The organism is Streptomyces sp. NPDC093801 (genome assembly GCF_040701585.1).
GTDB lineage: Bacteria > Actinomycetota > Actinomycetes > Streptomycetales > Streptomycetaceae > Streptomyces.
Window position 1 is genome coordinate 56,473 of sequence record NZ_JBFBDP010000003.1, and the last position, 55,986, is coordinate 112,458.

The 55,986-nt window shown below is 72.6% G+C and carries 55 protein-coding genes and 1 pseudogene (2 of these 56 cut by a window edge); 17 read left to right on the forward strand and 39 right to left on the reverse strand.

The window, feature by feature from the left end; all coding sequences use genetic code 11:
* Positions 1-477 carry the 3' portion of a response regulator transcription factor gene (locus tag AB0469_RS03730; RefSeq protein WP_042813661.1) on the forward strand. It extends 201 nt beyond the left edge of the window, so 477 of the gene's 678 nt are visible here — the last part of the coding sequence; its start codon lies beyond the left edge, outside the window; it ends in the stop codon at positions 475-477.
* Positions 478-495: 18 nt separating this feature from the next.
* On the opposite strand, the gene AB0469_RS03735 is transcribed toward AB0469_RS03730, so the two are convergent.
* The 4 genes from AB0469_RS03735 to AB0469_RS03750 form a co-directional block, all read right to left on the reverse strand.
* The gene (locus AB0469_RS03735; RefSeq protein ID WP_366449684.1) at positions 496-1,110 is read right to left on the reverse strand and encodes a hypothetical protein; all 615 of its coding nucleotides are present in this window, start codon (positions 1,108-1,110) and stop codon (positions 496-498) included.
* 113 nt (positions 1,111-1,223) lie between these two features.
* Positions 1,224-1,682, reverse strand: coding sequence for a DUF6177 family protein (locus AB0469_RS03740; protein ID WP_366449685.1), 459 nt, complete (start codon positions 1,680-1,682; stop codon positions 1,224-1,226).
* 51 nt (positions 1,683-1,733) lie between these two features.
* Positions 1,734-3,062 carry a PH domain-containing protein gene (locus tag AB0469_RS03745; protein WP_366449686.1) on the reverse strand — a complete coding sequence of 443 codons (1,329 nt, stop codon included), beginning with the start codon at positions 3,060-3,062 and terminating at the stop codon, positions 1,734-1,736.
* Positions 3,059-3,550 (reverse strand): PH domain-containing protein, encoded by a 492-nt coding sequence (locus AB0469_RS03750; protein WP_366449687.1) that lies wholly within the window; start codon positions 3,548-3,550, stop codon positions 3,059-3,061. The genes AB0469_RS03745 and AB0469_RS03750 overlap by 4 nt, the downstream gene beginning before the upstream one ends.
* Positions 3,551-3,581: 31 nt before the next feature.
* On the opposite strand from AB0469_RS03750, the gene AB0469_RS03755 reads away from it, so the two are divergent.
* The 3 genes from AB0469_RS03755 to AB0469_RS03765 all read left to right on the forward strand — a co-directional run bounded on the left by AB0469_RS03755 (position 3,582) and on the right by AB0469_RS03765 (position 5,994).
* Positions 3,582-4,724 (forward strand): NADH-quinone oxidoreductase subunit D, encoded by a 1,143-nt coding sequence (locus tag AB0469_RS03755; protein WP_042816650.1) that lies wholly within the window; start codon positions 3,582-3,584, stop codon positions 4,722-4,724.
* 80 nt (positions 4,725-4,804) lie between these two features.
* Complete coding sequence (locus AB0469_RS03760) at positions 4,805-5,677, forward strand: arylamine N-acetyltransferase (protein ID WP_366449688.1); 873 nt, start codon at positions 4,805-4,807, stop codon at positions 5,675-5,677.
* A 104-nt stretch (positions 5,678-5,781) separates the two neighbouring features.
* Positions 5,782-5,994 (forward strand): hypothetical protein, encoded by a 213-nt coding sequence (locus AB0469_RS03765; RefSeq protein ID WP_366449689.1) that lies wholly within the window; start codon positions 5,782-5,784, stop codon positions 5,992-5,994.
* A gap of 82 nt (positions 5,995-6,076) precedes the next feature.
* On the opposite strand, the gene AB0469_RS03770 is transcribed toward AB0469_RS03765, so the two are convergent.
* Complete coding sequence (locus tag AB0469_RS03770; RefSeq protein ID WP_366449690.1) at positions 6,077-6,958, reverse strand: NAD(P)-binding domain-containing protein; 882 nt, start codon at positions 6,956-6,958, stop codon at positions 6,077-6,079.
* Between the two features lie 117 nt (positions 6,959-7,075).
* Between AB0469_RS03770 and AB0469_RS03775 the strand changes: the two genes are divergently transcribed.
* Positions 7,076-7,699 (forward strand): TetR/AcrR family transcriptional regulator, encoded by a 624-nt coding sequence (locus AB0469_RS03775; RefSeq protein ID WP_366449691.1) that lies wholly within the window; start codon positions 7,076-7,078, stop codon positions 7,697-7,699.
* 15 nt (positions 7,700-7,714) lie between these two features.
* Here AB0469_RS03775 and AB0469_RS03780 read toward each other — a convergent pair whose 3' ends face one another.
* The 4 genes from AB0469_RS03780 to AB0469_RS03795 form a co-directional block, all read right to left on the reverse strand.
* Entirely contained in the window at positions 7,715-8,728 is a 1,014-nt protein-coding gene (locus tag AB0469_RS03780; RefSeq protein WP_366449692.1) for a hypothetical protein, read from the reverse strand.
* Between the two features lie 98 nt (positions 8,729-8,826).
* Positions 8,827-9,810 carry an ABC transporter substrate-binding protein gene (locus AB0469_RS03785; RefSeq protein WP_366449693.1) on the reverse strand — a complete coding sequence of 328 codons (984 nt, stop codon included), beginning with the start codon at positions 9,808-9,810 and terminating at the stop codon, positions 8,827-8,829.
* Between the two features lie 45 nt (positions 9,811-9,855).
* Positions 9,856-10,530: an ABC transporter permease gene (locus AB0469_RS03790; RefSeq protein WP_366449694.1), complete on the reverse strand. Its 675-nt coding sequence runs from the start codon at positions 10,528-10,530 to the stop codon at positions 9,856-9,858.
* A gap of 3 nt (positions 10,531-10,533) precedes the next feature.
* Positions 10,534-11,229, reverse strand: a complete 696-nt coding sequence (locus AB0469_RS03795; protein ID WP_366449941.1) for an ABC transporter permease — start codon at positions 11,227-11,229, stop codon at positions 10,534-10,536.
* Between the two features lie 162 nt (positions 11,230-11,391).
* Between AB0469_RS03795 and AB0469_RS03800 the strand changes: the two genes are divergently transcribed.
* Positions 11,392-12,357 (forward strand): ATP-binding cassette domain-containing protein, encoded by a 966-nt coding sequence (locus tag AB0469_RS03800; RefSeq protein ID WP_366449696.1) that lies wholly within the window; start codon positions 11,392-11,394, stop codon positions 12,355-12,357.
* A gap of 111 nt (positions 12,358-12,468) precedes the next feature.
* Here AB0469_RS03800 and AB0469_RS03805 read toward each other — a convergent pair whose 3' ends face one another.
* Entirely contained in the window at positions 12,469-13,578 is a 1,110-nt protein-coding gene (locus AB0469_RS03805) for an alpha/beta hydrolase-fold protein (protein ID WP_366449697.1), read from the reverse strand.
* 152 nt (positions 13,579-13,730) lie between these two features.
* On the opposite strand from AB0469_RS03805, the gene AB0469_RS03810 reads away from it, so the two are divergent.
* The 6 genes from AB0469_RS03810 (at position 13,731) to AB0469_RS03835 (ending at position 18,648) form a co-directional block, all read left to right on the forward strand.
* Positions 13,731-15,578, forward strand: a complete 1,848-nt coding sequence (locus tag AB0469_RS03810) for a phosphatidylglycerol lysyltransferase domain-containing protein (RefSeq protein ID WP_366449698.1) — start codon at positions 13,731-13,733, stop codon at positions 15,576-15,578.
* Between the two features lie 76 nt (positions 15,579-15,654).
* On the forward strand, positions 15,655-16,527 hold the full coding sequence (gene folP / locus AB0469_RS03815; protein WP_366449699.1) for a dihydropteroate synthase: 873 nt from the start codon (positions 15,655-15,657) through the stop codon (positions 16,525-16,527).
* Between the two features lie 46 nt (positions 16,528-16,573).
* Complete coding sequence (locus tag AB0469_RS03820; protein ID WP_366449700.1) at positions 16,574-17,017, forward strand: nuclear transport factor 2 family protein; 444 nt, start codon at positions 16,574-16,576, stop codon at positions 17,015-17,017.
* 131 nt (positions 17,018-17,148) lie between these two features.
* Positions 17,149-17,508 (forward strand): dihydroneopterin aldolase, encoded by a 360-nt coding sequence (gene folB / locus AB0469_RS03825; protein ID WP_042809414.1) that lies wholly within the window; start codon positions 17,149-17,151, stop codon positions 17,506-17,508.
* The gene (gene folK / locus AB0469_RS03830) at positions 17,505-18,113 is read left to right on the forward strand and encodes a 2-amino-4-hydroxy-6-hydroxymethyldihydropteridine diphosphokinase (protein WP_366449701.1); all 609 of its coding nucleotides are present in this window, start codon (positions 17,505-17,507) and stop codon (positions 18,111-18,113) included. Before folB ends, folK begins: the two co-directional genes overlap by 4 nt.
* Before the next feature lie 49 nt (positions 18,114-18,162).
* Complete coding sequence (locus AB0469_RS03835; RefSeq protein WP_366449702.1) at positions 18,163-18,648, forward strand: DUF3180 domain-containing protein; 486 nt, start codon at positions 18,163-18,165, stop codon at positions 18,646-18,648.
* Positions 18,649-18,776: 128 nt separating this feature from the next.
* Here the strand turns inward: AB0469_RS03835 and AB0469_RS03840 are convergent, their stop codons facing one another.
* From AB0469_RS03840 to dacB, 7 genes are all read right to left on the reverse strand, one after another.
* Positions 18,777-19,151 (reverse strand): hypothetical protein, encoded by a 375-nt coding sequence (locus tag AB0469_RS03840; protein ID WP_366449703.1) that lies wholly within the window; start codon positions 19,149-19,151, stop codon positions 18,777-18,779.
* 4 nt (positions 19,152-19,155) lie between these two features.
* Positions 19,156-19,764 (reverse strand): GTP cyclohydrolase I FolE, encoded by a 609-nt coding sequence (folE, locus tag AB0469_RS03845; RefSeq protein WP_366449704.1) that lies wholly within the window; start codon positions 19,762-19,764, stop codon positions 19,156-19,158.
* A gap of 93 nt (positions 19,765-19,857) precedes the next feature.
* Positions 19,858-21,891, reverse strand: a complete 2,034-nt coding sequence (ftsH, locus tag AB0469_RS03850) for an ATP-dependent zinc metalloprotease FtsH (RefSeq protein ID WP_366449705.1) — start codon at positions 21,889-21,891, stop codon at positions 19,858-19,860.
* Positions 21,892-22,085: 194 nt separating this feature from the next.
* Positions 22,086-22,646 (reverse strand): hypoxanthine phosphoribosyltransferase, encoded by a 561-nt coding sequence (gene hpt, locus AB0469_RS03855; protein ID WP_007264874.1) that lies wholly within the window; start codon positions 22,644-22,646, stop codon positions 22,086-22,088.
* Positions 22,647-22,712: 66 nt separating this feature from the next.
* Entirely contained in the window at positions 22,713-23,774 is a 1,062-nt protein-coding gene (gene tilS / locus AB0469_RS03860) for a tRNA lysidine(34) synthetase TilS (RefSeq protein WP_366449706.1), read from the reverse strand.
* A gap of 188 nt (positions 23,775-23,962) precedes the next feature.
* On the reverse strand, positions 23,963-25,105 hold the full coding sequence (locus AB0469_RS03865; protein WP_366449707.1) for a zinc-dependent metalloprotease: 1,143 nt from the start codon (positions 25,103-25,105) through the stop codon (positions 23,963-23,965).
* 59 nt (positions 25,106-25,164) lie between these two features.
* Positions 25,165-26,607 carry a D-alanyl-D-alanine carboxypeptidase/D-alanyl-D-alanine-endopeptidase gene (gene dacB, locus AB0469_RS03870; protein ID WP_366449708.1) on the reverse strand — a complete coding sequence of 481 codons (1,443 nt, stop codon included), beginning with the start codon at positions 26,605-26,607 and terminating at the stop codon, positions 25,165-25,167.
* 134 nt (positions 26,608-26,741) lie between these two features.
* Between dacB and AB0469_RS03875 the strand changes: the two genes are divergently transcribed.
* Positions 26,742-27,236, forward strand: coding sequence for an inorganic diphosphatase (locus tag AB0469_RS03875; RefSeq protein ID WP_042818871.1), 495 nt, complete (start codon positions 26,742-26,744; stop codon positions 27,234-27,236).
* A 157-nt stretch (positions 27,237-27,393) separates the two neighbouring features.
* Positions 27,394-29,004: a threonine/serine exporter family protein gene (locus AB0469_RS03880; RefSeq protein ID WP_366449709.1), complete on the forward strand. Its 1,611-nt coding sequence runs from the start codon at positions 27,394-27,396 to the stop codon at positions 29,002-29,004.
* A gap of 171 nt (positions 29,005-29,175) precedes the next feature.
* On the opposite strand, the pseudogene AB0469_RS03885 reads toward AB0469_RS03880, so the two are convergent.
* The 5 genes and pseudogenes from AB0469_RS03885 to AB0469_RS03905 all read right to left on the reverse strand — a co-directional run.
* Positions 29,176-29,817 (reverse strand): annotated as a pseudogene (locus AB0469_RS03885) (VTT domain-containing protein); the annotation flags it as partial.
* 137 nt (positions 29,818-29,954) lie between these two features.
* Positions 29,955-30,713 (reverse strand): MerR family transcriptional regulator, encoded by a 759-nt coding sequence (locus AB0469_RS03890; protein ID WP_366449710.1) that lies wholly within the window; start codon positions 30,711-30,713, stop codon positions 29,955-29,957.
* A gap of 85 nt (positions 30,714-30,798) precedes the next feature.
* Positions 30,799-31,311 (reverse strand): DinB family protein, encoded by a 513-nt coding sequence (locus AB0469_RS03895; protein ID WP_366449711.1) that lies wholly within the window; start codon positions 31,309-31,311, stop codon positions 30,799-30,801.
* A 97-nt stretch (positions 31,312-31,408) separates the two neighbouring features.
* Positions 31,409-32,866 (reverse strand): aldehyde dehydrogenase family protein, encoded by a 1,458-nt coding sequence (locus AB0469_RS03900; protein ID WP_366449712.1) that lies wholly within the window; start codon positions 32,864-32,866, stop codon positions 31,409-31,411.
* 92 nt (positions 32,867-32,958) lie between these two features.
* Entirely contained in the window at positions 32,959-33,837 is an 879-nt protein-coding gene (locus AB0469_RS03905; RefSeq protein WP_366449713.1) for a helix-turn-helix transcriptional regulator, read from the reverse strand.
* A gap of 362 nt (positions 33,838-34,199) precedes the next feature.
* Between AB0469_RS03905 and AB0469_RS03910 the strand changes: the two genes are divergently transcribed.
* A complete protein-coding gene (locus tag AB0469_RS03910) occupies positions 34,200-34,694 on the forward strand; it encodes an ATP-binding protein (protein ID WP_366449714.1) in 495 nt (164 codons plus the stop codon).
* A gap of 112 nt (positions 34,695-34,806) precedes the next feature.
* On the opposite strand, the gene AB0469_RS03915 is transcribed toward AB0469_RS03910, so the two are convergent.
* Together AB0469_RS03915 and AB0469_RS03920 are read right to left on the reverse strand one after the other, a co-directional pair.
* Positions 34,807-35,052: a DUF397 domain-containing protein gene (locus AB0469_RS03915; protein WP_045946130.1), complete on the reverse strand. Its 246-nt coding sequence runs from the start codon at positions 35,050-35,052 to the stop codon at positions 34,807-34,809.
* Between the two features lie 107 nt (positions 35,053-35,159).
* Entirely contained in the window at positions 35,160-37,214 is a 2,055-nt protein-coding gene (locus AB0469_RS03920) for an FUSC family protein (protein WP_366449715.1), read from the reverse strand.
* Positions 37,215-37,348: 134 nt separating this feature from the next.
* Between AB0469_RS03920 and tatA the strand changes: the two genes are divergently transcribed.
* Positions 37,349-37,525 carry a Sec-independent protein translocase subunit TatA gene (gene tatA, locus AB0469_RS03925; RefSeq protein ID WP_366449716.1) on the forward strand — a complete coding sequence of 59 codons (177 nt, stop codon included), beginning with the start codon at positions 37,349-37,351 and terminating at the stop codon, positions 37,523-37,525.
* Between the two features lie 14 nt (positions 37,526-37,539).
* Here tatA and AB0469_RS03930 read toward each other — a convergent pair whose 3' ends face one another.
* Positions 37,540-38,706 (reverse strand): DUF2786 domain-containing protein, encoded by a 1,167-nt coding sequence (locus AB0469_RS03930; RefSeq protein ID WP_366449942.1) that lies wholly within the window; start codon positions 38,704-38,706, stop codon positions 37,540-37,542.
* A 608-nt stretch (positions 38,707-39,314) separates the two neighbouring features.
* On the opposite strand from AB0469_RS03930, the gene AB0469_RS03935 reads away from it, so the two are divergent.
* Positions 39,315-41,033: a bifunctional 3'-5' exonuclease/DNA polymerase gene (locus AB0469_RS03935; protein ID WP_366449717.1), complete on the forward strand. Its 1,719-nt coding sequence runs from the start codon at positions 39,315-39,317 to the stop codon at positions 41,031-41,033.
* Between the two features lies 1 nt (position 41,034).
* Here the strand turns inward: AB0469_RS03935 and AB0469_RS03940 are convergent, their stop codons facing one another.
* From AB0469_RS03940 to AB0469_RS04005, 14 genes are all read right to left on the reverse strand, one after another.
* The gene (locus AB0469_RS03940) at positions 41,035-41,499 is read right to left on the reverse strand and encodes a GNAT family N-acetyltransferase (protein ID WP_366449718.1); all 465 of its coding nucleotides are present in this window, start codon (positions 41,497-41,499) and stop codon (positions 41,035-41,037) included.
* A gap of 77 nt (positions 41,500-41,576) precedes the next feature.
* The gene (locus AB0469_RS03945) at positions 41,577-42,797 is read right to left on the reverse strand and encodes a serine hydrolase domain-containing protein (protein WP_366449719.1); all 1,221 of its coding nucleotides are present in this window, start codon (positions 42,795-42,797) and stop codon (positions 41,577-41,579) included.
* A 192-nt stretch (positions 42,798-42,989) separates the two neighbouring features.
* The gene (locus AB0469_RS03950; protein ID WP_366449720.1) at positions 42,990-43,247 is read right to left on the reverse strand and encodes a hypothetical protein; all 258 of its coding nucleotides are present in this window, start codon (positions 43,245-43,247) and stop codon (positions 42,990-42,992) included.
* Positions 43,248-43,258: 11 nt separating this feature from the next.
* Positions 43,259-44,650 carry a WhiB family transcriptional regulator gene (locus AB0469_RS03955; RefSeq protein WP_366449721.1) on the reverse strand — a complete coding sequence of 464 codons (1,392 nt, stop codon included), beginning with the start codon at positions 44,648-44,650 and terminating at the stop codon, positions 43,259-43,261.
* A 124-nt stretch (positions 44,651-44,774) separates the two neighbouring features.
* A complete protein-coding gene (locus AB0469_RS03960) occupies positions 44,775-45,392 on the reverse strand; it encodes a hypothetical protein (RefSeq protein ID WP_366449722.1) in 618 nt (205 codons plus the stop codon).
* Positions 45,392-46,411, reverse strand: a complete 1,020-nt coding sequence (locus tag AB0469_RS03965) for a hypothetical protein (RefSeq protein ID WP_366449723.1) — start codon at positions 46,409-46,411, stop codon at positions 45,392-45,394. Before AB0469_RS03965 ends, AB0469_RS03960 begins: the two co-directional genes overlap by 1 nt.
* A gap of 32 nt (positions 46,412-46,443) precedes the next feature.
* Positions 46,444-47,061, reverse strand: a complete 618-nt coding sequence (locus tag AB0469_RS03970) for a hypothetical protein (protein WP_366449724.1) — start codon at positions 47,059-47,061, stop codon at positions 46,444-46,446.
* A 32-nt stretch (positions 47,062-47,093) separates the two neighbouring features.
* Entirely contained in the window at positions 47,094-47,717 is a 624-nt protein-coding gene (locus AB0469_RS03975) for a hypothetical protein (protein ID WP_366449725.1), read from the reverse strand.
* A 13-nt stretch (positions 47,718-47,730) separates the two neighbouring features.
* Positions 47,731-50,067 (reverse strand): hypothetical protein, encoded by a 2,337-nt coding sequence (locus AB0469_RS03980; protein ID WP_366449726.1) that lies wholly within the window; start codon positions 50,065-50,067, stop codon positions 47,731-47,733.
* Between the two features lie 48 nt (positions 50,068-50,115).
* Positions 50,116-50,646, reverse strand: a complete 531-nt coding sequence (locus tag AB0469_RS03985) for a hypothetical protein (protein ID WP_366449727.1) — start codon at positions 50,644-50,646, stop codon at positions 50,116-50,118.
* A gap of 52 nt (positions 50,647-50,698) precedes the next feature.
* A complete protein-coding gene (locus tag AB0469_RS03990; RefSeq protein ID WP_366449728.1) occupies positions 50,699-53,719 on the reverse strand; it encodes an ATP-binding protein in 3,021 nt (1,006 codons plus the stop codon).
* Between the two features lie 7 nt (positions 53,720-53,726).
* Positions 53,727-54,281: a hypothetical protein gene (locus AB0469_RS03995; protein ID WP_366449729.1), complete on the reverse strand. Its 555-nt coding sequence runs from the start codon at positions 54,279-54,281 to the stop codon at positions 53,727-53,729.
* Positions 54,282-54,388: 107 nt separating this feature from the next.
* Positions 54,389-54,649 carry a TrbC/VirB2 family protein gene (locus AB0469_RS04000; protein WP_366449731.1) on the reverse strand — a complete coding sequence of 87 codons (261 nt, stop codon included), beginning with the start codon at positions 54,647-54,649 and terminating at the stop codon, positions 54,389-54,391.
* Between the two features lie 82 nt (positions 54,650-54,731).
* On the reverse strand, positions 54,732-55,986 hold the 3' portion of the coding sequence (locus tag AB0469_RS04005) for a conjugal transfer protein (RefSeq protein WP_366449732.1). 371 nt of this gene lie beyond the right edge of the window; the window shows 1,255 of its 1,626 coding nt (coding positions 372-1,626); the start codon falls outside the window, past its right edge; the stop codon is at positions 54,732-54,734.

Here is a 55,986-nt window from a genome sequence, read left to right on the forward strand (position 1 = left end):
CGGCGGATCTGTGAGCCCAAGGAGCACCCGAAGGTCATCATCCTGACCACCTTCGACCTGGACGAGTACGCGTTCTCGGGGCTGAAGGCGGGCGCGAGCGGCTTCATGCTGAAGGACGTCCCGCCGGCGGAGCTGCTGGCGGCGATCCGGTCGGTGCACAGCGGGGACGCGGTGGTCGCCCCGTCGACGACGCGCCGGCTGCTGGACCGGTTCGCGCCGATGCTGCCGACGACCGCGCAGGAGCCGGAGAACAAGGAGATCGAGCGGCTGACCGAGCGGGAGCGGGAGGTCATGCTGCTGGTGGCGCAGGGCCTGTCGAACGGGGAGATCGCGGGGCGGCTGGTGCTGTCGGAGGCGACGGTCAAGACGCACGTGGGCCGCATCCTGACGAAGCTGGGGCTGCGCGACCGGGTGCAGGTGGTGGTGCTGGCCTACGAGACGGGCCTGGTGCGGGCCGGGGGCGGCCCGCAGCTGTAGCCGTCCGGTCCGGCGCGCCTAGCCGCGCCGGACGTACTCGCAGGTGTTCGGGACGAGTTGGTCGAGGGTGGCCGCGTCGGCCAGGAGGATGTCCAGGTCGGCGGGGGTCTCGCCGCAGTCGATCCGGTCGTAGCCGCCGTTGCGGCTGACGATCGTGTCGTTGCCGCCGCGCCCCTCGAAGGTGTTGGAGCCGGGTGCGGCGTTCCAGCCGTCGGGGTCGATCAGCCGGTCGGGGCCGGAGCCGCCGATGAGCATGTCGTCGCCCGGCCCGCCGTCGAGGTCGCTCGGGACGGACGTCTCGTTCCTGACCACGTCGTCCCGGTCGCCCAGCGAGGCCTGGATGCGGGTCACGGCCGCCGCGTGTCCGCAGCGGATGATGTGCGGGTCGTTGTTGAACCGGGAGCAGCCGGAGCCGGGGACCAACCTGCTGGTCTTGTCCGTCACCTGGAGCCAGCCCCCGGGGGTGCTGAAGGTGACGGTGTTGGTCTCCCCGGGCTGCGCGGTGAAGACCACCTGGTTGTTGTCGCGCGAGACGACCGCGGGGGCGGCACAGGCCGGTCCGGCGAGGACCGTGGTGAGGGCGAGCGCCGCCAGGGCGGGGGCGGCGAGGCGGGCCGTGCGGGAGAGGTGCATCGGGGCTGTCCTTCGGTTGCGGGCGCGGACCGGGATCGAGGGTCCTTCGCGTCCGGCCCTACCCGGAGCGACCGTCAGATCAGTGTGTTCATCGCAGAGTTACCCCGACCGGCCTACGGCAGCGGTGGCACGGCCGTGCGCAGGCGGGCCGGCAGCGTGGCGAGGGAGTCCCATCCGGCGGGGTCGGTCCCGCCGCCCAGCGGGTGGTGCAGTCCGGGCCGGTGCCGCGGGCCCGGCTGTACGGGCGTGAGCGCTGGCGGGGGGCGCCGGGCGGCGGTGACGAGGGTGGGCTCGGGCATCCGGCCGCGCGCGAGGTCGGTGAACCGGCGCGGGGCCCAGGGCAGGTTGCCGGGTTCGGCGGTGCCCCGGCCGGCCGGGCCCGCTCCGGTGAGGGTGCGCCAGGCGGCCTCCAGTCCACCGCCGAGCAGGGTGTCCGCCCCGGCGGACGCTGGTACGCGCCCTGACGGCGGCGAAACCGCCTCGTCCGGTTGCGCCGCCCTCCCGATCCGCCGGGCGGCCTCCAGCCGGTAGTAGGTGACCACGGGGTCGATGGGGCGACGTTGCGAACACACACGGTTTCAGCCGGCCGGAACCTCCGTCCGGAAATCGACGCCCCTGCGGACTCAGGCCATCCAGCGGTCGGGGCGGGCCGTCGCCCGGGAGGTTCGGGAGCGGGCCGCCTGGGCGTAGAGCAGTGCGGTGGCCTCGTCGGCCGCCCTCAGCCGGGCGGTGACGGTGTTGTCGGCTCCGGTGTCCACGTGCAGGTCAGCGACCCCGCAGACGCGTTCCCAGGGGCCTTGCGTGCGACGTACGCTCTGCACCTTCGCATGCGGAACGATCTCCGTGCGCCGGCAGAGGCGCCCGCGCCGGGCCGCGAACAGCTCCGGCGAGACGGCCAGTCCGTACCCCTTCCACCACACCGGGACCACCCACCGCGCGCCCCTGCGCGGGGACGGCACGAAGGCCAGCGCCGCCGGGTCCGCGCCGGGCAGGACGCGGGCGACCAGGGCGTGGGCGGCGGCCCGGGTGGCGACCGGGACCAGGACCCCGTTCTTCGAGCCCGCCACGGCCAGCTCCACCCGCACCCACCCGCGGCGCCGCCACAGCAGCGGCTCGACGATCCGCACGGTCTGCACGCGCCCCGGCGGGACGGTCTCGTGGGCCCGGTCCAGCAGCCCGTGGTCCAGGCGCAGCCCGTCGGGGGACTCGGCGACCCGCCAGTCGTAGCCGGTGAGGAAGCGGGCCGCGCTGCCCTTCCAGCCCGCGCCCAGCAGCGGAAGCAGGGCGACCAGGGTCGCCCAGGGGTTGGAGCTGAGCCCCCACACGAGCAGCGGACCGCCGACGCCCGCGGCGACGGCGGCCCACACGTCGAGGCTGAGCAGCAGGGAGACCACGAGGTCGCGCACCGGCACCCGCAGCAGCTCCCGCTCGGGTGCCTCGCCGAGCACGGTGGCCTCGGCCGGGGCGAAGCCGGCCGCCCGGGCCAGGAGCTCGGCGCGCAGCGCGACGGCGTCCCCTTCGCCGAGGAAGGCCAGCTCGTCCTTGTCCTCGGTGCCGATGACGTCGATGCGCAGCGCGGCCACCCCGGCCACGCGGGCCAGCAGGGGGCGGGTGACGTCGATGGCCTGGATGCGGTCGAGGCGGATGTGGGCGGTGCGCCGGAAGACCAGCCCGGTGCGGATGCGCAGCTCGGTGTCGGTGACGGCGTAGTGGGTGAACCACCAGCTGAGGAAGCCGTACGTGCCGAAGACGAGGACCAGTGCGGCGAGCACGAGCAGGCGCAGCCACACGGGCAGGGCCAGGGCCCACTCCTGGGCCCGCTCCCCCTGCTGGGCGACCAGGCCGACGCAGCCCGCGATCGGCACCCAGGCGCGCCGCAGCGGCGTCAGCACGTGCAGCCGCCGCTCGGCGCCCGGTGGGATCGGGGCCGGGGTCGCGGTCGGGCCGGTCACAAGCCGGCCGATCGGGCCTCGCCGAGCTCGGTCAGGCGGTCGCGGAGGCGTTCCGCCTCGTCCGGGGCCAGGCCCGGGATCTTGGCGTCGGTGGCCGCCGCGGCCGTGTGCAGCTGGACGGACGCCAGCCCGAAGCGCCGCTCCAGCGGGCCCGAGGTCACCTCCACCAGCTGCATCCGCCCGTACGGGACCACCGTCTCCTCCCGCCACAGCACCCCCCGGCTGATCAGCAGGTCGTCCGCCCGTTCCGCGTACCGCCAGGAGCGCCAGTTCCGCCCGGCCAGCACCCACCCCCAGAGCAGCGGCAGCAGCCATGTGCCGCCGAGCGCCGCCCACCCCGCTCCGGCCAGCAGCCCCAGCGGGAGGGCCGTCGCCACCACGAGGGGGACCGTCCACACCACCAGCAGCAGCCGCCGGAGGGACAGGAGCCCACCCGGCAGTCCGACCCATGCGGGCCGGTCCGTCTCACCCGTCGTCCCCGTTTCCATGCCCCCACCCTAGGACTGCGACAATGCGCCCATGACGGAGACCACGGTCGGCATCGGCGGCGCGGCGGAGAGCACCGACATGGTGCTCAACATCGGACCGCAGCACCCTTCCACCCACGGCGTGCTGCGGCTGCGGCTCGTCCTGGACGGCGAGCGCATCGCCAGCGCCGAGCCGGTGGTCGGCTACATGCACCGTGGCGCGGAGAAGCTGTTCGAGGCCCGTGACTACCGCCAGATCATCATGCTCGCCAACCGCCACGACTGGCTGTCGGCCTTCTCCAACGAGCTCGGCGTGGTCATGGCGGTCGAGCGGATGCTCGGCATGGAGGTCCCCGAGCGCGCGGTGTGGATGCGCACGCTGCTCGCCGAACTGAACCGGGTCCTCAACCACCTGATGTTCCTCGGGTCCTACCCCCTGGAGCTGGGCGGCATCACCCCGATCTTCCACGCGTTCCGCGAGCGCGAGGAGCTCCAGGCGGTCATGGAGGAGATCTCCGGCGGCCGCATGCACTACATGTTCAACCGGGTCGGCGGCCTCAAGGAGGACCTCCCGGCGGGCTGGCTCGGGCGCGCCCGGGCGGCCGTCGCCGACGTGCGCACCCGGATGGACGTCTACGACAAGCTCGTCCACGGCAACGAGATCTTCCGCGGCCGCACCCGCGGCGTCGGCGTCCTGTCCGCGGAGGCGGTGCACGCGTACGGGGTCTCCGGTCCGATCGCCCGCGCCTCCGGCGTCGACTTCGACCTGCGCCGCGACGAGCCGTACCTGGCGTACGGGGAGCTCCAGGACGTCCTGAAGGTGGTCACCCGCACCGAGGGGGACTGCCTGGCCCGCTTCGAGGTGCTGCTGGAGCAGACGCACAACGCGCTGGACCTGGCCGTGGCCTGCCTGGACCGGATGGCGGAGCTGCCGCCGGGGCCGGTCAACCAGCGGCTGCCGAAGGTGCTGAAGGCACCCGAGGGGAGCACGTACGCCTGGACGGAGAACCCGCTCGGCATCAACGGCTACTACCTGGTCTCCAAGGGCGAGAAGACCCCGTACCGGCTGAAGCTGCGCAGCGCCTCCTTCAACAACATCCAGGCCCTGGCGGTCCTGCTGCCGGGGCAGTTGGTCGCGGACATGGTGTCGATCCTGGGCTCCCTCTTCTTCGTCGTCGGCGACATCGACAAGTAGGCCCGGCGGCGGCCCGCCGACCTGACAGTCGGAGTGCGCCGCCCGCCGGGCGGTGACGGGACCGCCCTAGGGTCGCCCGCATGACCACTGCCACCCGCGACGACCTCACCGGCTACCTCCGCAGGCTCGGCGTCACCGACCCCGGCGCCCCCTCCGAGGAGGGGCTGTACGCCCTCGCCCGCGCCCACGTCGAGCGCGTGCCGTTCGAGAACACCGGGATCCAGCTGGGCCGGCCCCCGGGCATCGACCCCGCGCTGTCCGTGCGGCGGATCGCCGCCGGGCGCGGCGGCTACTGCTTCCACCTCAACGGGGCCTTCGCCCTGCTGCTGGAGGAGCTCGGGTACGAGGTGACGCGCCACCTCGGCGGGATGCACGGCGACCCGCTGTCCCGGGACGCGGGCGGCGACCACCTCGCCCTGACCGTGCGGGTCGGGGGGCGGGAGCACTTCGTCGACGTCGGCATGGGCGACGGCCCGCACGAACCCCTGCCCCTGCGGGAGGGCGTGTACGTGCAGGGGTTCACGTACCGGCTGGAGCCGGCGGAGGTGACCTGGGACGGGGGCGGGGGCGGGGGCTGGAGCCTGCACCGGGACGGCGTGCCGACGCCGCGCATGAACTTCCGCTCGGCACCGGCCGCGATGGCCGACTTCGAGCCGGCGCACCGGCGGCTGTCCACCGCCGAGGACTCCCCCTTCCGGCAGTCGTTCGTCATGCTGCGGCGCAGCGTCCGCGGCATCGACCGGCTGCACGGCCGCATGCTGGTCCACACCGCCCCGGACGGCACGCGCACGGTACGGGAACTCACCAGCGCCGTGGAGTTCTACGGGGCGGTCGCGGGGCTCTTCGACCGCGACCTCGACGACCTCTCCGCCGAGGACCGCACCGCCCTGTGGACCCGGGTGACCCGGGCCCACGAGGCCTGGCGCGCGTCACGGGCGGAGACCGCCGGCTGAGGCGGGGCGGGGGGCGGCCGCGCCCCGCCCCGCGGCCGTCGCGGCGGGGGTGCGCGGGCCGGCCCGGCGGAGTCGATGTCGGTGCGGCAGGGCAGACTTGGGGCATGTCCGCTTCCCCCCGACGGGCCTGCCCGTCCTGCGGCCGCGACTGCGCCGTGACCGCCGGCCGGATCGCCCGCCACGACCCCCCGGCGGGGCGCCGCGCCGGCCTGGTGTCCTGTCCCGGGTCGCGGGCGCGCGTGGTGCTCGGCGCCTCCGCCCCGACGCTGGACGGCTTCGTCCTGGGCCCCCACCCGGGCCAGCTCCCCCTGTTCTGACCCCGCGCGACGGCGACCGCCCGGCCCGCCCCGGAGGCCTCTCCCCCGGCCGGCCGGACACCCCCCGGACGAGACTTCGGACTCACTCGTCTAGGGCCGCGGCCGTCGCCTCGGGCGCGCCCAGCAGTCCGAGCAGCCGGGCGGTGCCGTCCGCCCCGAAGCCCGCGTCGACCCCGCGCCGGTAGAGCTCGGCGTGGGCGGCGAGGATCCCGGTGTCCACGCCCGAGCCGGCGGCCGTGTGCAGCACGTGCTCCAGGCTCGCCGCGCACATCGCGAGGCGGGCGTGGGAGCCGTCGTGGTCGTCCGCGTCGGCGAGCGGCGCGGAGCCCTCGTAGAAGCCGCGCATGCTGTCGGCGGTGTACCCGGCGTACGGCAGGATGTCGGCCGCCGTCAGGCCGTTGGCGCGGGCGACGGCGAGCGCCTGGTACCAGCCGGTGTACGCGGTCCAGAACATGATCATGTTGAGCTGGTAGTAGAGCTGGGCGTGGCCCGGGTCGGCGCCGCGGTAGTCGGTGGCGGCGAGCACGTCGAGCGCGGCGCGCTGCTCCTCGTACACCTCCCGGGGGCCGCTGACGAAGATCGAGGCGCCCTCCTGCCCGATGCCGGTCGGCGGGACGTTGACCCCGCCGGTGAGGTACGAGGCGCCGCGCGCCCGCGCCCACTCGGCGGCCGCCCGCGCCTTCTCCGGGACGTCCGAGGACAGGTTGGCGAGCACGCGCCCGTCGAGGCCGGCGTCGCCGAGGGCGGTGTACACGGCGTCGACGTCGATGAGGCTGATGATGCTCAGCCGGCTCGCGGCGACGGCCTCGGCGGCGCTCGCGGCCCGCCGCGCCCCGCGGGCCAGCAGCTCGGCGTCCTTGCCGGGGCTGCGGTTCCAGACGGTGACGGTGTAGCCGGCGTCGAGGTAGGCGGAGGCCATGGCCCGGCCCATGGGGCCGAGGCCGATGATCGAAACCTGGTTCACGACGGAGTTCTCCCCACGAAGATCGATCTAGAACGAACGCTCTATTCAGAGCTCGGGGCGACCGTAGCACGGGACTAGAACGAGCGCTCTATCCAATTCCGGGGGTAGACTCCGCGCATGGCAGCGACAGGGGAAGCAGCAGTGGCGACGGCGGCGAAGAGGAAGCAGGCGGAACCGGGGACGCGCGAGCGCCTGGTCCGCACCGCCTCCCGCCTCATGCAGCACGGCGGGTACGAGAGCACCCCGGTCAAGCAGCTCGTCCGCGAGGCGGAGGCCACCCTGGGCTCGCTCTACCACTTCTTCCCGGGCGGCAAGCAGGAGCTCGCGGTCGCCGCGATCGGCTACGGCGACGGGGAGTTCGCCGCGGTGCTCGGCGCGGCACTGGACTCGGACCCGGACGCGGCCCGGGCGATCGAGGCGGCGGCCGGGGTGCTGGCGGACGCCCTCGCGGCCTCGGACTGGCGCGACGGCTGCCCGGTCACGGCCACGGCCCTGGAGTCGGTGGGACGGCTGCCCGAGCTCCAGGAGGCGTGCGCGCGGTCCTTCGGGCACTGGCAGGAGCTGGTGGCGGCGAAGCTGCGGGCGTCCGGCATCGGGGAGGCGGAGGCCCGGGACCTCGCGGTCACCGTCATCGCCACGCTGGAGGGGGCCGAGATGACGGCCCAGGTGACCCGGTCCCGCACCCCGCTCCTCCTGGCGGGGCGCCACCTGTCCCGCCTGGTGGCGGCCTACACCGCCTGACGGGGCCCGTAGCCGCTAGGAGATGGCCGTACGGAGGCGGACCACGTCGATCGGCTCGGTCTCGTCGTGGGCCGTCAGGTCGATGACCTGGCCCACCGCCAGCTGCTCCGGCGTCGCCGGCTTGAACTCCGCTTCGGCGCCGTCCTCGGCGGACTCCGCCTTGTGCGCGGCCAGCGCCTCCGCGCCGACCACGTCCGCCAGGTCCTCGTTCTGCACGGACTCGATCGCGGCACGCGCCTGCGCGGTGTTCTTGGTGCCGAAGAAGTCGAAGCCGCCCTCGACGCGCGAGGCGGAGCGCCGCTGGGCCGCGTACGGGGCCACCGGCGCCGCGGGACGCCGCGCCGGGACCGCCGGCGTCAGGGCCGCGGCGGAGGTGGGGGCGGGGGCGGCCGGACGGGTGTGGGCGTCGGCGGAGGGGGCCAGCTCCTTGGGGGCGGCGGCCGCGGCCGCCCGCGCCTGCGACTTGCGCAGCAGCGCGGTCATCGCCGCGTTGGCCCGCGCGTACCCGACCGCCGTCGGCGCCCCGCTGCCGGTGCGCTCCTCCGACACCGCCGGAAGCTCCTTCGGGGTGCCCGCGTTCTCCAGCGCCAGCAGCCGCCGCTTCTCCAGCGCGCTGGCCCGCTCGGTCTCGGCGGTGGCGTACCGGCGCAGCAGCGCGGCGTGCTCCCCGCGCAGGCCCGCGAGCTCGACCCGCTTGGCGCGGAGCTTGGCGTCCAGCTTGGCGCGCAGGACGCGGGCCTCCTCCAGGTCGGACTCCAGCTCGGCTATCCGCTCGTCGGTCTTCCACTCGTCCTTGACCCGCTCGCGGGCCAGCTCCGCCACCCGGCGGCCGGCCGCCCGGTCCCAGGAGCGCATCAGGACGGCGCCGCCGATGCCCGCGACCGCCGTGAGGGCCACGAGCAGGCGCAGCGCGAGGGGTTCCGCGAGGAGCCAGGCCGCGCCGGCACTGGCGACGGAAACCCCGCCGACGGCCGTCGGCGTGAGAAGTCGGTGCAGGGGCTCGGGATTGCGGTGACGTCCACGGGGCATGGCCTGAAATTTACAGGGCGTGGGCCTCGCGTGGGGTACCCGCCCGGCAATCTCTTCCCGCGCGGTTACCCCGCAATTGGCCATCAACCGTGTAACCGCTACTTCTTCAGAAGGCCCTTGGCTTCCAGGTAGGCCTTCGCGACGTCCGCCGGCTTCGCCCGCTCCGCGTCCACCTTGCGGTTCAGTTCGACGAGGTCGGCGGTCGTGAGCACCGTGGTGAGCCGCTCCAGCGCGGCCGCCACCTCCGGCGCCCCGGCGTCCTTGGCGTTGACGACCGGCAGCACGTTGTCGGCGTTCTGGAGCTTCTTGTCGTCCTCCAGCAGGACCAGACCGAAGCCGTCCAGGGTGGCGTCGGTGGTGGTGGTCAGCACGAGCTGGTCCACCCCGTCCTTGACGGCCTGCTTGGCCTGCGGGGTGCCGACGCCCTTGGGGTCGATACCGGAAACCTGGATTCCGTACGTCTTCTCCAACCCGGGGGCGCAGAAGGGGCGGACGGCGCATTCGTCACCCGCCGCGATCTTCACCTTCTGACCCGACTTTCCAAGATCGGAAAGGGTCCTGAGGTTGTTCTTCTGCGCGAATTCCCTGCTCACGGCGAAGGCGTTCTGGTCGACGGCCGCGCCCGCCGGGAGCGCCTTCAGCCCGAGCGGCGCCGCCAGCTTCTCCAGCGCCGCGACGGTCGCCGCCGCGTCGCTCGACGCGACCGGCTTCCCCTTCGGCGCGTCCGGACCGTTCACCTTGGCGTTGAGGAACTCCGCCAGGGTGGCCGCGTACTCCGGGACGACGTCGATCTCGCCCTTCTCCAGCGAAGGCTCGTACAGCTCGCGGTTGTTGACCTTGGTGACGGAGGTGTCGTAGCCCGCGTCCGCCAGGATCCGCGCGTACAGCTCGGCCAGCACGTCGGACTCGGTGAACCCGGCCGCGCCGACCACCAGCCTGCCCTTGGCTCCGCCGCCCCCGGACGAGGAGGACGAGCCCGCGTCCTTGGCCTTCTCCAGGCTGTCGCCCCCGCAGGCGCTCAGCGAAACGGTCAGGGCCACCGCGCCCAGGGTCGCGCCGAGGATGCGCGTGGACTTGCTCATCATGCTCCTTGGAGATCAGGGGAAAGCGTCGGAAAGGGGACGGGCTCAGCGCGGCGCCGGGCGGCCGCGGCGCAGCAGCAGCCGGTCCGCCGCCACCAGGAGGCCCTCCACCAGCAGGGCCAGCAGCGCGACCAGCAGGGCGCCCGCCACCACCTGCGGCGTGTCGTACGTGTTGAAGCCGGCGGTGATGATCCGGCCCAGGCCGCCCTGGCCGACCATCGCCGCGATCGTGGCGGTGGCGATGACCTGGACGGCGCCCGAGCGCAGCCCGGTCATCACCAGGCCGCGCGCGAGGGGCAGTTCCACCCGCCAGAACAGCTGCCGGCCGGACATGCCCATGCCCCGGGCCGCCTCGACCACCGCGCGGTCCACCTCCCGCACGCCGACGTACGCGTTGGTCAGCAGCGGCGGTACGGCGAACAGCACCAGCGCGGCCACGGTCGGCAGGTAGCCGGCGCTGCGCAGCGGCGAGACCATGAACAGGGCCAGCACCGCGAACACCGGCACGGCCCGCCCCACGTTGGAGACGTTCACGGCGAGCGCACCGCCCCGGCCCACGTGTCCGAGCCACAGGCCCACGGGCAGGGCCACCGCGCAGGCGACGCCCAGGGAGATCCCGCTGACCAGCAGGTGCTCGGCCAGGCGATGCCAGACACCGCTCTCCCCCGACCAGTTGGCGCCGTCGGCCAGCCAGCCGCAGGCCTTTCCGAGGACCCCCACGCCTCAGCCCCCCTTCCCCGCCCGCGCGGGGCGTCCGGCGCGGGTCCACGGGGTCAGCAGCCGCTGGAGGCCCAGCAGCAGCAGGTCGGCGGCGAGCGCGAGCAGGACGCACAGCACGGAGGCGGTGAGCACCTGGGCCTTGAAGGAGCTGTTCACGGCCGGGGCGATCAGGTTGCCCAGCCCGCCCTTGCCGACGATGGAGCCGACGGTGGTCAGCGCCACCGTGGAGACGGTCGCGATCCGCACCCCGGCGAGCAGCGCGGGCAGCGCCAGGGGCAGTTCGACCTGCCACAGCAGCCGCGCCGGGCCGTAGCCCATGCCGCGCGCGGCCTCCCGCACCTCCTCGGGGACGGCCTCCAGGCCGGCCAGGACGTTGCGGACCAGGATGGTCAGCGAGTACAGCACCAGCCCGGTCACCACGAGCGCCGCCGAGAGCCCGAAGAAGGGCAGCAGCAGGGAGAACATGGCGAGCGAGGGGACCGTGTAGAGCAGCGTGGTCAGGCCGAGCACGGGGGCCGCCCAGCGGCGCCCGCGGCGGGCCAGGAGCGCGAGGGGGACGGCGACGGCGACGCCGATGAGTACCGAGACGGCCGTGATCCAGACGTGTTCGAGGGTGGCGTCGGCGAGTTCGGGGGCGCGGGAGCTGACGTAGTCCCAGCAGATCCAGTCGTTCGCCACCAGGCAGTTCCGTACCGCCACCCCGCCCACCCCCTTCTTCCCTCGCACACGCGTACCCGAAGACCCGGCCAGTGCGACCATAACCCCGGGTGCCCGCACTGGCCGGATTCATTCGCACAGGTGCAACACTCCCCTCACAAAGCCTTCGCCCATCCGTGAGCAGCGGTGGGGGAGGATGGCCCGGTGATCCGATTCGAGCATGTGACCAAGCGCTACCCCGATGGGACGACGGCCGTCGAGGACCTGACGTTCGAGGTGGCGGAGGGCGAGCTGGTCACGCTGGTGGGCCCGTCCGGCTGCGGCAAGACGACCACCATGAAGATGGTCAACCGGCTCATCGAGCCCACCTCCGGCCGGATCCTGCTCGACGGCGAGGACGTCTCCGCCGCCGACCCGGTCGAGCTGCGCCGCCGCATCGGGTACGTCATCCAGCAGGTCGGGCTGTTCCCCCACAAGACCGTGCTGGAGAACACGGCGACCGTGCCGCAGCTGATCGGCACCCCGAAGGCGAAGGCCCGCGCGCGGGCGGCCGAGCTCCTCGAACTCGTGGGCCTGGACCCGGCCGTGTACGGGGACCGCTACCCCGAGCAGCTGTCGGGCGGGCAGCGCCAGCGCGTCGGGGTCGCCCGCGCGCTCGCGGCCGACCCGCCGGTGCTGCTGATGGACGAGCCGTTCGGCGCGGTGGACCCGGTGGTCCGCGAGCGGCTCCAGAACGAGTTCCTCACCCTGCAGAGGACGGTCCGCAAGACGATCCTGCTGGTCACGCACGACCTGGAGGAGGCCGTCCGGCTCGGCGACCGGATCGCGGTCTACGGGGCGGGCACCATCGAGCAGTTCGCCCCTCCGGCGGCGGTGCTCGGCGCCCCGGCGACCGACTGCGTGGCCTCCTTCGTCGGCGCCGACCGGGGGCTGCGCCGCCTCGCGGTCACCCCGGTCGGGGAGGCCGACCTGACCGCGGCGCGGGAGGGCGAGGCCCCGGCCGGCTCGGTCGCGCTGGGGGCGTCGCTGCGCGAGGCCCTGGCGGCCCTGCTCCAGGAGGACGCGGGGCGGATCGGGGTCACGGATCCGCAGTCGGGCGCGCTGGTCGGCGTCCTGACCCCGGAGGGCGTCCACCGGGCCCTGCGCCGGGCCGAACCGCCCGCGGCATGACGAAGGGCCCGACGGAAGTCGGGCCCTGACCACGCGCGAGCACGAGGGGCTCGGTACTGCTGGACTGCTGGACTGCCGCACTGCCGGACTGCCGGAACCGCGTGCCCCGCCTCAGGCCTGCATGCGGCTGCTCATCCACACCAGCATCGGCGGGATCTCGCGGCGCCAGGTGTTGAAGTTGTGGCCGCCGCTGTCGAGGATGATCGAGGAGACCCGGTCCGGACCCTTGACCAGCTTGATGAACTTCTTGGTGTCGTTCAGGTTGTCCTCGCCCTTCTCGCTCGTGGTGACGAGGAAGGAGGTGCCGGTCGGCTTCTTGTTCTCCATGCTCCACAGCACGTCCGCGGCCTTCTTCAGCTTCTCGTCGCCGTGGAAGAGGTCACCGGTCGTCGGGTCGTCGGCCGCCTTGTAGTAGGCGGACAGGCCCGCAGCGGCGCCGAAGACCTGCGGGTGGTGCGCGGCGATCTTCAGGGCGCAGTAGCCGCCCGTGGAGTTGCCGATGAAGCCCATGTTCTGCGGCTTCTTGCCGACCCGGAAGGTGCCCTGGATCGCCTGCGGCAGGTCCTGCGCGAAGAAGGTCTCCGTCTGCGGGCCGCCCGGTATGTCCACGCACTCGGTGTCGCGCGGCGGCGCGATGGTCGGGCGCAGCATGACGAGGATCATCGGCTTCATCTTCCCCTGCTTGGCCTGCTTGAAGGCCGTCATGGGGTAGTTCAGCCCTTTGATGAGGTTCTCGGCGGTACCCGGGTAACCCGTGAGGACGATGGAGGCGGGGAAGTTCTTGTCCTTGTGCTGCGGCTGGAAGTACTCCGGCGGGAGCCAGACGTAGCCGGGGCTCGTTATCTTCGACTTCTGCCCGGTGATGGCCACCTTCAGTATCTGGCCGCCGACCTGCGGCTGGCCGCCGCCGGGGACGTCCAGCTTCTGCTTGTCGATGACCTTGATGTCCTTGCTGCTCATCGAGTGGTCGACGACCTTGCCGATGGCCGTCTGCTGACCGAACAGGTCGGCCCAGGAACCGTAGAAGAGGAAGGACTTGTTGGCGGCGAGACCGACTGCCGAGAACAGCGCCAGCTGGGTCGCGAGCAGGAGGCCGACCCGGCCGAGGACCGACCGCCAGGTGCGGCCCGAGAGCTTCGGCCAGAGCCAGACCGTCACCGCGAACAGCGCTACACCCGCGATGATGGCCAGGACCAGAACGGCATTACTGGTGAGACCCATGAGCAGTCAGTCGACTTTCTGATGGCAGGGCTGGATTTTTCCGACGGAAGAGTGAACCCGCTCCTCCTCGATGTCGTCCTAGTGGACGCACCACACTCCGGAGGCTGTCGCGGCCTTCGGCCACATGATCTCTCGCGGAGCAACGGGAAGCGATGTCTAGCAGGATAGATGGCGATAAGTCGGGACAGGTTCCGAGTAAGGTCCGGCGAATCTTCCGCGGACCCAAGCCGGAGTCGGTGCCCGGTCTCGTAGGTACGGCCGTCATGATCGTCGGCCTTCTGGACATCGCGGCGGGCGTCTTCCCGCGATTCCGCCACAGCCGGTTCCACGCGGTCACCGAGGTGCTGCCCGGCTCCCTGGGCCCCTTCGCCGCGGCCCTCTCCATCAGCGCGGGCGTCCTGATCCTGCTGCTCGCGCACGGACTCAAGCGACGCAAGCGGCGCGCCTGGCGCGCCGCCGTGATCCTGCTGCCGGCCGGTGCGGTCGCGCAGTTCGTCTACCGGCACTCGATCATCAGCGTGGTCATCTCGGCGGTGCTCCTCGCGCTGCTCGTACGCCACCAGGGTGAATTCAAGGCCCTCCCGGACCCGCGCAGCCGCTGGAAGGCGCTCGCGAACTTCGTCCTGATGAGCGCCGGCTCCATCGGCCTGGGCCTGGTCATCGTCAACGTCCACCCGAACAAGGTCGTCGGCCACCCCAGCCTCTACGAGCAGATCACCCACGTGGTCTACGGCCTCTTCGGCTTCGAGGGCCCCGTCGACTACGCCGGACGGGTGAGCTGGACCGTCGGCTACTCCCTCGGCGCCCTCGGCATGCTGACCGCCGTCACCACGATCTACCTCGCCTTCCGCCCCGAGCACCCGGCCGCACAGCTCACCGAGGACGACGAGCAGAAGCTGCGCGAGCTCCTCGCCAGGCACGGCGGCCGCGACTCGCTCGGCCACTTCGCGCTCCGCCGCGACAAGGCCGTCGTCTTCTCCCCCAGCGGCAAGGCCGCCGTCACCTACCGCGTCGTCTCCGGCGTCATGCTCGCCTCCGGCGACCCCGTCGGCGACGTCGAGGCCTGGCCCGGCGCCATCGAGCGCTTCATGGAGGAGGCCAAGGCCCACTCCTGGACCCCGGCCGTCGTGGGCTGCAGCGAGACCGGCGGCGAGGTCTGGACCCGCGAGACGGGCCTGGACGCCCTGGAGCTCGGCGACGAGGCCATCGTCGACGTCAAAGACTTCTCCCTCGCCGGACGCCCCATGCGCAACGTCCGCCAGATGGTGAAGCGGATCGAGCGCAACGGCTACACCACCAAGGTCCGCCGGGTCAGCGAGCTGAACGAGTTCGAGCTGTCCCAGGTGCGCGGCGCCGCCGAGGCCTGGCGCGGCACCGACACCGAGCGCGGCTTCTCCATGGCCCTGGGCCGCATCGGCGACCCGGGCGACGGCGACTGCATCATCGCCACCGCGCACCGCGTGGAGGAGGGCGACAGCAGCCCCTTCGGCGACCTGAAGGCCATCCAGCACTTCGTGCCGTGGGGCAAGGACGGCATGTCGCTGGAGATGATGCGCCGCGACCGCGGCGCCGACCCCGGCATGAACGAGCTGCTGATCGTCGCCTCCCTCCAGCAGGCCCCCGAGCTGAAGATCGAGAAGGTCTCCCTGAACTTCGCGATGTTCCGCGCCGCCCTGGCCCGCGGCGAGAAGATCGGCGCCGGCCCGGTCCTGCGCGCCTGGCGCAGCCTGCTCGTCTTCCTCTCGCGCTGGTTCCAGATCGAGTCGCTGTACAAGTTCAACGAGAAGTTCCGCCCCCGCTGGGAGCCGCGCTTCATGGTCTACCGCCACCACCGCGACCTGCCCCGCATCGGCTTCGCCGTGATGCAGGCCGAGGGCTTCGTCACCCTGGCCCTCCCCCGCCTCTTCGAGAGCCGCCGCCGCCCGAAGCCGGTCCGCCCCTGCGCCCACCAGGAGACGGCGATCCCGGCCCAGCAGGACCGCGAGGTCCAGGCCGCGTAGCCGTCACGGCTCCCCACGCCCCCGTGCCCGCCAGGGCCCGGGGGCGTTCCGCTGCGCGGGATCTACCCTGGACCCCATGAACACGAACCGCGGGCCCGCCCCCCGGGGCCTGGTGGCCGGGCTCCCCGACTGGGACCGCTGCGCGGTCATGGGCGTCGTCAACGTCACCCCCGACTCCTTCTCCGACGGCGGCCGCTGGTTCGACACCACCGCCGCCGTCAAGCGCGGCCTCGACCTCGTCGCGCAGGGCGCCGACCTCGTCGACGTCGGCGGCGAGTCCACCCGCCCCGGCGCCACCCGCGTCGACGCCGAGGAGGAGCTGCGCCGCGTCGTACCCGTCGTCCGCGGCCTCGCCTCCGAAGGCGTCGCCGTCTCCGTCGACACCATGCGCGCGACCGTCGCCGAACAGGCCGTCGCCGCCGGCGCCCGCCTCGTCAACGACGTCAGCGGCGGCCTCGCCGACCCCCGCATGATCCCCGCCGTCGCCGCCACCGACGTCCCCTTCGTCGTCATGCACTGGCGCGGCTTCAGCGACAACATGAACAGCCTCGCCGTCTACCACGACGTCCTCGGCGAGGTCACCGCCGAACTCCGCGCCCGCATCGACGCCGTCGTCTCCGGAGGCATCTCCCCCGAGCGGATCGTCGTCGACCCGGGCCTCGGCTTCGCCAAGAACGCCGAACACGACCTGGCCCTCGTCGCCCGCCTCCCGGAGCTGCGCGCCCTCGGCTTCCCCCTCCTCGTCGCCGCCTCGCGGAAGCGTTTCCTCGGCCGGGTCCTGGCCGGCGCCGCCGACGCCGCCCCGCCGCCCGCCCGCGAGCGGGACGCCGCCACGGCCGCCGTCTCGGCCATCGCCGCCCACCAGGGCGCCTGGGCCGTACGGGTGCACGAGGTACGGGCGACCGCCGACGCGGTTCGGGTGGCCCGTGCCGTGGAAGGGGCTCTGTGACCCGCCGGACCGAGGGGACCGACCGGACGCACAGGGAAGGGGAACGGTGAGCCGTACCGACATCGAAGCCGTCGAAGAGGTCAACGCGGCCTTCTACGAGGCCATGGAGCGGGGGGACTTCGACGCACTGTCGGCGCTCTGGCTCGACGACGAGATCTCCTGCGTCCACCCGGGGTGGCCGGTGCTCTCCGGACGGGGCGAGGTGCTGCGCTCCTACGCGCTGATCATGTCGCACACCGAGTACATCCAGTTCTTCCTCACCGACACCAAGGTGGCCCTCATAGGCGACACCGCCCTGGTCACCTGCACCGAGAACATCCTCAGCGGGGGCCCCGCCGAACAGGCCGGGGAGCTCGGCCCGCTCGTCGGCCAGCTGGTCGTCGCCACGAATGTGTTCCGACGCACACCGGAGGGGTGGCGGCTCTGGTCCCACCACGGTTCTCCGGTGCTCACGGACTCCGATGACGAGGAAGACGAGGCCTCCGACTGACCCCAAGGGCGGGGGCGAAGGTTTATCGCAGGTAAATTCGAAGGTGGACGACGCCGACCGCACTCGGCGTAGGCCCAAGGGCCCGGGGAGTCCCGGGACCGGAAGCACCTACGAAAGCAGGAGTGATTCGCGTGGATCGTGTCGCGCTGCGCGGCCTCAAGGCTCGCGGGCACCACGGCGTCTTCCCCCGGGAACGCGAAGAAGGCCAGACCTTCATCGTCGACCTCGTGCTGCACCTGGACACCCGCCCCGCGGCGGCCGGGGACGACCTGGCCAAGACCGTGCACTACGGGGTCGTGGCCGAAGAGGTCGTCGACGTCGTCCAGGGCGAGCCCGTCGACCTCATCGAGACCCTCGCCGAGCGCATCGCCCAGCAGTGCCTCAAGCACGAGGCCGTCGCCCAGGTGGAGGTCGTCGTCCACAAGCCGGACGCGCCGATCACCGTCCCCTTCGACGACGTGACCATCACGATCACCCGGAGCCGCGTGTGAACAACGGACAGAACGCCCAGAGCGACCCCACGGTCCAGCCCGTCCCCGCGTCCGTCGTCGAGGCGGTGGACGCCGCCGACGTGACCCTCTCCAACCCCAAATGGGCCGTGATCGCGCTCGGCGCCAACCTCGGCAACCGGCTGGAGACCCTCCAGGGCGCCATCGACGCCCTCGGCGACACCCCCGGGCTGCGGGTCAAGGCCGTCTCGCCGGTCTACGAGACCGAGCCGTGGGGCGTCGAGCCCGGCTCGCAGCCCTCGTACCTGAACGCGGTCATCGCCCTGAAGACCACCCTGCCGCCGTCCTCGCTGCTGGAGCGGGCGCACGCCGTCGAGGAGGCCTTCGACCGGGTCCGCGAGGAGCGCTGGGGCCCCCGCACGATCGACGTGGACATCGTGGCGTACGCCGACGTGGTCTCCGACGACCCCGTCCTGACCCTGCCGCACCCGCGGGCGCACCTGCGGGCCTTCGTCCTGGCCCCCTGGAACGACATCGACCCCGAGGCCCAGCTCCCCGGCCGCGGCCCGGTCTCCGGCCTGCTGGCCGCGATCGGCCTGAGCGGTGTCACGCCGCGGACGGACCTGGAACTCCGTCTGCCGGAATAGCCGTTAGCGTGTTCAGGTAGCCGACTGCACTGAACAGGGGACGGGCAACGTGAAGCAACTGAGGCCGGCGGTCCTGGCGGGCACCTTCCTGATCGCCGGGGTGCTGTCCTGGGCCGGCGCCCGCCTGTGGAACGCCTACGGCACCCTGCCGGGCGTCCCACTGGCCGCGCCGATCGTGCTGGCGGTCATCGCCGCCGTGCTGTTCGCCACCGCCCTGTCGCTGCGCGCCCGCCTGAAGGCCCAGCGCGAGCGCCGTCCGGGGGCCAAGGGCGTGGAGCCGCTGATGGCGGCCCGCGCGCTGGTCTTCGCCCAGGCCAGCGCCCTGGTCGCGGCCCTGGTCGCCGGCATGTACGGCGGCGTCGGCGTCTTCCTGCTGACCGACTCCCTGGACGTGCCGGTCCGCCGCGACCAGGCCTGGTACGCGGGCGGCTCGGTCCTGGCGGGCGCCGCGGTCGTCGCGGCCGCCCTCTTCCTGGAACACGTCCTGAAACTCCCGGAGGACGAGGACCCGGCCAAGGCCCGCGCGGCGGCCTAGGGGGATCCGCACAGCAGCGCCGGCCGCCCGGAGGGCGCGGGCCCCGCGGCGTCCGGTGCGTGCTCTCGGCGTGCCGGGCGGAAGACCTCGTACTGGACGTACGGACAGCCCCTGGGAGGCGGCGGGGCTCAGGCGCGGCGGGGGCCCAGCCACTCCCAGAGCGGGCGCGGCCCGGGCCCGTGGTCCTCCCAGTCGCAGAACTGGAGGTCCTCCAGGACACCGTCGTACGCGAAGAGCGTCGCCTCGCCGTCGTAGCCGCCGTCCGCGGCCAGCAGGGGGGCGGACGCCACCGGCCCGAGCCCCCGGGCCGTCGGGGCGGCCTCCAGGGCCTCCGTGGCCACCCTCAGGTACACGCAGGGGCAGGAGCAGCCGCTGTCGCGCATCTGGGCGTTCGGGATCTGCGCCCGCAGCCGCCGGTGGAGCGCGGACGGACCGTCGAGCAGCAACTCCAGCGTGCGCCGGACGTCCTCGCTCAGGGGCTCCCAGCCGGCCGGCCCGGCCACCGGCTCAGCGCGCCATGATGAGGCTCATGGCCTCGTTGCGGGTCGCGGGGTCGCGGAGCTGGCCGCGGACGGCCGAGGTGATGGTCTTGGCGCCCGGCTTGCGGACCCCGCGCATCGTCATGCACATGTGCTCGCACTCGATGACCACGATGCAGCCGCGCGGGTCCAGGATCTCCATCAGGGAGTCGGCGATCTGCGTGGTCAGCCGCTCCTGGACCTGGGGGCGGCGGGCGAAGACGTCCACCAGGCGGGCCAGCTTCGACAGACCGGTGATCTTGCCGTCGGTGGACGGGATGTAGCCGACGTGGGCCACGCCGTGGAACGGGACCAGGTGGTGCTCACACGAGCTCATGACCTCGATGTCCTTCACCAGGACCATCTCGTCGTGGCCGAGGTCGAACGTCGTGGTCAGGACCTCCTCCGGCCGCTGGTACAGGCCGGCGAATATCTCCTTGTACGCCCGCGCCACGCGCGCCGGGGTCTCCAGGAGGCCCTCGCGGTCCGGGTCCTCGCCGACCGCGATCAGGAGCTCGCGGACGGCCGCCTCGGCGCGCTTCTCGTCGAACTCGCCGATCGTGCCCTCGCCACCGGTCAGGGTCACTGGGTCGGTCATCTCATCCTCGTTCCTGTGTGCGCGTACGGCGTACAAATGTGCCGCGCCCCCCAGGCTAGAACCTGGGGGGCGCGGCATCCATTCCGGACCTGATCAGGCCTCCGGACGGTCCTCCGGGGAGGACTCGGAGGACTTCTCCACCGACACGGCGGTCTGGGCCGAGGCCGAGGTGCCGTTGGCGGCGTTCGTCAGCTGGAGCTCCTTGGGCGAGAGCACCGGCGGACGGGTGGAGGGAGTGCGGCGGGCGGAGCCGGTCCACGCCGGGCGGGCCGGGCGCTTCACGATCGTGGAGAAGATCTCGGCGATCTCCTCCTTGCCCAGCGTCTCCTTCTCCAGGAGCGCCAGCACCAGGTTGTCCAGGACGTCCCGGTTCTCGACCAGGATCTCCCAGGCCTCGTTGTGCGCGGTCTCGATGAGCTTCTTGACCTCTTCGTCGACCAGCGCGGCGACCTCTTCCGAGTAGTCCCGCGGGTGCGACATCTCGCGGCCCAGGAACGGCTCGGTGTTGTCCCCGCCGAACTTGATCGCGCCGAGGCGCTCGGTCATGCCGTACTGGGTGACCATCGCGCGGGCCGTCGCCGTGGCCTTCTCGATGTCGTTCGCGGCGCCCGTGGTCGGGTCGTGGAAGACCAGTTCCTCGGCCGCGCGCCCGCCCAGCATGTACGCGAGCTGGTCGAGCATCTCGTTGCGGGTGGTCGAGTACTTGTCCTCGTCGGGCAGGACCATGGTGTAGCCCAGGGCCCGGCCGCGGGACAGGATCGTGATCTTGTGCACCGGGTCGGAGTTCGGGGAGGCCGCCGCGACCAGGGCGTGTCCGCCCTCGTGGTACGCGGTGATCTTCTTCTCCTTGTCGGACATGATCCGGGTCCGCTTCTGCGGGCCCGCCACGACGCGGTCGATCGCCTCGTCCAGCATCAGGTTGTCGATCAGCTTCTTGTCCGAGCGGGCCGTGAGCAGCGCGGCCTCGTTCAGGACGTTGGACAGATCGGCACCGGTGAAGCCGGGGGTGCGGCGGGCGACGGCCGAGAGGTCGACGTCCGGTGCGACCGGCTTGCCCTTCTGGTGGACCTTGAGGATCTCCAGACGGCCCTGCATGTCCGGGCGGTCGACCGCGATCTGGCGGTCGAAGCGGCCCGGGCGCAGCAGCGCCGGGTCGAGGATGTCGGGGCGGTTCGTGGCGGCGATCAGGATGACGCCGCCCTTCACGTCGAAGCCGTCCATCTCGACGAGCAGCTGGTTGAGGGTCTGCTCGCGCTCGTCGTGGCCGCCGCCGAGACCCGCGCCGCGGTGGCGGCCGACGGCGTCGATCTCGTCGACGAAGACGATCGCCGGGGCGTTGGCCTTGGCCTGCTCGAACAGGTCGCGGACGCGCGAGGCGCCGACACCGACGAACATCTCGACGAAGTCGGAACCGGAGATCGAGTAGAAGGGAACGCCGGCCTCGCCCGCGACGGCGCGCGCGAGCAGGGTCTTGCCGGTGCCGGGCGGGCCGTAGAGCAGCACGCCCTTGGGGATCTTGGCGCCGACGGCCTGGAACTTCGCCGGCTCCTGGAGGAACTCCTTGATCTCGTGGAGTTCCTCGACGGCCTCGTCCGAGCCCGCGACGTCGGCGAACGTCGTCTTGGGGGTGTCCTTGGTGATGAGCTTGGCCTTGGACTTGCCGAAGTTCATGACCCGGGAGCCGCCGCCCTGCATCTGGTTCATCAGGAACAGGAAGACGACGACGATGAGGACGAAGGGCAGGAGCGAGAGCAGCACGCTCAGGAACGGGCTGGTCTTGTCCGGCGTGACGGAGTAGCCGTCCGGGATCTGACCGGCTTCGTACTTGGTCTGGAGGTTCTGGGCGAGCTGTACGCCCTGGTCCCCGATGTAGTTGGCCTGGAACTTGGTGCCGCTGTTGTTGCCGAGCTTCTGGCCCTTCTTCAGCTCGATCTTGATCATCTGGCTGTCGCCGGTGGTCAGCTTGGCACTCTCGACCTGGCCACTGTTGATCGCCTTGATGACCTCGCTGGTCTCCACCGACTTGTAGCCGCCGCCGGAGCCGACGACGTTCATCAACACGACCACGGCGAGGACGGCCAGCACGATCCACATGACCGGCCCACGGAAGTATCGCTTCACGTCCATCCATACGGGGTGCCGGGCACCCCGTCCCTCCTGCCCGTAGGTAAATGCTGCTGTGAGTAAAGACTGTTCTTCGGAATGTACCCCTGTATTGTCACCCGCCGCCCCGTGGGACGGCTGACAGACCCGCCTTCTCCTCCAACGGCGGGAATCGCCCCCGGGTTCCCCCCGGGGGCGATCCAGGTGACGGCGGGGGTTCAGCCGCCGTAGACGTGCGGGGCGAGCGTCCCGACGAACGGCAGGTTGCGGTACTTCTCCGCGTAGTCGAGGCCGTAGCCGACGACGAACTCGTTGGGGATGTCGAAGCCGACCCACTCGACGTCGATGGCGACCTTGGCGGCCTCGGGCTTGCGCAGCAGCGTGACGACCTTGAGGGAGGCCGGCTGGCGGGAGCCGAGGTTCGACAGCAGCCACGACAGGGTCAGGCCGGAGTCGATGATGTCCTCGACGATCAGGACGTGCTTGTCCTTGATGTCGGTGTCCAGGTCCTTGAGGATCCGGACCACGCCCGAGGACTGGGTTCCGGCGCCGTAGGAGGACACCGCCATCCAGTCCATGGTGAGCGGGGTGGACAAGGCGCGCGCCAGGTCCGCCATCACCATCACGGCGCCCTTGAGCACACCGACGATGAGCAGGTCCTTGCCCGCGTACTCCGCGTCGATCTTCGCGGCCAGCTCGGCCAGCTTCGCGTCGATCTCTTCCTTGGTGATGAGCACCGACTGGAGGTCGTTGCCCATGTCCTTCTCGTCCACCCGCATCACTTTCGTTGTCGGCCGGGGCTCCGGAGGGCGTCCCCGGAGGACTCAGCCGTGCTTCAGCACCAATCAGCCCTGCCGGATGACAAGTCTGCCACCCTGCCGCTGGGCCTCGACGCGGCCGGGCAGGTTGATGGCCCCCTGGCCGCGCCATCCGGTGATGAGCCGGTCGACTTCCTCGATGTGGCGGGCGAAGAGGGAGCCGGCGGGGGAGCCCGCCGCGACCACGGCCCGGCGCAGCACGCGGCGGCGCACGGCGGGCGGCAGGGCGTACAGCTTGGCGCACTCCAGGCGGCCGTCCGCGTCGCGTACGCCGGCCTCGGCGTCGGCGGCCCAGGCGTCGAGGGCGTCGGCGTCGTCCCGGGAGAGCTGGGCGGTGCGGGCGAGCGCCTCCACGACCCCCTTGCCGAGCGCCTTCTCCAGGGCGGGCAGTCCCTCGTGGCGGAGCCGGGAGCGGGTGTAGGCCGGGTCGATGTTGTGCGGGTCGTCCCAGACGGGGAGGGACTGCACCATGCAGGCCTTGCGGGCGGTCTGCCGGTCGACCTGGAGGAAGGGGCGGCGGTAGCGCCGGGTGCGGCCGGGGCCGCCGGAGACCTCGGCCATGCCGGACAGCGACCGGATGCCGGAGCCGCGGGCGAGGCCCAGCAGGACGGTTTCCGCCTGGTCGTCGCGGGTGTGGCCGAGCAGCACGGCGGCGGCCCCGAGCCGGTCCGCGGCCTCGTCGAGGGCGGCGTAGCGGGCGTCGCGGGCGGCGGCCTCGGGTCCGCCGTCGCGGCCGACGCGCACGGCGACGGACTCCACCGGGTCGAGGCGGAGCGCGGCCATGCGGCTGACGACCTCCGCGGCGCGCAGGTCGGAGCCGGGCTGGAGGCCGTGGTCGATGGTGATGCCGCCGGCCCGGATGCCGAGCTTGGGGGCTTCGAAGGCGAGGGCGGAGGCGAGCGCCATGGAGTCGGCGCCGCCGGAGCAGGCGACGAGGACGAGCGGCGGGGTGCCGGCCGCGGCGCGGGGGCCCGTGGGGGCGGGCCCCGCGGACGGGGTCCGGGGGAGGTCGGTGAGGTCGGTGAGGACGTCGTGGAGTACGCGGCGGACCGCCAGGCGTATCGCCGCGACCGCAGGATGGGGACCCATGTCCGGTGCCCTTCGTGGAGTTCGGATGCTCGGAGGCTTCGGGGTGTTGCGCGCGGGTGGTCACTCAGAGTGCGTTGATGGTGACAGAAGCGAGCCGTTCCCCGAGCATCGCACGCCCTTCTACGGCCCACGGTCCCTCGGAAGGGTGATGCTGCTTCCCCCAGTGGGACATGTTTACGCCTCCCGAGTCACCCTTCTTCGCGCCCCGCGCTCCCCCTGCGGTGCACGCGCGCCACCCAGTCCGCGGGCCGGGCGATCTCCGCCTTCGTCGGCAGTGTGTTCGGGGAGGTCCACACGCGGTTGAAGCCGTCCATCCCGACCTCGCCGACGACGGCCCGGACGAACCGCTCGCCGTCGCGGTACTGGCGCAGCTTGGCGTCGAGGCCGAGCAGCTTGCGCAGGGCCACGTCGAGCCGCCCGGCTCCGCTGGCGCGGCGCTGCTGGAACTTCTCGCGGATCTCGGCGACGGAGGGGACCACCTCGGGGCCGACCCCGTCCATGACGAAGTCGGCGTGGCCCTCCAGCAGGGACATGACGGCGGTGAGCCGGCCGAGCACCTCGCGCTGCTCGGGGGTCTGGACGAGTTCGACGAAGGAGTGGGCGTCGTCGCCGCGCTCGCCGTCGGGGCGGGCCCCGGCGAAGGACTGGACGGCCTCGCGCACCCGCTCCAGGAGGGCTCCCGGCTCCACCTCGGTGGCGCCGAGGAAGGCCTGGATCTCGCCTTCCAGGTGGGCGCGCAGCCAGGGCACGGCGGTGAACTGGGTGCGGTGCGTCTCCTCGTGCAGGCAGACCCAGAGCCGGAAGTCGTGCGGGCTGACCTCCAGCTCGCGCTCCACGTGGACGATGTTGGGCGCGACGAGCAGCAGCCGGCCGCCGCCGGGGTTGCCGGGCAGGTCGGCGCCGACCGGCGCGAAGGTCTCGTACTGGCCGAGGACGCGGGAGGCCAGGAAGCTGAGCAGCATGCCGAGCTCGACGCCGGTGACCTTGCCGCCGACGGCTCCGAGGACGGCGCCCGCGGGGGCGCCGGCGCGGCGGTCCTGCATCTTGGCGAGCAGCGGGCCGAGCAGTTCGCGGAAGCCCGCGACGTTGGCCCGGACCCAGCCGGCCCGGTCGACGACGAGGACGGGGGTGTCGGGGAGGGGGGTGCCGCCGGCCGTCATCCGGGTGAACGCGCGCACGTGCTCCTCGGAGGTCCTGGCGTGCCGGCGGAGCTCCGCCACCACGGCCCGGGCCTCGTCGCGGCTGACCTCCGGACCCGGCCGTACGAGGCGGGTCGCGGTCGCCACCGCGAGGTTCCAGTCGACCATCTCCGCACCACCGATGCTCGTCATGCGTCAACGGTACGTGGACCTGCGCCGTTGCGGATCCCCCCGGCGGCGGGCCCTGCGGGTCAGCGGGTGGTGGCGACGGCGGCGGCCAGTTTGTCGAGGCCCTTCTCCGCTGCGGACCCGTCGGGGGCGTTCGCGGTCAGGAAGGCGAAGGCGAGGAGCCGCCCGGACGGGTCGACGACGGTGCCCGCGAGGGAGTTCACGCCGGTCAGGGTCCCGGTCTTGGCCCGGAGCAGGCCGGCGGCCGGGGAGGTGCCGGCGTTGCGGGTGCGCAGGGTCCCGGTGAAGCCGGCGACGGGCAGACCGGTGAGGACGGGCCGCAGCTCGGGGTGACCGGGGTCGGCGGCCTTGGCGAGGAGGCCCGTCAGGAGGCGGGCGCTGACCTTGTCGGCCCGGTTGAGGCCGCTGCCGTCGGCGAAGCGGGAGCCGGCGAGGTCGACGCCCAGGGAGCCGAGCCGTTCGGAGACGGCCTTCTCGCCGCCCTCGAAGCTGGCCGGTTTGCCGGAGGCGAGGGCGGTCTGGCGGGCGAGCGCCTCGGCGATGTCGTTGTCGCTGTTGGTGAGCATCCGCTCGACGAGCCCGGCGAGGGGGGTGGACAGGGTGGTGGCCAGCGGCCGGGCGTCGGGGGCGGGCCGGGCCGGGGCCGGTTCGCCGGTGACCGTGATGCCCCGGTCGCGCAGCAGGCCGGCGAAGGCCCGGGCGGTGTCCTTGGAGGGGTCCTCGCTGCGTTCGACGGGTCCGGCGGTGGAGTCGTCGGGGCGGCCCTCGTCGGCGGTGAGGGCGGTGACGGGCGCGAGGTTGTCGTTGCGGCCGATGGGGTGGCGGACGGGGCCCGTGTAGAGGGTGTCGTCGTAGCCGAGGGCGACGGTGTCGGTGCCGGCAGCCCTGAGGGCCTGGGCGGTGTCGGCGGCGAGGGCCACGAGGCTGCCGCCGGAGCCGGCCGGGCTCTTCTTCTTCGCGGTGAGGGAGGGGTCGCCGCCGCCGACCAGGACGATCTGGCCGGGTCCGGGGCCGGGGGCCACGGTGGTGCGGATGCGGTGCTCGGGGCCCAGGGCGGCCAGCGCGGCGCTCGCGGTGGCGATCTTGACGGTGGAGGCGGGGGTCATGGCCTCGCCGGCTCCGGACTCGTAGAGCACCCGGCCGGTGGCGGTGTCGACCACGGCCGCGCCGCGCACGGTGCCCAGCGCGGAGTCGGCGAGCAGCGGCCCGAGCACCCCGGCGAGGGCGGCGGAGGGCGCGTCCGCGGTGCGCGGGGCGATGCCCTGGAGCACCCCGGGGGCGCTCGGCGCGGCCTGCGGCACGGATCCGGCCGCGTGATCTGCGCCACCCGTCCGGCTCCAGGAGGCGGCCTTGTCCCGCTCGGCCTTACGCTGGCCGGAGTCCCAGGGACCTGCGGAGGCGACGGCCACCGCCGACAGGGCGAGGCCGGCGACGGCCGACCCCGCGATGAGCTGCCACGTCTTGACCAATGGCACCTCGGACCAGCCCCTTTCGCGATCACACATATGCGTGAGGGACACTTAACCACTGCGTCTTGCCGCGAGCATGGCACCCCACCCCAGGGATGGGCCGGACGCGCTATCACTCGGAGCAGTCAAGCTCCGGCACCGGGCCGGAGCTGATCATGGAGGAGCAGGACGTGGAGTTCGACGTCACCATCGAGATCCCCAAGGGTTCGCGGAACAAGTACGAGGTGGACCACGAGACCGGCCGGATCCGTCTGGACCGTCGCCTCTTCACCTCGACCAGCTACCCGACGGACTACGGCTTCGTCGAGAACACCCTCGGCGAGGACGGCGACCCGCTGGACGCGCTGGTCATCCTGGACGAGCCCACCTTCCCGGGCTGCCTGATCAAGTGCCGCGCGATCGGCATGTTCAACATGACGGACGAGGCGGGCGGCGACGCCAAGCTGCTGTGCGTCCCGGCCTCCGACCCGCGTGTCGAGCACCTGCGCGACATCCACCACATCTCCGAGTTCGACCGCCTGGAGATCCAGCACTTCTTCGAGGTCTACAAGGACCTGGAGCCGGGCAAGTCGGTCGAGGGCGCCAACTGGGTCGGCCGCGCCGAGGCCGAGGCCGAGATCGAGGCCTCGTACAAGCGCCTCGAGGCCCAGGGCGGCCACCACTGAGCTCCGCTCGGTAAGCGCTAGAGCCGGCGGGCGGCACCCCCACGCGGGGTGCCGCCCGCCGTCGCGTTCCCGGGGGCGTCTCCCGCCCTCCCGGCCTCGCCACGGACGAAACGATTCCGCATACTGATACCGCCAGTGATCAAGGGTGGGAGGATGCGTGGCGGAGGCCGAAGAACCCGGTCCCGAGGACCGGAAGCCGAAGTCCGACGAGGCCCACAGCGCCTTCACGCCGCCGCCCGGGATGGAGCCGGAGGTCGCCGAGGACCAGCCCACCTCGGAGTTCGCCCTGCCGGAGGGCTTCACCCCGCCGGCCGCCACGGCCACCTACAGCGCCCAGCACTCCCCGCCCGCCTACACCCCGGCCCCCACCCCCTCCTTCCCCGCCTCCTCCCCCTGGCAGGACCGCATGCGCACGATGCTGCGCATGCCCGTGGACGTCCGTCCCGTGCCCGAGCCCGCGCAGCGGCAGAGCGAGGCCGGCCCGGCCGTGGGCCGCGTCCTCGACCTGACCCTGCGCATCGGGGAGCTGCTGCTCGCCGGCGGCGAGGGCGCCGAGGACGTGGAGGCCGCGATGTTCGCCGTGGCGCGCTCGTACGGCCTCGACCGCGCCGAGCCGACCGTCACGTTCACCATGCTGTCGATCACCCACCAGCCCTCCCTGGTCGGCAACCCGGTCTCCGCGAGCCGCACCGTGCGCCGCCGCGGCACCGACTACACGCGCCTGGCCGCCGTCTTCCGGCTGGTGGCCGACATCAGCACGCCGGAGGTGGAGATCTCCCTGGAGGAGGCCTACCGCCGGCTCGCCGTGATCCGCCGCAACCGCCACCCGTATCCCACCTGGGTGCTCACCGGCGCCGCCGGGCTGCTGGCGGCGGCCGCCTCCGTCCTGGTCGGCGGCGGGGTGACGGTGTTCCTCTGCGCCGCCCTCGGCGCCGTCCTCGGCGACCGGCTGGCCTGGTACTTCGCCGACCGCGGGATGCCGGAGTTCTACCAGTTCGTGGTGGCGGCGATGCCCCCGGCCGCGCTGGGGGTGGCCCTGAAGTTCGCCGACTCCGACGTCCGCGCCTCCGCCGTGATCACCGGCGGGCTGTTCGCCCTGCTGCCCGGGCGGGCCCTGGTCGCGGCCGTGCAGGACGGCCTGACCGGCTTCTACATCACCGCCTCCGCCCGGCTCCTGGAGGTCATGTACCTCTTCATCGGGATCATCATCGGCGTGCTCGCGGTGATCTACGTCGGCCTCCAGATCGGCTCCTCGCCGAACCCGGACGAGGTGCTCCAGATCCCCCACCGGCCGGTGCTGCAGACCCTGGCCTCGATGGTCCTGGTGTTCACCTTCGCGATCCTGCTCCAGCAGGAGCGGTCCACGGTGTGGATCGTGACCCTGAACGGCGGGGTCGCCTGGGTGACCTTCGGCGCCCTGCGGGCCGCCGAGCTGCCGCCGGTGCCGTCCACGGCGATCGCGGCCGGGCTGGTCGGCCTGTTCGGGCAGCTGTTCTCGCGGTACCGGTTCGCCTCGGCGCTGCCGTACGTGACCGCCGCCATCGGCCCGCTGCTGCCCGGCTCGGTGACGTACTTCGGGCTGCTGTCGATCGCCGAGGGCCGACTGGACAAGGGACTCGCCTCGCTCACCAACGCCGCCGCGATCGCGCTTGCGATCGCGATCGGGGTGAACCTGGGGTCCGAGACCTCGCGGCTGTTCATGCGGATCCCGGGGGCGCGCACCGAAGCCAAGCGCCGGGCGGCGGCGAAGCGGACCCGCGGCTTCTGAGGCCCCGCCGGGGCCTGGGCCCCCGGACGCACCGGCGCCCCGGAGACGGGCCGTCTCCGGGGCGCGGGTGGACGTCTGCGGGCGCCGGGGCGCCCGGCGTCAGCGCTTGGCGTGGCGGCCGCGCTGGCCGGGGGCCGGCGGCTGCTCCTCCTGCGCGTACACGGACTGCACCGGAGCGGAGGCGGCGGCCTTCTTGGCCTTGCGGGCCTTGAGCACCTCGAAGATCACCGGGATCACCGAGATCAGCACGATGACGATGAAGATCGCCTCGATGTTGTTCTTGATGACGTCGAACCGGCCGAGCTGGTAGCCGAGGCAGGTGACGCCCGCGCCCCAGGCGATGCCGCCGATGATGTTGTAGATCAGGAAGGTGCGGTACTTCATCGCGCCGGCGCCCGCGACCATCGGGGCGAAGGTGCGGATGATCGGGACGAAGCGGGCGAGCACGATCGCCTTGGGGCCGTGCTTCTCCATGAAGTCGTGCGCGGCGTCCAGGTTCTCCCGCTTGAAGACCTTGCTGTTCGGCCGGTTGAACAGCTTGGGGCCGAAGAACTTGCCGATCAGGTAGCCGACCTGGTCGCCGATGATCGCGGAGGCCGCGATCAGCGTGCACACCAGCCACAGCGGCTCCTTGATGCTGCCGCTGGCCGTGAAGAGGCCGGCCGTGAACAGCAGGGAGTCGCCGGGCAGGAAGGCGAAGAGACCGGATTCCGCGAAGACGATGACCAGGATGCCGATCAGGCCGAACTGCCCGATCAGGTAGTCCGGCGACAGCCACTGCGGGCCGAGGGCAAGCGTGTAGAGGGGTTCCACGTTTCCGGGCTCTCCTGGATCAGCAGGGGGGACGTCTGCGGTGGGGGACGCGACGATGCAGGCGGTCTCAATTATGAACGCACACCGCCCCCACCGGGTTCCAGGGACCGGAGGGGGCGGTACGGGTGAGGGACCGGCTACGCCTTGCGCACGGCGTTGGCCGCGATCGAGTCCCGCAGGTGCTCGGCCACGCCCTCGCCCATGCCGTCGTAGAACGCCTTGAACCGCTCGTCGGCGACGTACATGTCGCCCAGGCAGACGTGCATCTCGTAGGGGCAGTCGTAGTACCGGTCGCAGATGTGCTGCCGGTGCTCCTCGGCCATGTCCATGGCCGCCTCGCCCCCGGCGGGCTCGCCCGCCGCCACCAGGGCGGCGTAGCGGGCGCCCCAGTCGGCGACCTCGTCCTGGATCCGCTGCCAGTCGGCCTTGGTGTACGAGGCCGCCCGCCGCTGCGACTCGGCGTAGGCCTCCGTGCCGCCCCAGCGGCGCTCGGCCTCCTCCGCGTACTGCTCCGGGTCCTTGTCCCCGAACACTTCGAACCTCTCCTCGGGCGTGAGGTTGATGCCCATCTTCCGCGCCTCCATGGCGTGCTCCACGGCCGTGGCCATCTGCTGGAGCCGGGCGATCCGTTCGGTCAGGAGGGCGTGCTGCCGGCGCAGGTGCTCCCTCGGGTCCGAATCCGGGTCGTCCAGCAGGACCGCGACCTCGTCGAGCGGGAAGCCGAGCTCCCGGTAGAACAGGATCCGCTGCAGCCGGTCCAGGTCGGCGTCGTCGTAACGCCGGTGGCCCGCGCCGCTGCGGCCGCTCGGGGAGAGCAGGCCGATCTCGTCGTAGTGGTGCAGGGTCCGCACCGTCACTCCGGCGAAACCGGCAACCTGGCCCACGGAGTAGCCCATCGCTTTCCGCTCCTTCCGGTTGGGTACGCCCTCCACTGTGGTTCCTCACGCCGCGTGAGGTGCAAGCCCCCGCCCGGAGACGCGCTCAGCCCATCGCCTTCGTGCCGTCCAGGGTCTCGCGGATGATGTCGGCGTGGCCCGCGTGCCGGGCGAACTCGCGGACCAGGTGCAGGAGCATCCAGCGCATGGAGACCGTGGCGTTCTCGGGGAACCACGGGGCCGGCGGCAGCGGGAACTCGTCGTCCAGACCGGGGACCGCCTTGATGAAGTCGGTCGTCTGCTCCTTGACCGTGTCCCAGAACGCGAGGGCGGACGCGAGGGTCTCCCCCTCGGCCAGCCGGAAGCCCTCGTGCCACTCCTCCGGCGCGCGCCCGTGCTCGTTCGGCTTCTGCTGGGCCAGGCGGAGCCAGTTGAGCTCGACCTCGGCCGCGTGCTTGACCAGCCCGGACAGCGACAGCTCGCTCGCCGTGGGCCGGCTCGCCGCCTGCTCCCCCGTCAGGCCCGACGCGGCCCGGCGCAGGGCCTCGCGCTGGTCCTCGACGAAGAGCAGGAGCGTGCCGCGCTCGTCTCCCGCGACTTCCTGGGTGGGGTGTGCCATGACCGACCGCCTTTGCCGTGATGGTGTCCGGGGTCTCCCCCGCCGACACCCACCACGCTACAAATGATTGCGGTCAGCCTCTGTCCTTGATGGCGCCCTAGAAGGGAAAAGTCGTCCGGCCGTGCTGGACGGAGATCCACTTCTGGGTGGTGAAGGCCTCGACCGTGGCCTCGCCGCCCAGGCGGCCCAGCCCCGAGGCCTTCTCCCCGCCGAAGGCGGTCAGCGGCTCGTCGCCGATGGTGGAGTCGTTGACGTGGAACATCCCGGTCTCGACGCGCTGGGCGAAGCGGACCCCGCGCTCGACGTCGCGGGTGTGCACCGCGCCGCTGAGCCCGTACGGCGTGGCGTTGGCCAGGCGCACGGCCTCCTCCTCCCCGTCGAAGACCACCAGCAGCGCGACGGGGCCGAAGATCTCCTGGCCCAGCAGCGGCGAGTCCTCCGGAAGCCCGGCCAGGACGGTCGGCTCGACCAGGTTGCCGCGCGTAGAGCCCCGTACGAGGGCCCGCGCCCCGGACTCGACGGCGCGGTCCACGAGGGCGGTCAGGGCGTCGGCCTGGAAGGGGTTGATCAACGGGCCGATGTGGGTGTCGGCCTCGCGCGGGTCGCCCGTCTTCAGGGCGCGCACCCGGGCGGTGAACTTCTCGGTGAACTCCTCGGCGACGGAGGCGTCGACGAGGATCCGGTTGGCGGCCATGCAGACCTGGCCCTGGAAGACGAAGCGGCTGAAGACGGCCGCGTCCACCGCGTAGTCGACGTCGGCGTCGTCGAGGACGACCAGGGCGCTGTTGCCGCTGAGCTCCAGGACGGTCCGCTTGAAGTGGCGGGCGGCGACCGCGCCGACGTGCCGTCCGGTGCGGTCGGAGCCGGCGAAGGAGATGACCTTCGGGACGGGGTGGGTGAGGATCGCGTCGCCGATCTCGGCGATGTCCGTGACCAGCACGTTCAGCAGCCCGGCCGGCAGGCCCGCGTCCTCGAAGATCTTGGCGATGATCCCGCCGCCGGACACCGGGGCGTTCTGGTTGGGCTTGATGACGACGGCGTTGCCGAGGGCCAGCGCGGGGGCGACCGACTTCAGGGTCACCAGGAGCGGGAAGTTGAAGGGGCTGATCACGGCGACGACGCCGACGGGCAGGCGCTGGACGCGGTTCTCCTTGCCCGCGACCGGCGAGGGCAGGATGCGGCCCTCGGGCCGGACGGCCAGCTGGACCGCCTCGCGCAGGAACTCCATCGCGAGGTGGACCTCGTACTCGGCCTTGGGACGGGTCCCGCCGAGCTCGTCGATCATCGCCTCGACGATCTCCTTGCGGCGCTCCTCGGTGATCCGCAGGGCGCGCTCCAGGACGCTGCGTCTCGCGTAGGGGCTGGTGGCGGCCCAGTCCCGCTGGGCCCGCTCGGCCGCGCGGTAGGCCCGGTCGACCTGCTCGACGGTGGCCACGGTGATGGCCGCGAGCTTCTCCCCGTTGTAGGGGTTGACGTCGATGATGTCCCACGAACCGGTGCCGGCCAGCCATTCGCCGTCTATGTACTGGTGAGCCAGGTCGGTGAATATGGACATGCCATCCCTTACTGCGAGCGCGCACCCTTGCGCTGCACCGGAGACCGATCGTTCTTCGTCGAGCACTGATCAGACGTCATAGTACGTGCGGTTCAAGACAGTTGGAGCAGTCCGCGCAGGAGATCCCGGGTCTGGCCGGGGTCGGGGCAGTCGGCCTGGAGCCGTTCCATCGCCCGTGCGTACTGGCCGACCTCCTCCTCCTTGTCCAGGTAGAGCGCGCTGGTGAGCTGCTCCAGGTAGACGATGTCCTGCAGGTCGGACTCGGGGAAGCGCAGCAGGGTGAAGGCGCCGCTCTCGCCGGCGTGTCCGCCGAAGGAGAAGGGCATCACCTGGAGCTGCACGTTGGGCCGCTGGCTGATCTCGATCAGGTGTTCCAGCTGGCCGCGCATCACGTCGCGGTCGCCGTAGGGGCGGCGCAGCGCGGCCTCGTCGAGGACGGCGTGGAAGACGGGCGCGTTCTCGGAGACGAGGACCTTCTGGCGCTCCAGGCGCAGCGCCACGCGGCGGTCGATCTCGGCGGCGGAGGCGTGGGGCATGCCGCGCTTGACGACGGCCTGGGCGTAGGCCTCGGTCTGGAGGAGGCCGTGGACGAACTGGACCTCGTAGATGCGGATGAGGGAGGCGGCGCCCTCCAGGCCGACGTAGGTCTGGAACCACCCGGGGAGCACGTCGCCGTAGCTGTGCCACCAGCCCGCCGCGTTCGCCTCGCGGACCAGCCCCAGGAGGGACTCCCGCTCCGCGCCGTCCGTGACCCCGTAGAGGGTCAGCAGGTCTTCGACGTCCCTGGCCTTGAAGCTCACCCTTCCCAACTCCAAGCGGCTGATCTTCGATTCGGATGCGCGGATCGAGTAGCCGGCCGCCTCACGGGTGATGCCGCGGGATTCTCGGAGTCGCCTGAGCTGTGAGCCCAGGAGGATGCGGCGCACCACAGAACCGCTGGCTTCTGCGGTCACTAGTCCTGCCCTCCCCATCGCAATGGTGTGCGCGTGGTGTGCGCGTGCCTCGTCGGGGCCCCCGTATCCCCGGTGCCGCAGTCTGCCACCAAAACGCATCGGCCCGTACTCGTTCTGTAACGGAATCCGGCGTCCCGGAAAAGAAGTCCGTAAGTATGCGTAGGAAGAAATGAGCAAGAACCGTCACGGGAGTGGACAGGTCCGGCGCGTGCACGTGCATCTGCCCTTGCATCCGGCTTCGGCATTCGGAACGATGGTGCCGCGCACCTGCGTGCTCTTCGCGCCGGCGCCGGACCCACCCCGCAGTTCTCTTTGGCCGGAGCCGACCGCTTCGTCCGCGAATCCCGGGAGTGCCTCGCATGGGGACGATTGGATCGGTCATGCTCGAGCCGTTACGGCAGGGGCTGCCCCCGGTCGACCCCACGGCTGTCTCCGGGTCCGCCTCCTGCGCCCTGCCGGCCCGCTTCGAAGCGGTGCGGGGCGCCCGCTCCTTCACCAGATCGACCTTGTCCCAGTGGGGCCTGGACGACCGCTTCGACGACGTCGCGCTGGTGGTCTCCGAACTCGTCACCAACGCGCTGCGCCACGCCCTTCCCGACGACGCGCGGCCCTGCGGGGGCGAGCAGCCGGAGTCGGCGGCGGTGCGGCTGCACCTGATGCGGTGGAGCACGCGCCTGGTGTGCGCGGTACGGGACCCGAGCGAGGACCGGCCGGGGGGCTCGTTCGCGCCCGAGCGCACGGACGAGAACTGCGACCTGGAGTCGGGGCGCGGACTGTTCCTGGTGGACTCCTACAGCGACAGCTGGGGCTGGCACCCGCTCGCGGGACGGCTCACCGGCAAGGTGGTCTGGGCGCTGTTCCTGCTCCAGGACTGACCGCACGCCGCGCGACGCACCCGACGCACCACTGGCCGGGACTGATCCTTTCGATCAGTCCCGGCCAGTGCACGTGCATGGCCCGATCCTTGGCGCTGTGGCGCTGTTCCATTCAGCCGATCAGATGATCGAACTCGCCGTCCTTGACGCCCAGGAGCAGCGCCTCTATCTCGGCCGGCGTGTAGACGAGCGCCGGACCGTCGGGGAACCGCGAGTTGCGCATGGCGACGTCGCCGCCGGGCAGTTTGGCGAACTCCACGCAGGATCCCTGCGAGTTGCTGTGTCTGCTCTTCTGCCAGGTCAGCTCATACAGGGAAGTGAGTTCTGCAGCTGCCGTCCCGTTGTACGCGTGGTCCACAGGAAGCCCCCGATAGTGCAGATGTCAACTCCACCGGATCATAGCTGTGTTCACCACCGCATGCATGGGCAGATGCACGTGCACGCGGAGTCCCGCAATGATCACTGTCAGGGGCGGAGGGCCTGGGCGACCTCGTCCAGGGAGTCCAGCAGCCGCTCCGCCGCCTGGCGTACGACGCCCGATTCCGGCAGGCGGTTCCCCCCGTCCAGCAGCGCGCGTACCTGCTCCCATTCCGGAACCCGGCGCTCCCGCACCGCCCTCGCCCCCGCCGCGGTCGCCCCGCGCAGCGCCTCCGCGAGCTCGGCCGCCCCCGGCACGGGGGCGTGGGCCCGGTCGGGGAGGTGCGCCTCCAGCAGCATGGCGCCCCGCCCGAACGCGGCCACCGCCTCCCCGGCGCCGTCGGCGGCCGCCCGGGACAGGCCCCGGTGGCGCACCGGTTCCCCCTCCGCCCGCGCCAGGGCCTCCTGCCAGGCGATGCGGGCGTCGCGGGCCGCCAGCAGGGCCTCCCGCACCTCCACGCGCCGGGCTCCGGACGGATCGGCGTACGGCCCGAGCACGGCGGCCGCGTACCGCCCGTCGGCGGCGAGCCAGTCGGCCAGCCGGGTGCGCAGCCGCGGGGTCTCCCAGGCCGGGTAGACGGCGTACGCGAGCATCGCGAGGACCCCGCCGACCAGGGTGAGAGCGATCCGGTCGGGGACCGTCTGGTCCCAGCCGACGCCCCCCATGCCCAGCAGGAACACGACGTACGCGGAGACGAACACCTGCGTGACGGCGTACCCGGTGCGCATCAGCGCGTACATCAGCCCCGCGCTGACCACGGCGAGCAGCCCCGACAGGTACGTCCCCGGATGGAACAGCTGCACGACGCCGGTGGCCGCGCCCACCCCCACCAGCGTGCCGGCGAAGCGGGCGACGGCCCGCGACCAGGTCTGGGTGAAGTCGGGCCGCATCACCATCACCGAGGTCATCGGCGCCCAGTAGCCGTGCCCGAACGGCAGCGCCTGCCCGAGCAGGTACCCCGCGCACGCCGCCCCCGTCACCCGTACGGCGTGCCGCAGGACGGGCGAGTCCGATCGCAGCTCGGCCCGTACGGCCTTCAGCGCCAGCGGCACCAGGGCCGGCACGGTGGGCCGCAGCCGGGCCTCACCGGGGTCGGCGGTGCGCCCCGTGCCCGTGCCCGGCTCCGCCGTCTCCAGGACGTCCTCCAGCAGCGCGGCGAGCCGGCGCGCGGCCCGCAGCGGCGCCCCGCGGAGCACCTCCGGCGGGTCGGGGGCCTTCAGCACCTCCAGGGCCGGCCCGGGCAGCCGTACGGGGTCCCCGTGGCGGATCGCGTGCGCGGCGGCGTCCAGCACGGTCCCGGCGGCGTCCAGCAGCGCGCGCACCCGGTCCCGCCCCGGCCCCTCGGCGGGGGCCCCTACGGCCGGGTCGGCGAGCGAGGCCAGCACGGGCCGGATCCGCTCGGCGAGCCCCCGCGCCCCGTGCAGCTCGGCGGGCCGCCGCCGGGCCTGCCGGGCGGTGACGGCGGCCGCGTCGCGGGCCTTCATCAGCGGCGCCGGGTCGAAGGCGCAGACGGGGTCGTGCCGCAGCCGGCGGGCGTAGTCCGCCTCGGCGGCCAGGGCGTCGGCCAGGGCGTCGCGCTGGGCGCCCCAGCGGCGGACCGGGAAGAGCACGATCAGCAGCGCCTGGACCACCCCGCCCGCGGCGATCATCGCGGCGTGCCCGGCGGCCTGCGGGACGGAGGTCGGCAGGGTGACGGTGACCAGCATGATCGCGACGTTGCCCGAGGCGATCATCCCCGCGGTCGGCCCGGCGGCCCACAGCAGCCCCGCCCCGAAGGCCCACAGGGCCAGCATCGGCAGGAACAGCCCCAGGTCGGCCGAACCGACCAGGTACCCGAGGAAGGTGGAGACGGCCAGGGTCAGCCCGGAGGCGAGGGCGAGTACGGGACGCGGGCGCCAGCTCTGCTGGAAGGTGGCGATGGCGGCCATGAAGGCCCCGAACGCGGAACTCGCGGCCGCGCCCGGCCCGAGCAGGGCCAGCCCGGCCCCGATGACGAGCGCCAGGCCCGCGGCGGCCCGGAGCGCCACGAGCGGCTCCAGCCGGCGCCGCTCGACGGTCACGGCCGCCCGCGCGGTGTCCTTCAGCGCACGGAGCCAGCCCATGGCGCCGAGCCTAACGGCCCTGGCGGTTTCAGGATTTCTTCAGATTTGTACGGGACCCTTGCCGCGCTGTTCGATGACCCCGAATCATCGGTGCGTCCCCTGTCCTCCGCCCCTCACCCGAATGTAGGTATTCCATGCTCCGCAACGGCCTGGAGCCCTGGCACCTGATCATCGTCCTGGTGGTCTGCCTGATGCTGTTCGGTTCGAAGAAGCTGCCGGACATGGCCCGCTCCCTGGGCAAGTCGGCCCGCATCCTGAAGTCGGAGGCCCGCGCGATGCGCTCCGAGAACAGCACCCGGGACACGGCCTAGGGGCCGGGGCCCGGCTACGACAGGGCGGGCCGCTTCCCTCCCACATGGGCCGCGTCCGCGGCGGCGGTCCCGTCCTCCCACCCCGCGTGGTCGGTGGCCCCCCGCAGCCGGGTCGTGGTGGTCCGCGGGAACATCTCGTCGGCCCGGGAGGTGACGGCCACGTCCCGGGCCACCAGCGCGGGCAGGTTGTCCGGGGTCTCGGCGGCCGTGTGCTCGGCGGTCTCGGCCAGGCGCCGGCCGAGCCGGCTGGCGTAGGCGAGCAGGAACGACTGCCGGAAGGTCTTGGTGCGCTTGCGCCCGCCGGCCCGCTGGGCGGCCTCGGCCCGCGTCATGGCGGCCGTCCCCTGGACCAGCAGCGAGGTGTACAGCAGCTCCACGGCCTCCAGGTCGCTCTCGAACCCGACCACGGTCGAGAACCCGAAGGCGCTGTTCCACACCGCCCGGCAGCGGTTGGCCGTGGCCACCGCGTCCAGCAGGACCGCCTTGGCCTCCTCGTACGGGGCCTCCACCCCGATCCGGCAGGCCCCGGGCACCTGCGCCGGCCCGCCTCCGCGCACGGCGAGGAGCGCCTCGTCCACGGTGTGCCGGGCCATCAGCTCCTGCGCCTTGGCACTGAGCGCCTCCGCCTCCTCCGGGTAGGTGGTCGCCTCGGCCTTGGCCAGCAGCGCCCGGATCCGCCCGAGCATCCGCGGCTCGATGTGCGCGTGCTCCAGGGCGTCCCCGGCCGGATCACCCGGGACCGGCCCCACGGGCTCGACGGACGGCAGCCGGATCAGCAGCCGGTACACCTCCAGGACGGCGGTGGCCAGGGTGAACCGGTCGGCCCGCTCGCGCCGCGCGCACTCCTGCGCGTACGCCTCGTCCCCGGACCACCACACCTCCCCGGCGCCCCACCCGTCGGGCAGGCGCGCGTACCGCCGCGCCTCGGCGGCGACCACGTCCCCGAGGAGCCTCAGGTGCACCTCCCCGAGGTCCCGCCGCACCAGCCGCGCCACGTCGGCCGGCCGCCACCCGCGCTCCCAGGCCTGCCGGACGTAGGCCTCCCCGCGCCCGAGCAGCTCCCGCCCGACCCCGCCCCACAGGGCCCCGTCGGCGGCCAGCACGGAGGCCCCGCTGTCGAGCCCGGCATCGTCCTGGGCGTACAAGGCGGCGGCGAAGGCCCGGTCGACGAGCTCGGCGATCTCACTCACCCCTTCAGGGTGTCATGTACGAACCCCGGCCCCACCATCGCCGGAAGCGCAGGGTCCGGGCCCCCGCCGCCCATCGGGGCGCAGGGCCCGGGGCCCGGCCCGCAATCCCCAGCCCCACCGATGACCGGGGCCCGGCCCCGGAACCCCCGGCCCGCCGACGACCGAGGCGCAAGCCCCGGCGAGCAGCCCGGAATCCCCAGCCCCACCGCCCGTCGAGGCGCGGGGCCCGGCCCCGGACCCCCCCCAGCCCGCCGGCGACCGAGGCGCAAGCCCCGGCGAGCAGCCCCGGAATCCCCGGCCCGACGGCGACCGAGACGGGCGCGGGGCCCGGCCCCGGGATCCCCGGCCCGCCGACGACCGAGGCGCAAGCCCCGGCGAGCAGCCCCGGAATCCCCGGCCCGACGGCGACCGAGACGGGCGCGGGGCCCGGCCCCGGAACCCCCAGCCCGCCGACGACCGAGGCGCAAGCCCCGGCGAGCAGCCCCGGAATCCCCGGCCCGACGGCGACCGAGGCGGGGGCGGGGCCCGGCCCCGGGATCCCCGGCCCCGCCGGTGGTCGGGGCGGCCCCCTGTCAGCCCCCGGTGGGACACTCGCACCCGTGAGCGACCACCCCACCCCCTGGGCCCTGACCGAAGCCCCCGACGGCCGGTGGCACGCCACCCCCGTACCCCCGACCGGCCGGGTCACGGGCCCCCTCGTCACCGCCACCCCCGCGGAGGCGATCCGCTCCGCACCCCCCGCCACCCGCTGGATCTGGCGCTCCACCCAGGCCGTCTACCCCCGCCTCCTCGCCGCCGGCGTCCGCGTGGACCGCTGCTACGACGTCGAGGACGCCGAGCTGCTCCTCCTCGGCCACGAGGGCCGCTCCGGCGAGCCCCGCTCGGCCGCCGCCGCATGGGCCCGCCTCACCGGCGCCCCGGTCCCCCCGGACCCCCCGCAGCGCACCGCCGCCCCGGCCCCCGCCCGCGCCCAGGACTCCCTCTTCGACGCCGCCGGGCTCGCCGACCCGCACCACCGCCCCGCCACCCCCCTCCCCCTGGACGCCCTCCTCGCCGTCCACGCCGACCAGGCCCGCCGGTTCGCCGCCACCGCCCGTCCCGACCGGCTCCGCCTGCTCACCGCCGCCGAGTCGGCGGCGTTCCTCATCGCCGCCGAGATGCAGCACGCCGGCATGCCCTGGCGGGCCGACGTCCACCGCGCCCTGCTGACCGAGCTGCTCGGCGAGCGCTACGCCGGCCGCGGCGAACCCCGCCGCCTGGCGCAGCTGGCCGACGAGATCTCCGCCGCGTTCGGCCGCCGGGTCCGCCCCGACCTGCCCGCCGACGTGGTGAAGGCGTTCGCCGGGGCCGGGATCACACTCCGCTCGACCCGCCGCTGGGAGCTCCAGGAGGTCGACCACCCGGCGGTCGAGCCGCTCCTCCTCTACAAGAAGCTGTACCGGATCTACACCGCCCACGGCTGGTCCTGGCTCACCGACTGGGTCCACGACGGCCGCTTCCGCCCCGAGTTCGTCCCCGCCGGCACCCTCACCGGCCGCTGGGTCACCCACGGCGGCGGGGCCCTGCAGATCCCCAAGGTGATCCGCCGGGCCGTCGTCGCCGACCCGGGCTGGCGGCTCGTCGTCGCCGACGCCGACCAGATGGAGCCGCGCGTCCTCGCCGCGATCTCCCGCGACCCGGCGTTCATGGAGGTGGCCGGCCGGCCGGAGGACCTCTACACGGCCGTCTCCCGCCAGACCTTCTCCGGCGACCGGGAGAAGGCCAAGATCGCCGTGCTGGGCGCGGTCTACGGACAGACCTCCGGCGACGGGCTCAAGAACCTCGCCGCCCTGCGCCGGCGCTTCCCCCGCGCCGTGGCGTACGTGGACGACGCGGCCCGGGCCGGCGAGGAGGGCCGGCTCGTGCGCACCTGGCTGGGCCGCACCTGCCCGCCCCCGGCCGGCGCGGCCGAGGACGGGGAGGCGGGCCTCCCCCAGGACGGGGACGACGAGGGCCCGGGCCGGCCCCCGTCCTACGCCTCGACCGACACGCGCGCCCGGGGCCGCTTCACCCGCAACTTCGTCGTCCAGGGCAGCGCCGCCGACTGGGCGCTGCTCATGCTCGCGGCGCTGCGCCAGGCCACCGCCGGGATGCGCGCGGAGCTGGTGTTCTTCCAGCACGACGAGGTGATCGTGCACTGCCCGGCCGACGAGGCCGGGGCCGTCGCCGAGGCGATCCGGGCGGCGGGCGACCGCGCGGGCCGGCTCGCCTTCGGCGACACCCCGGTCCGCTTCCCGTTCACGACCGCGGTCGTGGAGTGCTACGCGGACGCGAAGTGACTCAGCCCAGGTCGTGGAAGTAGAGGTGGAACGCCTCCCGCACGAACCCCTCGGACTCGTACAGGCCCTGCGCGACGTGGTTGTCGTACGCGGTCTCCAGCTGCACCCCGGCCACCCCGGCCGCCCGCGCCCGCTCCAGCACCTCGCGCAGCAGCGCCCGCCCGGCGCCGGTGCGGCGGCCGGACGGGGCGACGTACAGGTCGTTGAGGACCCAGGCCGGCCGCAGGGTGAGCGACGAGAAGGTCCGGTAGACCTGCGCGAACCCGACCGTGCCCGCCCCCGCCACCTCGGCGAGCAGCACCAGCGACTCGTCCTTGGCGATCCGCTCCGCGAGGAACTCCCGGGGCCGGCCCGGGTCTTCGACGTCCACCTCGTAGAAGTCGAGGTACCCCCGGAACAGTTCGGCGGCGACATCGAGGTCCGCCTCCCCCGCCACCCGGACCGACGCCCCGCCCCGCTCTGCCATCCGCAACCCCTCGATCACTCGCACCGCACCGGCGGTCCATTGTGCGCGCGACCGGTGGCGCGCACCACCGGCATTCCTCAGGACCCGGTGACGGGCTGTGCGGGCAGCCGGAAGACGTGCTGCGGGGTGACCACCTTCGTGATCGCCTCACCGAAGCGCGTACTGGGCTCGACCCCTTGGGAGGAGATGTCGGTGTTGAGCAGGACCACCAGCGTGGCCCGCGACTCGGGCAGGTAGACCACCAGCGCCTGGTAGCCGGGCAGGGAGCCGTTGTGCCCGATCCACCCGGCGACGTCGAAGACGCCCAGCCCGTAGCCGGCGTCCGGCGCGGCCCGGGTCACGTCGAGCCGCTCGGCCTGGGTGGCGGGGGTCAGCAGGGTGCCGGTGGCCAGGGTCCTGGCCCAGCTCCGCATGTCGGCCAGGTCGGAGATCATCGCCCCGGCCGCCCACCCCCAGGAGGGGTTCCAGTCGGTGGACTCCTCGACCTTCCCGGTGGCCGTCTGGTCGGTGTAGCCCTGCGCGTGCGGTCTCGGGAACTCCGCGCCGGTGGGGAACAGGGTGTGCCGCAGCCCGGCCGGGGCGATCACCTGCTCGGTGACGAACCGGTCGAGCGGCTTCCCGCTCACCTTCTCGACGACCAGCCCGAGCAGGATCAGATTGGTGTTGGAGTAGTCGAACTTCGCGCCCGGCGCGAAGAGCACGGGGTGCTTGAACGCGTACGAGAGCAGCTCCCGCGGGGTGAACGGCCGCCGGGGGTCGGCGGTCAGGGCCTTGAAGAACCCCTCGTCCTCGGAGTAGTTGAACAACCCGCTCCGCATCGAGGCCAGCTGGCGCAGGGTGATCCCGCCCCCGTTGGGCACCCCGCTCACGTACCTGCCGATGGGGTCGTCCAGCCCGACCTTCCCCTCGTCGACCAGCTTCAGCAGCGCGGTCACGGTGAAGGTCTTGGTCACGCTGCCGATCCGCATGTTCAGGTCGGTCTTCATCGGCGCGCCCGTCGCCTTGTCGGCGACCCCGAAGGCCCGTACGTACTCCCCCTTGCCGGGCGCCGACAGCGCGACGATCACCCCGGGGACCCGGGCCTCCTTGAGCACCTTCAGCACGGCCTGGTCCAGCTCCGCGGCGACGGCGGGCGTCAGCCGCGGGAACCCGTCGGACGCCGGGGTCGCGGATGCGGATGCGGACGCGGAGGGAGGCGCGGGCCTGTCCCCCGCGTACCCGGCCCCGAACCCCAGCGGAACCACCACCAGCCCCGCCGCGGCCGCTCCGACCGCCGCACTGCGCCACCGTGCCGCCATGCCCGGCCTCCTGCCTACCGCCCGCCGCCCAGGCCTGTGACCTCCACGAACCTCCCCACCAACGTAGCCCGCGCCCCCACCCCCGGCGACCGGAGCCCTCCGCCCCGCCGGGCCCCGTCCGACGGCATGCGAAAGGCCCAGGTCGCACGCACGCGACCTGGGCCTTCCCGGACCGTCGGCCTCTCGCCCGCCTCAGCTGGCGGCGTCGGGCTCGGGCAGGCTCTCGGTCCTGCCGTCGGGGTGGATGAGCAGGCGCACGGCGCCGCCGTAGCGGTCGTCGGTGACGACCGCGGCGGTCGGGGCGCCGAGCTGCTGGGCGCGCTGCTGGAGGATCCCGATGACGACGTCCTGGATGTTGCCGAACGGCGGGGCCGTCACGGGGACACCGTCGATCAGACCGGCGTGGTGGGAGAAGACGCGGACTTCCGCGGCCGGGGAGGTGGGCTGCACGCGACTGCCTTTCAGGGGTTCGGGTCGGCTTCGCCGGTGGGCGTCGGGCCGGCGGTGTAGGTGCCGCGCGAGATCCGCAGCAGCCGGCCCGACTTGACCATGGCGGACAGGGCGTTGCTGACCGATTTCCCCGCGTCCGGGTAGGCACCCGCGGGCAGGGCCCGCACCACGTCGCGGCCGGTGAAGTGGCCGGGAAAGGAGGCCACCGCCGTCTCCACGGCCCGGCGCAGGCTGGGGGCGCTCCAGGAACCGGCCCCGCCCGCGCCCCCGGCCGCACCGGCGGCGGTGTGCTGCGGGTACGCGTCGCGCAGGCCGGCCGCGGGGCCCCCGCCGTGGTCCTGGGGTCGCGGGGCGGCGGTCTGGTACCGCTCCAGGTGGGGGCCGAGCTCGCGCACCGCTTCGCGTACGGCGGCCAGCTCCCGGCCGTGCGGGACGGCGGCCGGGTCGGCGGCGTCCGCGTCGGGCACGAGCACGGCGGTGATGGCCTCGACGCGCCGGAGCGAGTCCGCGAGGCGGCCCAGCAGGGGCTCGAAGATGTCCTGCCGCAGCGCGGCGACGGGGTCGCTGGTCGCGAGCTCCACGCTCACGGACCCGGTCAGGCCGCTGTCCGCGACCTCGTACACGCTCTCGTCGTCGGCCGCCGCCCGCCAGGCCTCCAGGCTCAGCCGGGTCCGTCCCACGGCGGTGAGGAATTCGGGCGCCACCGCGGCGGAGGGCGTGAGCGCGAGCATGCCGGCGAGCTGCTCGGCGGCCTTGAGGACGAGGAGCGTGGCGCGCGCCAGCGGACCGAGCACGGTCTTCTGTATGGCCAGGGCCGGATCGTCCAGTGAGTAGGCGATCCGTTCTCCCGACAGGCCCGGAGCGGCCATCTTCGGTACCTCGTCTGTGTCGGCGCGCTGTCGGCGGTCTGCTGGGAAGTGCTGTGGCGGATCCTGCCGCTGGGCGGGCACCGCCCCACCGCCGGGCCCGTAGGACCGGCGGGTCCGGTGCTCCTGGAGGGCGCTGAACGCATCGAGCACGGCGGCGGCCGAGGCCGCCTCGCCCCGCCCGCCCGCGGCCGGCGCGGTGGCGGTGAGCCGCCCCAGACTGTCGCCGATCTGCAGCCACCTGCGGATCCACCGCCGGTCCTGCTCGGTGGTGGCGGCGGCGTACCCGCCCGGATCCGAGCGGACGACGGAGTCCTGCAGGCACTCGGCCCACAGGGGGCAGGAGAAGCAGAGCTGCCGGGCGGCATGGGTGAGGGCCTGGCTCCGGCGCATCCGGAACGGAAGCTCCGGAGCCCCCGCGGGCGGGTGCTCCAGGAGCGGCTCTTCGAATATGTCGGGCCGCCGCTGGCAGGGCAGAAGCGCCGTGGTGGCCGGCAGCACGCCTGCCGGCCGGGTTCTCAGTGCTGTCTTCGCCATGGAAGAAGTCCCCCGATGTTTTCTGTAACCAACGGGGACTCTAGAACAGGCGAATTGGCAGCGGCAAAGCCGTCCCCTGTACTGTGAAGCGTTTATTACACAGCGAAACTGACGGTGCACCACCTCACCGCGCATCCGTGTCGGTGACTGCCGCGGACCGCCGGAAGCCCCAGCGCTTCACCCTCTGTTCGCGCCCGCTCACGGGGGAAGTGAATTTACTACGTGCCGTCAGAACCCCCACCACGCAAAGGAATCCAAGGGGAACGCCGAAGAGCGGGGCGAGCATTCCCACCCCGGACGCGCCGACGAGCAGGAGGTCGGCCAGCACCACGGTGACCCCGCGCCGGCCGCGCGGCCGCTTGAGCATCCAGGCCCCGAGCAGCGCCATCCCGCCGAGCGCCCAGTACCCGAACACGGCCTGCCCACTGAGCAGCCCGCCGGCCGACCCGCGCGCGATGTCGCCCGCGGCGGCCAGGTAGCCGGTCATGGCGGCGGTGACGGCCGTCGACCCGAGCGCGAGCAGCAGCTGACCGCGCCGGCGCAGCAGCCAGAGGATCCCGGCGAGCACGAGCACCGAGCAGACCGCGATGAACTCGGCCATCCCGGACGAGGCCAGCACGAACAGCGTGTAGGCGGCCGCCAGTCCGAGGACCAGGCGGGGGAGCATCCGCACGGCCCAGGCGTCGTCCCGCTCCTGGCGGAGCAGCCGGCGGACGGATTCGAGGGTGGGACGAGGGGGCATTACGGACCGTCCATACCTGGTGCGAGAGATCGGGGAGGCGGAGCCGCTGCGGGGCCGGCCGTCTGGGCCGGCCCCGGGTTCGCCGGCCGGACGATGGTGCGCGGCTGCTGGAAGCCCATCTGCCAGAGCGGGCTGGGCAGGCTCTTCGGCGAGGCCTGCTGCTCGGGGGCCTCGACGGCCGGGGCCTGCGCCTGGGCGGGGGCGATGGCCTCCAGGGCGGCGTCGATCTTCGCCTTGCGGACCTCGGGCGCGTCGGCGGCGAAGGCGTGCGGATCGATGTAGCGCGGGAGGTCCTTGTTGTCGAACTGCGCGGCGACGCGCGCGGCGTTCGTACCGGCCTCGGCACGGGTGACCTCGGGCCAGGACTGCGGGGCCTCGTACGCGAAGTTGATGTTGTGCAGGCCGACGTCCGGGTTGCTGCAGAGCGCGCCGAGTTCCTTCCGGTACAAAACCGCGCGGGTGTTGGCGGTATCCGCGAAGATGATCACGCGGCCTGCGGCGACGCTGCCGTAGGTCTCGGAGATCTTGTCCCAGGTCTCCTGGGCGTAGCCCTCGTGGAAGCCCCTCGCCTCGCCACCGAGGGCCTCGATGACCTTGGGCTCCCAGAGGAACATGCCGTCGAGCTCACGACCGCCCCGGGTGGTTTCCAGAGTCTGTGCCGTACCGGGGCTGGCCTCATTCTGCCGCGCGGCCCACTCCTCCGCGATGAACTGCTGGGACAGGAACGGGACGCCCCGGCCGTTCTCCGGTGCGTCCGGGTGCTCGATGCCATATGACCAGAAGGCGCTGATCGGCTTCGTGCCTTCGGGCGGCGTGCGCTTCGCCTTGTCCCGTGCCAGGGCGTCGATGTACTGCCGCTCCTTGGAGACGGTGAACGTACCGTCCTCCGAGAGCCTGTCCTCCAGCCCCGCCGCCTTGGCTGCGGCCCTGATGCCCCGCGCCACGGACCTCGCCCTGAGCGCGGCCTCCTGGGCCTTGGCGTGACGCTCGTTCGCCCGACGCAAGGCGCCCTGCTCCATGCCCTTCGGTATCGGTTCCGGGCTCACCGCCGTCAGACCCCCAGCGGACGGGGATAGACCCGCAGGCTCATGTTCACCGCTCCCGCGTCGGACGCGTCGGCGGTGCCCAGAGCGGGCGTGATGCGCAGGCTCACCAGGGCACCCCCCGCCGAGGCGAGCTCCCAGTAGGCCATGTGGTACGGGTCCTTCTCCTCGATCCGGTCTGTGTCCTGGGGGATCTCGTACTCGCCGAGTCCCTGCGGGAAGGCGGTGGAGTCCCAGGCGCCTTCCCAGGCAGGTGCGCCGAGCACCGAGGTCACGGCATCCCGGTACAGCGGCCACACCCGGTCGGCCTCGGCCAGCACCTGCGCGTTGCCCTCGGGGCTGATTGCCGCCGCGCCCCACACCCAGTGGCGCAGGCTCTGCACGGGCGCCCAGCTCCCGCCCAGCGCGTTCAGGGTCATCCGGCCCCCCGTCCGCGTGACCACGTTGAGCACGTACTCGAACTGGGTCGGCGTCCACCCGAACTGCGCGCACCACTCGTCCAGCCCCTGGCTGGGCAGCGGCGGGCCGTTCCACACGGTCTCCCAGTGGACGTCCGCCAGCCCCCGCAGCTCGGTGACGAGCTCCTGGGGGGTGCGGTCCACCGGCGGTTCGAAGGGCGTGCCCATGTCGTGCTCTCTCTTTCTCGCGTCTCGTTACGTCACAGCAGCCAGCCGGGGCCGCCCATCGGGTTCGGGTCGGGCGGTCCGTGGAAGGTGAGAGTGATCGTCCCACCCGCCGCGTACCCCGTGTCCCGGCAGTCCAGGGCCAGCACGAACACCGGGGCGAGCGGATGCGGGTACCTCCACTGCGCGAGCCGGTACGGGGCCCGCAGCTCCCGCCGCTCGTCGGCGTCACCCCACCGGCCCGGGGCCGGCGGTTCCGGGAAGTCCGGGCTGTCCCAGGCACCCTCCCGGCCCGGCGCGCCCAGCACGGCCGACATCCGGGCGAGGTGGGCCGCGTACCGGTCGAGGCCGGCCGCCAGGACGGCATCCCCGTCGGACGCCCCGCCCGCCGCCGCCTTCCAGAGGTCGTACGACGCCCGGGTCACGGGCCGGCCGGGGCCGGGCGAGGCGGCCAGGTGCAGCCGGCCGCCCTGCGGCGTCCGCACCCACAGCCCCGACTGGGACCACAGCGGCCGCCACCCGAACCCCGTGCACCACTCGTCCCGCCCGGCCTCACCGTCCGGCACCCCGGGCCACACGGCCCGCCAGTCCACGCGCAGGAGCCCGGCCAGCTCGGCGGCGAGCTCCTGCGGCGGATGGTCGGCGATGACGCTTGCCATGGCTCAGGCCTTCCTAGCCACCGGACACCCGGCGGCCACCGCCACCGCCACCGTCACCTTCCCGCTGTGCGGGCTGCGAAGGCTGCGGCGCCGGGACCGACGTCTGCGTGGCGCGCGGGTCGGGCGCCGGCACACGCGGCTGCGTCGGCACAGGTCCGTTGTCCGGCACGTTGACCCGGCTTCTGGAGGGCGGAGGACCCTGCTGCGCGGGGAGGGTGGGCGCCGACGGCTGAGCCGGCGCCGGATCGGCGGCCGGAGCGCGGGCCGGAGCGGGGGCGGCCGGCGGGGGCCCGGGCGGCGGAGGCGGCGGGGGCGGGACGGCACTGACTCGGCGCCTCTCCTCGAGCTCCTTGTACTGAGTCTCGACCTGGTCCTTGTGGACCTCGGCAGCCTGGTACGCCATCTTGCGCTCTTCACGCTTGGAGGGAGGGGGGGTGGAGAGCTTGCCTTCCTTCTGCCACCGGCCTTCGTTCTTGCGGTTGTCGTAGGTCCGCAGAGCGGCCAGCGTGCCCTTCTTGCCCACCTTCGCCGTGCCGCCGACGACACGACCCGTCGTCTTCGCGGCGCCGGCCACGGCGCCGGGGGCGAACTGGCCCAGCTTGCCGCCGACCGTGTTCGCCATGTCCCCGACGCCCAGGGCGTCCTGCGCGCCGGCGATCTGCGGGCTGTAGGCACCGGACAGCAGCTTCTTGAGCATCATCACGACGGCGACGGTGACCAGCAGCAGCATCAGCAGCTGCATACCGATGGAGATCTTGGCAGGAAGGATCATCTGGTAGAGCACCAGGAGCACGGTCAGGATGACGCCGAAGCCGGCCCTGAGGACAAAGCTGTGGATGAACGTCTGCAGCCAGCCTTTGAGCAGCTTCTGCTGGGCCGGATGGATGCCCAGCGTGGCGATCAGCGGCAGCATGATGATCATGATCAGGGTTACGGCGTGCCAGAGCAGGGTGAGAGCGCTGAGCACGATCACCATGATGCCGACGATCAGCGCCGCGAAGACCGAGTAGACGGCGAGCCCGACCCGGGCCCCGGAATTCTTGCCGGCCCATTCGTCGAAGGACACGGGGTAGATCCTCTGGTCCTTGAAGTCCGAGGGGTACCCCTTGCCCGGCCCACCCGCCATGTCCTGGCGGATGGGCATCCACTCCTTCACCTCCTTGTCGCTGCTGCTGATCCTCTTCTCCTCACCGTCCCCCCCGGGGAAGGCGTCCTTGTTCGTCGTCGACTGCGACACCGCCTGCTTGACCCGGACGTCCTCGCAGCGCGCGCCCTTTCCGAAGTTGCACGTGGTGCCGGTGCTCGCCGGCACGCAGGCACCGCCGTCGATCCGGCCGCCGCCGCTCTTCTTGAAGATGCAGTTCGTTCCGTTCTCACCGAACTGCCCCAGGGCCCATGGGCGGAACACGAGAGTGTCGTACATCGAGCAGCTGGATATGCGCAGGCCCCGGTTGTAGTCCCCCTCCAGGTCGCAGGGAGACTGCGACTTGCCCGATGCGCCCGAGAGCACCGCCTCGGAAAACAGCGAGTTCGCCTGGGCGATACCGGCGTCCGCCTGGTTGATGACGTTGACGTAATTCCCACCGGTGAGGAGTGCTACGACGGCGATCGTCGTCAGCGATGCCCAGCCGACGCCCGACCAGGCTTCGCGCATTTCGCCCTTGCGCCACTTGGCGAACACCCAGTAGCCCGTGAGCATGATCATGACGGGGACGGCGGGAATGAAGACGTGGTTCTTGATGGTGTCCACGACGTTGTTGCGACCCGTGTAGAGGCCGCTGAGCGGACTCGGGTTGGAGGCGAGCTCCTTGATGGAGATCGCCGTACGGGCCAGGTACTTGGTCCCCATGAAGACCATGTTGGCCACGCCGTTGTTAATCATGTCCATGATCGAACAGTGGTCTGCACCGCTGCCCACGGTGCCGTTTTCATCAGAGGCGTTGCCCGAGCCCCTGAAGGTCATGGACCAGTTCATGCCGCGCATGCCGTTGAGCTCGTAGAAGGTGTACTTCTCGGGAGCTTCCGGCATCCTGACCGCGCCGGTGACCATGCCCGTCGTGTCATTGAGGTTCTTGGCGCGTTTCGACTCGTTCTCCCACTGGTTGACAGCGGGTATGAGGAACTCGCCACTGGCCCCCGGGTTGTCCCGGCTGTAGCTGTCGTTGCCGGTGAAACTGCACGCGAAGTCCTCGGCACGCGCCGTGCCGGGGACCGCGAGCGACAGTGCGATCAACGCGAGGACGAGGAAGACGCCGGCACGCACGGCACGCCCGACACCCCCCGCGCGGTCGCGGAGCGACGGCGTACCGGCGGCGGTTCCGCGTGTTTTGGCGCTACGGCGCACGAGCATCGGCTTCCTTCGGGATTTCCGCGGCAGGGGAATGTGAGGAGTCGGCGGCTACGAGCGGACGTAGTCCGTCAGGACGCAGCCATCGGCCAGCCCGGCGTGCTTCTTGTAGCCACCCGGGATCTCGTACTTGCCCCCGCACGTCAGGAGGAGCAGCTTGGCATCCATCAGCTTCTTGACGGTCTCGTCGCCCATGGGCACGACCGCGAAGTCCTTGCCGACCAGCGCCTCGTAGTTCTTGCCGTTCTGCGAGCCCTTTAGGTTCGCCGCCTGGAACTTCGCCATGTCGGAGATCGACAGCAGCGTGACGACCTGGTGAGCGCCGTCGTCACAGACCGCGCGGTCCTTGATGGCCCACTCGGAGTCCTTGGCCTCATCCGTCAGGATGCCTTCGGTGCCTTCGGCGCCGGCCTTCCTCATGTTGGTGCACTGGGCGTGCTGGTTGACGAACTTCTCGACGGCGGCGATGTCACCGGCTGAGGGGAGGCCGAGGCCGTCGTCCTTCGCGTCGCTGCCGCAGCCGGTCAGCGCCGTCAGGGCGACGGCGGCGGTCACAGCGGTAAGGGTCTTGGTCAGTCGCACGAATTCTCCTGGAGTACGAGGTGAGGAACCGGCTGAGCGCGAGGGCGCGCCACTATCGCGAGGCAGCCGGCTCGGCCTTGGCCTCGGCCTTCCGCTCCTGGGCGGCGGCCTCCTGCATGAAGGTCCAGTCCCACACGCTGAGCGGCGCGTCGACGGACTGGCGGCCGGGCCGGGTGGTGCCGTTGGTGTCCGTGGCCGCGAGGATCTCCTGGAAGACGAGGTCCACCGCGACCGTCCCGACCCGCTTGTCCACGTCCCGCTGCAGGCAGACACCCGTCCGCAGCTCCTGGAGGGAGTTGGACACCTTGGTGTCGCTCTCGGGACGGCCGAGCAGCGGGGCCACCAGCGAGGCCTCCTGCGCGGACTTCTGCTTGAAGGCGAAGACCGTGTGGATCTGGTTGGCGCCACCGCTGCGGGCCTCGGAGTCCTCGATCTGCACGAGGTCGATGGCCTGCTGCGTGATCAGCACGATCACCGCCAGGTACGAACGGCCCTGCTTGAGCGCGCGCCGCATCAGGTCGCGACCGCTCTCGGTCGCGGTGACCACGTACGCCTCGTCGACGAACAGCGCCTTGGGCCGCAGACCGATCTCGCCCGTCACCGGGTTCTTCTCGTAGCCGACGTCGAGCATCTGGCTGCCCAGCTCCACGACCGCCATCAGCGCGGTCGCGGCCAGCCGCTCGGCCGGGTTCCAGCTGCGCGGGTCGGAGGAGGCCGGGGTCTGGAAACCGCGCAGGGTGATGACCGTGCGGCGCTTGCGCATCGCGGACAGGGTCTGCGGCTCCTCCGCGAAGGCGAGTCGCGCGTACGGCAGGGTGCGCAGCTCGGTGAGCAGCATCTGGGCGAGCTTGAGGTCCTTCACGGCCTCGCGGTCGCCGGAGGCAACCGCCTCGTCGTACGCGCGGACGACCTCGTCGACCACCTGCCACAGCGTCGGCCTGGGCACCTGGCGCTCGGCGTCGCGGGCGCTCAGCCCCTGCTCGGTGGCCTGGCGGATCGCGGAGTTGTACCAGCCGACCACCGTGGCCATGGCCTCGATGACGGGCAGGCGCACCCGCTGGTAGTCCTCGTCGCCGAGGAAGCCGCGCAGCATGGTCTCGGCGAGCAGCCGGCCGGACGGGACGTCGCGGGCGACCACCCAGGGGTCGAGCACGCCGGCCTGGCCCTTGAGGAGGTCGACGACCTCGGTCTCGGCCCAGAACTCCGGGTTGACCGGCTGGAAGCGGCTCTGCGGGGTTCCGAGGAGGCCCGCCTCGGCGTCGAGGGGGAACTCGGGGTCGTTCACCTGGGACCCGAAGGCCAGGTAGTAGCAGAGCTGGGCGAAGTCGGTCTTGGGGTCGATGACCAGGCAGCGCACGCCCGACTCCGACTCCTCGTAGAACTTCTGCAGGGCCAGCGAGGACTTGCCACCGCCGGAGGCGCCGACGATGGCCACGCCACCGCCGTCGTTGCGGGCGGGGCCGACGTGCAGCGAGTAGTGGACGGGCGTCTTGCCGGCCCAGCCGACGAGGTTGCCGACCCAGCCCAGCTGCTTCCCGGACCGGCGCTCGGGGTTGTCGCCGAGCTCGGTGCCGGCCGTGGGCAGTCCGGCACCGAGCTGCTCGACCTCCTGGAGGCGCAGGTAGGGCGCGACGGGCAGCTTGGGCGCGTCGCCCGGCAGCTGCGACTGCAGCAGCCGCCACTGCTGGCGGCTCGGGCGCAGCAGGGTGACCTTCAGGTCCTGCTTGAACTGCATCTCCAGGACGCGGCGGCGGCGCTCCAGCTCGGCGAGGTCGGGGGCCGAGATGGTGAAGCGGATCTGCGCCTCCATGCCCGGCATCTTGTGCTCCTCCACGTCGTCGACGAGGTTCTGGGCACGGGTGACCTGGGCGGCGAGCTGGGTGCCGGGGGCACGGCCGGAGTTGGCCATGTCGTTCATCTCGTCGATCAGGTTGCCGCTGATCTTCTTCGCCCGGTCCTGGAACTTCAGGTACGGGATGAGGGTGAACCGCATGTCGATCTCGACCGGGAAGTCGACGTGCTGCGCCGCGTAGCGGGCCCACGCGGTGGACTGCCGGAAGCGGGTCTCGGTGGGCCAGCTCGCCGCGACCAGGGTCGTCGTGTAGCTGGTGCGCCGCTCGCCGGTCATCTCGTCGTACTGATGCAGGACGATGTGCGTCTTGCGGTTCTCGCCGGAGAAGTCGACGACGAGGTCGAACTGGTCGGGGCCCCAGGCCCGGCTGCCCAGCACCGGCTCGGCCGGGATCGGCAGGTCGCCGTGGAGCGGCTTGCGGATCAGCCAGACCAGTTCCTCGCGGCTCAGCGGGGTGCCGCCGAGGCCGTCGAGGCTCTCGTGTACCTCGCGGGCGACCTGGGTCCACTGGGCGAGCAGCTCCGGCGACAGGTACTCGTCGTGCACGCCCGTGGCGCCGGCCGCGGCCGCGTCGGCGGCGTCCCGCACCGAGCGCGTGACGCCCGACTCCTCGACCGGGTCGTCGCCGCCGGGGAGCACTCCACTGTCGCCGCCCGACTTCCGCTTCATCGAGCCCAGCTTGACCAGCAGGATGTTGCGCTCGCGCTGCGCGCCGATGCGCTCCTGGTACTCGGCCTTGCGGAAGTTGTACGCCTTGTAGTTCTCCGTCGGGTCCCAGGCCACGGCGTTGAGCTGCTCGGCCCAGTCCTGGGCGGTGATCGGCCGGTACACCTTGCGGTAGTGGCACTCCACGTTGCGGTCACCGCGGGCGAGGTTGAGCAGCGCGCGGGCGGGGGCCTCGGCCATGGCCTGGAGCTCGACGGCGTTGAGGTACTCGTCGATGGCCGTGGGCAGGGCGATGCCCGTCCAGACGGAGTCGCCGTGGACGAAGATCATGTCGTCGGCGTACCGGTAGGGCAGCCGCATCTCCTCGCGCCGCTTGGCCTGCGTGGCCTGGCCACGGGAGGAGGAACCGCCCGACTTCGCCGGGCTGCCCGACTTCGCCGGGCTGCCCGAGCCGCCCTTCTTCGCCCCGGCGTTCTTCTTGGACGAAGTGGACGCGAGGAGCATGGCGATCAGGAAGAAGGCGACCGCCCCGCCAAAAAAGATCAGCACGAACATGGAGGTGTCATCCTGCGGTCTCGGAGTCTGCGGTCTCGGCCAATGCGCTCGGCGAGGACACGCTCGGGTACGGGGCGGAGGCGGCGTACGAGGAGCCGTGCCGGGCCGCCGTCACGAGCGCCGCGTCGTACCGCTTGTGCCAGCGGCCCGCCTGCGGCTGCCAGAGGATGACCTGCCAGTGCAGCTCTTCCGGTTCGCGGTCGGCGGCAAGGCCCTGGAGGCGCTTGGGCTGGACCCAGTAGTCGGCCAACACCACGATCTGCTGGCTGAGGGTGAGCGCCGAAGGCAGCGGTCGGCCCCAGACGAAGTAGACGCCGACCGGCGGCCCCAGGTACAGGACCGAGGTGATGAGCGACAGGCCCAGGAAGGGGAGGAAGGCGGAGAGCGACAGCAACAGCACAAGCCACAGCACGCCGAAGCCGAAGGCGGCGCCCAGGGCGGGCAGGAGCAGACCGGGAAGCGGGATGTTGCCCCAGTTCCAGATGCGCTTGGGCCGGTTCAGCAGGTCCGTGTGGTCGTAGGCGACCATGGGCGCCGGTGCCTCCGGCGTTTCCTGCGTCATCAGTCGGTCCCCCTCTCTGGCGTGGTTGCGTGTCGCGCGTCGCGGTCGCGGACGGCACGTCTACGGCAGCGGGCCGCGTTCCGTTCGTCGCGGCCCGTTCCCCGGGATCAGCCCTTGCCGCCGATCTGCTCGCCGAGGCTGATGAGCATGCCGGCGAGGCCGGCGGCGCCACCGATGATGAAGGCGGCCAGCGCGATCATGCCGAAGCCCTGGAAGGCCTCGCGCATGCCGTCGCCGCGCTTCATCGACAGCAGCATCCGGATGCCGAGGATCAGGAGGGCGCAGGCCGCGACCGTGCCGCCGAGGCCGGCCAGGATGTCCTGGACCTTGTTGAACATGCTGTCGAGGGTGGTTGCTGCAAGGATCATGGTGTGTCCTTCGTGATGAGGGGCGTACGGATGGGTGACGCGTCGTGCGGAGCAGCGGCATGCCGCTCCGCGGGATGCCGCGTCAGTTGGACTTGGAAGCGGACGGCTTGGGCGACGGGGACGGGCCGGGCGAGGCCGAGCCGGACGCAGAGGGCGAACCGGACGGGGCGGGCGAGCCGCTCGCCCCGGACGACGGCGAGGGGCTCGGGGAGGCCGTGCCCGGCGTGTCCGCCCGCCCGCCGGCCGGGTCCATGACACCGCCGTGGATGTCCTTGATGAACCAGCCCTGTGCCGTGTTCACCACGGTCACCCGGTACGAGCGCTTCAGGGCCACCTCCGCCTTGGCGTCATCCCCTCCGCCGCCCCAGACGACGGTCACCCGCGCCGGGACCGCCTGTCCCTGGCCGTACGTGACCTTCTTGCCGGACTCGGTGCCCTCGGGAGCCAGCGCCTGGACCTCCTGGACCACCGGTGCGGTCAGCGCGCCCGCGAGGCCCGAGACCGCCGCCGGGGTGGCGTCGGGGGTGGTGAAGCGGGTCAGGGCGGTGGTGTCGGACGCGGCCCACGCCTTGAAGTAGCCGGCCAGGACCTGGTCCCTGAGCTGGTTGGAGAGCTCCTGGTCGACGACCTCGTCCCCCTTCTCCAGCGCGGGTGCGGTGTCGCGGATGGGCAGCGGCATCTCGCCGACGTTGCCGACGACCCGCAGCCCCGAGGCCCCGGCGAGGTCCTTGACGTACACCGGAACGGAGAGGGTGGTGGTGCGGCCGCCGTTGTAGGTGACCTGGATGTTGAGGTACCGGCCGTTCTTCCCGTACTCGGGGAGCTCTTCGACGGTCCCGTCCCAGTTCGCCTGCTTGACCTGCTGCTTGCCCTTCCCGTTCCAGCCGCAGTCGCGGTCGACACCGGACGAGATGTAGCGGGAGAGGGATTCGCGGCGCTTGTCGGCGTTCTCCGGCGCGTACGTCATGCAGAGGGAGGCGTACTCCTCGGCGAAGACCGCCGCGGCCTGGACCGGGAAGTCGGTGAGCCGGTAGCGGGTCAGGTCCTGGCCGTCCAGGGCGGCGGGCTTCACGGTGACGGACGACCTGCCGATGACCAGGCCCGTGACACCGCAGGACCCCAGCGCGAAGACACAGGTGGTGATCAGGAGCGTGGCGCGCAGGGCCACGTGCGTGTTCTTGCCGTTGGAGGGCAGCCGGCCCCCGGGGCGCGGCACGTCGAACCGGGCTTCCGGTCCCTTGGTGCCGCTCCGCGCGGGTGCCGCCGGGACGGCGGAAGACTCTGCGCCGGCAGCGGGGGCGGCGTCCGCGGCCGGGGTCCCGGCAGGTGCCGCTCCG

Coding starts and splice junctions, on each gene's coding strand:
- AB0469_RS03940 (WP_366449718.1), bottom strand. CDS start 41,499: ATGGCAGAGCGGGGCGGGGCGTCGGTCCGGGTGGCGGGGGAGGCGGAC.
- hpt (WP_007264874.1), bottom strand. CDS start 22,646: ATGCGGGTGGACGAGAAGGACATGGGCAACGACCTCCAGTCGGTGCTC.
- AB0469_RS03900 (WP_366449712.1), bottom strand. CDS start 32,866: ATGTCCATATTCACCGACCTGGCTCACCAGTACATAGACGGCGAATGG.
- AB0469_RS03810 (WP_366449698.1), top strand. CDS start 13,731: ATGTCTAGCAGGATAGATGGCGATAAGTCGGGACAGGTTCCGAGTAAG.
- AB0469_RS03775 (WP_366449691.1), top strand. CDS start 7,076: ATGGCAGCGACAGGGGAAGCAGCAGTGGCGACGGCGGCGAAGAGGAAG.
- ftsH (WP_366449705.1), bottom strand. CDS start 21,891: ATGGACGTGAAGCGATACTTCCGTGGGCCGGTCATGTGGATCGTGCTG.
- AB0469_RS03960 (WP_366449722.1), bottom strand. CDS start 45,392: ATGCCCCCTCGTCCCACCCTCGAATCCGTCCGCCGGCTGCTCCGCCAG.
- AB0469_RS03760 (WP_366449688.1), top strand. CDS start 4,805: ATGACCACTGCCACCCGCGACGACCTCACCGGCTACCTCCGCAGGCTC.
- AB0469_RS03785 (WP_366449693.1), bottom strand. CDS start 9,810: ATGAGCAAGTCCACGCGCATCCTCGGCGCGACCCTGGGCGCGGTGGCC.
- folP (WP_366449699.1), top strand. CDS start 15,655: ATGAACACGAACCGCGGGCCCGCCCCCCGGGGCCTGGTGGCCGGGCTC.
- AB0469_RS03735 (WP_366449684.1), bottom strand. CDS start 1,110: ATGCACCTCTCCCGCACGGCCCGCCTCGCCGCCCCCGCCCTGGCGGCG.
- AB0469_RS03805 (WP_366449697.1), bottom strand. CDS start 13,578: ATGGGTCTCACCAGTAATGCCGTTCTGGTCCTGGCCATCATCGCGGGT.
- AB0469_RS03780 (WP_366449692.1), bottom strand. CDS start 8,728: ATGCCCCGTGGACGTCACCGCAATCCCGAGCCCCTGCACCGACTTCTC.
- AB0469_RS03865 (WP_366449707.1), bottom strand. CDS start 25,105: ATGACGAGCATCGGTGGTGCGGAGATGGTCGACTGGAACCTCGCGGTG.
- AB0469_RS03980 (WP_366449726.1), bottom strand. CDS start 50,067: ATGCTCGTGCGCCGTAGCGCCAAAACACGCGGAACCGCCGCCGGTACG.
- folE (WP_366449704.1), bottom strand. CDS start 19,764: ATGACCGACCCAGTGACCCTGACCGGTGGCGAGGGCACGATCGGCGAG.
- AB0469_RS03755 (WP_042816650.1), top strand. CDS start 3,582: ATGACGGAGACCACGGTCGGCATCGGCGGCGCGGCGGAGAGCACCGAC.
- AB0469_RS03965 (WP_366449723.1), bottom strand. CDS start 46,411: ATGGAGCAGGGCGCCTTGCGTCGGGCGAACGAGCGTCACGCCAAGGCC.
- AB0469_RS03995 (WP_366449729.1), bottom strand. CDS start 54,281: ATGACGCAGGAAACGCCGGAGGCACCGGCGCCCATGGTCGCCTACGAC.
- AB0469_RS03975 (WP_366449725.1), bottom strand. CDS start 47,717: ATGGCAAGCGTCATCGCCGACCATCCGCCGCAGGAGCTCGCCGCCGAG.
- AB0469_RS03890 (WP_366449710.1), bottom strand. CDS start 30,713: ATGGGCTACTCCGTGGGCCAGGTTGCCGGTTTCGCCGGAGTGACGGTG.
- AB0469_RS03970 (WP_366449724.1), bottom strand. CDS start 47,061: ATGGGCACGCCCTTCGAACCGCCGGTGGACCGCACCCCCCAGGAGCTC.
- dacB (WP_366449708.1), bottom strand. CDS start 26,607: ATGTGTGATCGCGAAAGGGGCTGGTCCGAGGTGCCATTGGTCAAGACG.
- tilS (WP_366449706.1), bottom strand. CDS start 23,774: ATGGGTCCCCATCCTGCGGTCGCGGCGATACGCCTGGCGGTCCGCCGC.
- AB0469_RS03895 (WP_366449711.1), bottom strand. CDS start 31,311: ATGGCACACCCCACCCAGGAAGTCGCGGGAGACGAGCGCGGCACGCTC.
- tatA (WP_366449716.1), top strand. CDS start 37,349: ATGCTCCGCAACGGCCTGGAGCCCTGGCACCTGATCATCGTCCTGGTG.
- AB0469_RS03920 (WP_366449715.1), bottom strand. CDS start 37,214: ATGGGCTGGCTCCGTGCGCTGAAGGACACCGCGCGGGCGGCCGTGACC.
- AB0469_RS03990 (WP_366449728.1), bottom strand. CDS start 53,719: ATGTTCGTGCTGATCTTTTTTGGCGGGGCGGTCGCCTTCTTCCTGATC.
- AB0469_RS03765 (WP_366449689.1), top strand. CDS start 5,782: ATGTCCGCTTCCCCCCGACGGGCCTGCCCGTCCTGCGGCCGCGACTGC.
- AB0469_RS03910 (WP_366449714.1), top strand. CDS start 34,200: ATGCTCGAGCCGTTACGGCAGGGGCTGCCCCCGGTCGACCCCACGGCT.
- AB0469_RS03905 (WP_366449713.1), bottom strand. CDS start 33,837: ATGGGGAGGGCAGGACTAGTGACCGCAGAAGCCAGCGGTTCTGTGGTG.
- AB0469_RS03945 (WP_366449719.1), bottom strand. CDS start 42,797: ATGGCGGCACGGTGGCGCAGTGCGGCGGTCGGAGCGGCCGCGGCGGGG.
- AB0469_RS03750 (WP_366449687.1), bottom strand. CDS start 3,550: ATGGAAACGGGGACGACGGGTGAGACGGACCGGCCCGCATGGGTCGGA.
- AB0469_RS03955 (WP_366449721.1), bottom strand. CDS start 44,650: ATGGCGAAGACAGCACTGAGAACCCGGCCGGCAGGCGTGCTGCCGGCC.
- AB0469_RS04000 (WP_366449731.1), bottom strand. CDS start 54,649: ATGATCCTTGCAGCAACCACCCTCGACAGCATGTTCAACAAGGTCCAG.